Genomic DNA, 57671 nt, shown 5'->3' with positions numbered 1-57671 from the left:
GCCCTAGTTTTGCGCAAGAAGTCGCCAAAGGCCTACCCGCTGCCGTGACCATCGCATCGAGCGATGCCGCTTTTGCTCAACAAGTGGTGCAAGACTTAAATACCAGCGTGCTGCGCCTCTATGCCAGCGACGATTTAATTGGCGTTGAAATCGGTGCTGCAGTGAAAAACGTGATGGCGATTGCCGCTGGCGTTGCCGATGGTTTAAACCTTGGCCTGAACGCTCGCGCCGCATTACTCACCCGTGGCCTGGCTGAAATGGCGCGTTTTTCAACTGCGCTGGGCGGCAAAGCCGAAACCATGATGGGTTTGGCGGGGATTGGCGACTTGATGCTGACCGCAACAGGTGATTTATCGCGCAACCGCCGCGTTGGCCTGTTGCTGGCGCAAGGTTTGAATTTAGACGAAGTGTTAAAAAACCTCGGCCACGTCGCAGAAGGCGTACCGACGGCACGTGAAGTCGTCAGCCAAGCGGCTGCACTGAATATCGAAATGCCAATCAGCCGCGCCGTTTGCCAAGTGCTATTTGAAAACGTTCCGGTCAGCGAAATCATCACAGACCTAATGGGCCGCAGCCCGAAGATGGAAACGCTGCAATAGAGGTATTCAACGCTAGCCATTTACAGATAATGGCTGCGTAGCAATACCCACGAAAAAGCCACTCGATTGAGTGGCTTTTTTAATGAGAGAAGTGAAAAATTCATAAAATAGCAACAAGTAGGTACGATTTAGCGAAGCGTAATCGTACGCATGACATTCCTCCGATTACGCTTCGCTAATCGGAGCTACGATGCTTCTAGGCAGTCGTTAACAAGCAGCCATTTTTTTACGCATTCTTGCATTATGCAGAGTCACACCACGACAGATTGGGTGTCTTCGTTCTTCCACGTGAAAGCCATGAAGAACAAAAAAAGGCTCTGCCGTTTTGCTCACGTCTGACGTTAATTCACTAACACCGAGTCGCTTCGCCTCTTCATCAATACGATTCATTAATAAGCTTCCAACGCCTTTTCGAGCATATTTCCCTGATACGTAGAAATGGTCGATATAACCACTAGGCTGGAGGTCTGCATATCCGGCTATTTCATTATCAATTTCAGCGACAAATGGCTGCAAAACTTGTATGTGTTTTGCCCAAATGCCCAGATCCATATCGGTAGGAGCCCATGCGTGAATTTGCTCTCGCGTATAATCGCGAGATGCCACTTTATGGACTGCAGATAAAAAAACAAGGGATAAGGCAATCTCATCCCCAACTTGGAATCTTCGAATTTTCATATATTTCCTTGTTGCTACTTTCTGGCCGAACTCTAACCATGCCAACGCGAAATATAAAAACCTAAAAAACCAGCGAGCGACCGTCAGAGTGGAGAGACCGGTGCTTTCGAGCCCGAAATGTACTTTAGTACATAAGGATTTCGCGCACCGCCCGACCCGCTATCACGGGATGCTCCGCCGTTTTTACTGAATAATCCCCCCACCCAAGCAAACTTCATCTTTATACAACACCATCGATTGTCCCGGCGTCATCGCCCATTGGGGTTCGTCGAACACCAGCTGCACGCCGCCGTCGACGTAGCTCAGCGTACACGCAGCGTCTTGTTGGCGATAACGGGTTTTGGCGGTGTAGCGCCCCTCAAGCGGGGTTTCACCCAAAATCCATGAGCAATCTTTGGCGATCATGGTGGTATTCAGTAACAGCGGATGATCGTGACCCTGCACCACTAGTAGCTCATTGGTCTCGAGATTTTTGCCCGCGACAAACCATGGTTCGGTATTGCCTTTGGTGCCGCCGATGCCCAGGCCGCCGCGCTGGCCGAGCGTGTGGTACATCAAGCCTTGATGCTCGCCCATCACTTTACCTTCCGGCGTGACCATTTTGCCCGGTGTTTTGGGCAGGTAGCGATTTAAAAACTCACGGAATGGCCGCTCGCCGATAAAACAAATGCCGGTGGAGTCTTTTTTCTTGGCGTTTGGCAGATTAATTTCTTCAGCAATCACACGCACTTCGGTTTTTTGCAAATCGCCGAGTGGAAATACCGCGTGCGAAATTTGCTCTTGGCTCAAGCGATACAAGAAATACGTTTGATCTTTGCTTTGATCGGCTGCGCGTAGCATTTCGGTACGGCCGTCTTCACGCAGGCGTGTTTTAGCGTAATGGCCGGTTGCCAATTTTGCGCCGCCGAGTTTGATGGCGAATTCCAAAAACGATTTGAATTTGATTTCGCTATTGCACAAGATATCTGGATTTGGCGTGCGGCCAGCGGCGTATTCGGCCAAGAAATGCGCGAACACGCGGTCTTTGTATTCCGTGGCAAAATTGACGAGTTCGATGTCGATGCCGAGCAAATCGGCCACCGCAATCGCATCCATGCTGTCTTCTTTGATCGAGCAATATTCGTCGCTATTGTCGTCTTCCCAGTTTTGCATAAACACGCCGTGCACTTCGTGCCCCGCCGCTTTGAGTAAATGCGCCGCGACCGACGAATCCACGCCGCCGGATAATCCAATCACAATTGTTGTCATTTCGCTAACCTATCAAAATCTTTCAGTACCGCCAGCGGGTACGACTGCCCCGCCAAATAATCGTCCACACACGCCAATAATAACGGGCTGCGATGCTGATCGGCTCGCGCCACAATCTCGTCACGCGTCAACCACACCGCCGCCTCAATGCCGTCATCAAGCGACAGCGTAAGATCGCATTCGCCCAAAATACCAGTAAAAGCAAAGCGCAAATAGGTTCGCTCACTGCCCGGCACCGTCCATTGATATAGCCCCTGAAATGCCGTTGGCGTGAATGCATATGCGGTTTCTTCACGCGTTTCACGCTGGCAAGCGGCGACAATTGATTCGCCAAATTCAATATGGCCCGCCGGTTGATTGAGTTTTAACTCACCCTCAATGCGCTCTTCAACCAGTAAAAATCGACCGTCTTTTTCGATCACCGCGCAAACGGTGGCATTGGGTTTCCACATGGCTGTCTTGTTCACGTCAAATAATGTTCGATTTTACCTGAAGCTCGCCATCGACGGGGTAAGCGACTATCGGTCGCATTCCACAAGTGGCTTAAGCGCGTGCCAAAACTTGCTTGCCCCAACGAATGCCGCGCAATTCAATCGCCTGATAGCTCCAGCGTGACAGCCATAGCACCAAGGCCAAAATCGACAAACCGAGTAAATTATCGCCCCAAGCACTGCCGCTACTGAGATACACCAAGCCATTGCCTACGCGGTGCCATTGCGGGAAAAAGGTTTCAAATCCGGCTTGAATCAAATGCACCACGGCGTAATGCGTCAGATAAATTGAAAATGACCATTTACCCAGATTCACCCACCACGCTTGCCGCAGGACGCGAGAAATCATGCCACTTTCAAACGCAAAGCCGATAATCGCCACCGCGAATGCCCAGGCAGCAAAAAAACTCTTCATAGGGTATTGCGCTGTGATCACCAAATACAAAGCGATTAAGAGCAATACCTCCATCATGCTGCCTAGAACACGGCCAATCTGCCAACGATGGATCACATCAAAACCGTGATACGCCAACGCGCCTAAGAAAAAACACGTGATGCCGCGAAACCCGCCGCTGCCAACAAAATCGGCTTGCAAATACACACACGCCGAACAACCGAGCAGCACCAGCGCAAAAGCCCAACGCTGAAAACGACCGCTAGCCCAGAGTATCAGCCCGAACAGCACATAGAGATAGAACTCCACGCTGATACTCCATGCCGGGCCATTAAAGGCAAACGGGTCTGCCGCTGGCAACCAAGCTTGCAGCAAGACAATTTGGTATAGCCATTGCCCAGTCATCGCCCATGCGTTATGGCCCACTTGCAGCAACAGCAACACGGTAAACAGCAGCAACATCACCAGATGCAGCGGATAAATCCGAAAAAACCGGCTCACCATATAGCGGGCAAACCCACGGCCATTCATCGCTTCTTGCTGATAGCGATAGGCCAGCACAAAACCACTGAGGGTAAAGAAAAACTCCACCATTAAGCCGGCCGAGCGAAAAAAGTCCCATTCGCTAAAGCCTTGCCATAAATGCAGATGAAACACGACCACACTCAAGGCACAAAGGCCACGAAAGCTATCTAAAACAATGAAACGATGTTTATGCCTAGGGCTGGGATGCGTCATACGATTACACAAAAAATCGCCGGCAATAGCCGGCGTTAGCATTAAAAAAAACAAGTCAGCGCGCAAAAATCAAACCCGCGCCTTGCCCCGAGATCAGCGCCGCAGCTTACTGTAAAGCGCGCAAAATAGCTTGGGTATTGTATTCAAATAAGCCCATCCAGCTATTGGCTGGCGCTTGTTTGGCCAAGGCATCGGAGTAAATCGGCGGGCCGACTTTAGCCCCAGTTTCGCGAGCGATTTGCTCAATCAATTTTGGATTGCTGATATTTTCGGCAAACACCGCTTTGATTTGGCTTTTGCGCATTTGGCGAATTAACACCGCCATTTCTTTGGCGCTTGGCTCAGCTTCGGTCGAAATGCCCTGCAAAGGGAAAAACTCAATCGCATAACGATGGCCTAAATAGCCCAAGGCATCGTGCGACGTAACCACTTTCTTTTTACCACTTGGAATCGCCGCAAACGCCGCTGCGGTGCGTTGATCCAACTGCGTGACTTTGGCCTTAAACGCCGCCGCATTGGCTTGATAATCCGCTGCATGGCTGGCGTCGGCCGCTTGTAACGCGGCGCTAATTTGATCCACCATCAGCAATACGGCGCGCGGATCATGCCAAGCATGTGGATCCACTTTGCCGTGACTGTGGCCATGATTATCATCCAATGCCAAAGGCTTTAGACCTTGGGTCACCGTAATCACTTTGCCTTTGTAGGCGGCGGCTTGTTCGACGCGTTTGAGCCAGCCTTCAAAACCTAAGCCATTAACAAAAAACAGCGAAGCGCCCGACAGTTTTTTCAGATCGGCGGGTTTGGCCTGCCACACATGCGCATCCTCGCCCGGCCCCACCAGCGTAGTCACTTGCACGTGATCCCCACCCACTTCTTGCACTAGATTACCCAAAATACTAAAGCTGGCAACGACTTTAAGCGGCGCGGCAAAGCTGAGCGAACTCAGCAGCAAACACATCACAGCAAACATTGAGCGCATAACATCTCCATTTAATCAGCGTGTCCACAGACACAAAAACCACGTTACGCAACCACAGCGCATCGACGTGATGCTTTTTCTAACTTAAAACAAGTGCTACCCGCTAATGGCGACAGCACAAAAAACTCGATGTATATACAGCAAGCGCTTAGCCAAAAAAGCTTACCGCCCTATACCCACACATCGAGGGCAATGTTCAGTTTTGTGTTGATGCTGTGCCGCGCTCGTCGAACTGGGGCTTAAAATCCCGTCTAAGCGCACCGAGTAAGGAGGGAGACAAACGGCTTTATCGTTTGGCTCACGACAATCGAGGGCACAGCGGAGCTGGGCGCGCTCGGGTCGCCTTTCTTTTCCCCCATTTTCTTTGGCGAGTCAAAGAAAATGGGGTCCCCGTCGCGGACTGCGACTGTAAAACAATGTGCCGCAGGCACTTAAAATCATCAACACGTAATCAGAACAAAGCCACATCGAGCTTGGCTCGTACTGAATTACCATTAAATCGCATGATGGCGGCGCGCTTTGCGGCGCTGCGCCCACAAACCAAATGGTGCGAAGACTAAAGAAAAACAATACAAGCCGCCCGCCACCAGCACAATCGCCGGCCCCGAAGGCAAATCCCATTGATACGACGCCATCAAGCCAAATAGACACGACGCAAGGGCCACAATCCACGCGGCCACAAACAACATCGACAAACGCTCAGCCCATAAACGCGCCGTTGCTGCGGGCAACATCATCAAGCCCACCGCCATTAAGGTACCCATGGCTTGAAACGCAGCGACAAAATTCAGTACCGCGATGATGACAAAACCAATATGAAACCGCGCCCCATTGCCCGTGGTCGCCGCGATAAAACCTGAATCCGCGCATTCGAGCACAATGCCGCGGTATTCCAGCGCTAGCCAAATCAAGGTAATTGACGCTACGGAGCTCACAATCAATAGCGATGGATCATCAATCGCCAGCACCGAGCCAAATAGCAAATGAATCAAATCAACGCTACTACCCCATTTCGAGACGATCAGTACGCCAATGGCCAAGGCCAGCAAATAGAATCCTGCAAAACTCGCGTCTTCATTGAGCCGCGTTTTACGCGCCGCAAAGCCAGCGGCCAGCGCTACCAACAAGCCAGCAACCAAACCACCGCCCGCTAGCCACGGCAACGATAAGCCGCCGAGCAAAAAACCAATCGCCGCACCGGGCAATACCGCATGGGAGAGTGCGTCGCCAAACAAGGACATCCGCCGCAGTAAGAGCAATACCCCCACTGGCGCACAACCCACTGCCAAAGCCAAGCTACCCACTAAGGCGCGGCGCATAAAAGCAAATTCACCGAGGGCGTTAAATAATTCAATATCGGGAATTAGCATGGCTCGCCCATTTTAAAAGCGACCACAGAGGCGCAGAGACACAGAGAAAAAACAACAGGCACACGAGTCAGGGACTCAAGCTCAGCGCGGGTCTCTGTGCCTCTGTGCCTCTGTGGTGAAAGTTTTTGATTTAACACTCTTGGCACCATGTCGCATCATTGCGCCAATGTTGCGCGCGGCGATTGGCTTCTTGTAGATTTTCCGGCGTTAACACCTCAGCGGTCTCGCCCCACGCCAAAGCCGACTGCGCCAATAATAAAGTTTGCGGATAGTGCGCGCGCACTTGGCTCATATCGTGCAATACGGTAATTTGCGTTTTTCCAGCCCGATGCCAGTCGTCTTGCACTGCCAATAAATTGGCGATGGTTTCGGTATCCACATTGGCAAAAGGCTCGTCGAGCAGCAACACATCGGCGTCTTCAACAATCAAGCGGGCAAAACGGGCGCGTTGCAATTGCCCGCCGGACAAATTACCCATGGGTGATTGAATAAAATCACTCAAACCGACTCGATCCAAGGCCGCATCGGCGCGCAAGCAATCGGCTTTGGATAAACCGCGCCATGCGCCGCGCCGCTGCCATGTTCCTGCTAAGGCCAATTCGCGCACCGTGAGTGGAAACTGTTTGTCCAACGTCGACAGCTGCGCCAAATACGCAATCGCGCCATGCCGATGAATATGCCCTTCATCAGGCTGCTTGACGCCCGCGAGCGCCGCCAAGAGCGTCGACTTACCCGCGCCATTGGGCCCCACCACCGCAGTATGGCTGCCTGCCACAAACCGCCCCGTCAACGCATGCACTGCTGCGCGATCGCGGTAGCATAAAGTTAGGTGTTCAACTTCGATCACGATTGCATCGCCCAAAAAGTAAACGCCCACAACGCGGCCAATAGCGGCGCGATACACAATAATCGCTGCCAACCGGCCATGGCAAAAAAGCCAAATAAATTAAATCGAGACAACAAACGCTTCAAAACACCACTCCACGCAGGCCAAAGTCGCTGCAATTAGCGGCAAGGATATACAAAAAACCGCCCTTGGTGCAAGTCAGTTGCATTTGGAAGGCAAAAAAAATGGCAAATCGCCGCAAGAATCACATCAACCCGAACTCGGCCCAAGTTGGGCTACGTGAGCGCTTGCCGCGATCACGCGTCTAGTTCTAGTTCTAGTTCTAGTTCTAGTTCTAGTTCTAGTTCTAGTTCTAGTTCTGGTTCTGGTTCTGGTTCTAGCAGCGCTATCTCTAGAACAGGCCTTACGCCAAGCAGCGCAGCTTCACGCTGGCATGTTCGATGTTCGATGTTCGATGTTCGATGTTCGATCTGCGGTCTGCGTTGCACCCAACCCAACATCATGCCCAAGGGCGACGCATTGCTGCGCTTTGTTCAACAAACCATTTGATACGCCGAAATATCACTTTCCGCCGTACCAACCGCAGTGCCTGTCATCGCGGCACGCTCGGTCAACGCATCAGGATGAACTTGGCGCATGACGATTTTTAGCGGGTATTGGCAGCTATCACAGACTGAACAATGGCTGCAGCCCAATACCATCAAACGACTTTCAATTTAGCGTAGGCAACCGCCAACCATTTACTGCCATGCTGTGCAAAGTTCACCTGCACATTCCCCGTAGCCCCGCCTTCGTGATCCGTCACCACGCCAAGGCCAAATTTAGGATGCTCCACCTTGCAGCCAATCGCCAAGCCATGCTCGGGCGTGGATTTTTTGGGTGCTGCCACCGGTTTTGCTGTCGCCGCCGCATTAAAACTACTCGGCGCGGCCGAACTATAACTACTGGGCGCATAACCGCGATTTAAATACTTTAATAGCACTTGCGGGATTTCATCCAAAAAGCGACTCGCCACCCCATAGCGCGTTTGCCCATGCAGCATGCGGCTTTGCGCCAAAGTCAGGTATAAACGCTGGCGAGCGCGCGTAATCGCCACATACATTAAGCGCCGTTCTTCTTCGACACTGGCTTGATCTTTACTGCTGTTTTCATGTGGAAACAAGCCTTCTTCAAGGCCAGATAAAAACACCGCGTTAAACTCCAAGCCTTTGGCCGCATGCACCGTCATCAATTGCAAGGCTTCTTCATGCTCACCCGCTTGATGATCGCCCGCCTCTAAACTGGCATGCGATAAAAAGGCGATCAGATTATTTTCATCTTCACTAATAAACGTTGCTGCCGCATTCACCAGTTCTTCCAAGTTGGCGACCCGCTCTTCGCCGTCTTTGTCTTTTTGATAATGCGCCAGCAGTCCAGAAAGCTCTAGCATCACCCGCACCACGTCGGTCATCGCCAAACCGGCAATTTGATTACGCATGGCATCAATGATGCTCACAAACTTGCCCAAGGCTGCCGCGCCACGTCCTGCTGCGCCCATACACGCGGCCTGCCAGAGTGAGCAGCCTTCTAAGCGGGCCTTTTCAACCATCGCCTCTACGCTGCGTGCGCCAATGCCGCGAGTTGGAAAATTAATCACCCGCAGCAAGGCGTTGTCATCGCTGGGATTGGCCATTAAGCGCAAATACGCTAAAGCATGTTTGATTTCTTGGCGCTCAAAAAAGCGTAAACCGCCATACACCCGATAAGCCACGCCAGCAGAAAACAGCGCATGCTCAATAATTCGCGATTGCGCATTACTGCGATACAAAATCGCAATTTCACTCGCCGCCATGCCATCGCGAATTAAAGCTTGCGCTTCTTCAACAATAAATTGTGCTTCTTCAAAATCAGAGCTGGCCTCATAAACCCGAATCAATTCACCAGCACTGGCCTGAGTCCATAATTCTTTTCCCAAGCGCTGGGTATTATGGCTAATCACTGCATTGGCAGCGTCGAGGATATTGCCGTGGCTGCGATAGTTTTGCTCTAAACGAATCACATGTTTGACTAAAAAATCCGATTGAAAATCAATCATATTGCCCACATTCGCACCGCGAAATGCATAAATAGATTGATCATCATCGCCAACCGCAAAAATAGCTGAATTTTGCCCGGCTAATAATTTAAGCCAAGCATATTGCAATCGATTGGTATCTTGAAATTCATCAACTAAAATATGCGCAAAACGCTGTTGGTAATGCGCTCGAATTTCAGGCTTATACGACAACAATTCATAACACCGAAGGAGTAGCTCGGAAAAGTCAGCCACACCTTCTCGATTACATTGTTTTTCATATTCTTCATATGCCAATTTCAATTGGCGAGAATAATCATCCCACGCCTCAACATCAGCAGCACGCCGGCCATTTTCTTTATGGCCATTAATATACTGCTGTACGGTACGCGGAGGATATTGATCGTCATCTAAAGTCAGTAATTTTAATACCCGCTTAATCGCGCTCAATTGCTCTGCTTGATCCAAAATCGCAAACGCTTCGGGCAATCCGGCATCACGGTGATGTAAACGTAACATTCGATTACATAAACCATGAAATGTCCCCACCCATAATCCACGCGGATTGAGTGGCAACATGGCGGTAATTCGCGATAACATTTCTTTGGCTGATTTATTGGTAAATGTCACCGCTAATAAACCCGAAGGGCTTATTTGTCCGGTGGATAATAGCCATGCAATTCGTGAGGTTAATACACTAGTTTTACCGCTCCCTGCTCCAGCTAAAATTAAAGCGTGTTCAGCGGGTAATTCAACCGCAGCCGCTTGCTGGGGATTTAATTTAGCAGTTAAAGCATGGGACATAGCTTGGCTCGACATTAATCAATGGTAAATAATTACAACTTTAGAAATACAAACAGGGCGACCAAGCGCCCTGTTTTAATTACATTATTTAAAAATCAATACTTAGATTTTTAATGTATCCAATGTTGCGCCATTGGCGATTGCATCGTGAACCCATTGTGGTTTACGACCACGACCAGACCAAGTTTGGCTGGCATCTGCTGGATTGATATACGCAGCGGCTGCAGGTGCTTTCTTCGCGCCTTTTTTGCCAGATACTTCACCCAATAATTCAGCAATAGTAAAACCGCTAGCCGCAGCTGCGCTTTGCAATTGGCTCAAAATACGGCTTTTTTCTTGTTCTTTACGACGAACTAATTCACCATCCAGTTGTGCACGTAACTCAACTAATTCTTGGTAACCTAAAGTTGATAAATCCATTTGTTACTCCTCGTATAATGCTATGTTTGATCAATACCAATTGATTATGCGGCCTCAATTCTAATAATTCAAGGCGAATATTGCATTCAATATTTATTGCATCAACCATTGATTTACTGCATACAGTTGTTTTTCGTCTAAATCACCAACAACGGCAGCGAGCTGCAATCGAGTGTAAAGATAGGTATATCGGGCAACAGTTAATGCATAACGCGTATTATAAAGTTTTTGTTCTGCATTCAATACATCGACTGTTGTTCTTACGCCAACATCACGACCTAATTTACTCGAGGCCAATAAACTTTGACTCGACTTTAATACCTGTTCTAAAGCATTAATTTGTGCTGCACCGGCATTAACCCCTAAAAAGGCTTGCGTGGTGGATTGCTCAGTACTGCGCCGAGTGGCTTCTAATGTTTGTTTTTGTTCAGACTCTTTGGCAGCGGCTTCGCGTAATTCAGATGAACGACGACCACCGGTATACAGTGGAATAGACAGCTGTAACGTAATTGCACCTTTACTGGTTTGATCTAAACCGCCAGATCGAGAGATACCGCTCGCCTCCCAATTCTGGCCATAATTCGCCACTAAATTAACTTGCGGGCTGCTTTCAAATCGATATTTATCGACTTCACGCTTGGCAATATCTAATTGCAATAATTGGCTACCAATATTTAAACTGGTATCACTCGATTTTTTCAACCAGACCGAAATATCATTGGGCGCAGCTAAAGTCGGCTCGATATTTTCGCGTAAACGCGCAATCGATTGAGCATTAAGTCCTGTCAGCAATGTAAATGCATTTTGTTTTACGACTAAGTCATTTTTTGCGACCACTTCTTCGGCCAAAATACTGTCATAACTCGCTTGCGCTTCATCGGTGTCGGCAATGGTGGCTACGCCGACTTCAAAAGCTTTTTTAGCAAAAGCCAATTGCTCGCCAATGGCTTTTTTTTCTGCCATCGCTAAAACGACTTTTTCATCGGCAGCCAAAACTTCAAAATACGTTTTTGCCACGCGTAAAATCAGATCTTGTTCAGCCGCTTTAAAAGCCACATCGGCCAATTTAGCTTGGGTTTTTAATTGATCCGCCGAAGCAAATGCATCAACACGATAAATCGGTTGGGTGGCCGTTACACCATAGTTATATCCATGGCCACTTTGATTGGTCGAAACGCTAGAATTGGCATTACCGGGTAAATATTCATTGTCCGAATGCGCTACATTGGCACCGAGTGTCACCGTTGGCAGCAATAAAGATTGGCCCTGCTGCTTTTTTTCGCTCCCCGCAATCTGCGCATACCGTGCGGCAGAAAAACTAGCATCATATTGCTGAGCGGCCCGCCAAGCTGCCAATAAATCAGCGGCAAAACTGGGCGTACTGAACAAAGCCAAGCTCAATATCAATACGTTTTTTTTCATTTTTAATCCAATTATCAATTCGTAAACAGGGTCTGTTAACGCCAGAATTTGCGCCGCGATAGATGCAATCGCACGGCGCAACTCACCAGTACCGCAGTACTAACGTCTTAAGTGCCACTTTGGATGACGCTACGCCGCTTGAGCGGGCTTTAATTTAAACCACGCGGCATACAGCGCAGGTAAAAATAGCAGCGTTAAAATCGTAGCCACAAACAGGCCACCCATAATTGCAATCGCCATCGGGCCCCAAAAGGTATCGCGCGTCAGTGGAATCATCGCCAAAATCGCCGCCAGCGCAGTGAGCATAATCGGTCTAAAACGGCGCACTGCCGAATCAATCACCGCATCCCATGGCGCACTGCCATGATGAATATCTTGCTCAATCTGGTCCATTAAAATCACCGAATTACGCATAATCATTCCCGATAGCGCAATCACCCCCAAGGTAGCAACAAAGCCAAATGGCGCTTGGAATAATAACAAAGCAATCGTTACCCCAATCATCCCCAATGGCGCGGTCAGCAACACCATAATCATTCTTTGAATACTTTGCAGTTGAATCATTAACAACGTCATCACCACAATCAGCATCAAAGGCATCACCGCAGCGATGGATTCTTGCGATATTTTCGACGCTTCCACCGTGCCACCGGCTTCGATATGGTAACCCACCGGTAGTTTGGCTTGAATCTCTTGCATTTTGGGCCACAAAGCATTGGACACATCCGGCGCTTGCGCTTTGCCAATCACATCGGCCCGCACCGTTAACGCGGGGACGCGGTTGCGATGCCAGATAATGCTCTCTTCGCTTTCCAACTTGATTTTTGCCAGCTGCGACAAAGGCACGCTAGGTCCTGATGGCAAAGGAATCGGCAAGTTGGCTAAGTAATCAAGCCGTGTGCGCTCATCGGGTGCTAAACGACTAATGACTTCAATCTGCAAGTTATCTTCACGCAGCGCCGTTGCGGTCACGCCCGAGACGGCCATTTGCAGTGATTGCGCCAATTGCTGCGACGTTAAACCGGCAGCACGCAATTTATCTTGATCCACGTCCAAACGCAGCACTTTAACTTGCTCGCCCCAATCGGTGTGCACTTGGCGCAGGTTTGGGTTCTGCCGCATGACATTGGCAACCTCATTGGCAATCTTTTTCAGCTCGCGTTGATCGGCCCCAATGACGCGAAATTGCACCGGATATCCCACTGGCGGGCCGTTTTCTAAGCGCGTCACTCGACCACGGACATTCGGAAAGTCGTTATCAAATAACTGCTTCACACGCTTATAGACATTCTCGCGCACGTGCTCGTCTTTGGTCATCACCGTTAGCTGGCCAAAGTTTAAGTTCGGCATTTGCTCATCAAGCGGCATGTAATAACGCGGCGAGCCGACGCCAACATAGCTAGTCACGCTGGCGACATCGGGGGCTTGCATCAAAATCGCTTCGATTTTTTTGACTTCTTGCTCGGTGGCGTTAAATGACGCGGTATACGGCAGCCATAAATCCACCATCAATTCTGGCCGACTTGAAGCTGGGAAAAACTGCTTGGGTACGGCAATGGCAAATAAAATCACCGACATCAAAAACGCGCCCAAGGTCAGCGCAATCGTGGTCTTACGCCAAGTAATGCACCACGTCACCCAGCGGCGAAACGCGGTGTAAAACTTGCCACCATGCGCGTCATGCGGATGCTCTTTGAGGTTTTCTGGCAACAAGTGATAGCCCATATACGGCGTAAACAGCACCGCAACAATCCACGACATAATCAATGCAATACCCACCACAGCAAAAATCGAGAAGGTATATTCACCGGCATTCGATTTAGCCAGGCCGACCGGCAAAAACCCCGCTGCGGTAATTAAAGTACCGGTTAGCATTGGAAACGCCGTCGAGCTATAGGCAAAAGTGGCGGCACTAAAGCGATCCCAGCCTTGTTCTAATTTCAACGCCATCATTTCAACTGCAATAATCGCGTCGTCGACCAATAGCCCGAGGGCAATCACTAGCGCCCCCAATGAGATTCGCTGTAATTCCAAATTAAAGATTTTCATGCACAAAAAGGTCAGCGCCAGCACCAGCGGAATCGAAAGGGCCACCACAATCCCCATCCGAAACCCCAGCGCCAAAAAGCTCACCGCTAGCACAATCACCACCGCTTCAAGCAAAGATTTCATAAAGATATGCACCGCTGATTTCACCACAGCGGGCTGATCCGAAACCGCTTGAATCTCAACACCAACCGGTAAATTTTGCTTGGCTTGCTGCAGTACAGCATCAATTTGCTCGCCCATTTTGAGCACATTGCCGCCTTTGCGCATTGAAATACCCAAGCCAATCGCCGGCTGTCCTTGGTAATACATCCGCGTTTCCGCTGGATTGAGTGAAGCGCGATACACCTCGGCCACATCGCTTACGCGAAAGGTTTTGCCATTGACGGTAATCGGCGTGGCTTTAATCGCAGCGATGACGTCAAACTCACCACTGACGCGTAAAAACACCCGCTCGTCACGGCCTTCAACCACACCAGCCGGCGTCACCGTATTGGTCGCGGCCAGCACTTGATTGATTTGCAACGGCGTAATGCCGAGCGTGGCCAGCTTAGCGCTGCGATATTCAACATAGATTTTTTCGTCTTGCGGGGCAATTAACGTGGCTTTATTAATGTCCGGAATCCGCAGCAACTCGGTTCTGACGTTCTCGACGTATTTTTTTAACTCCGCATCGCTAAACCCATCGCGCGTAAAGGCGTACAAACTACCGTAGGTTTCACCAAATTCATCATTAAAAAATGGCCCCACCACGCCAGATGGCATTTTGCCTTTAGCATCATTAATCCGCTTACGGACTTGATACCACGCATCGTTGACTTCTTTGCCACGAATGCTTTCTTTGAGCATCACGGTAATGAGCGCTTCACCCGAGCGAGAATAGCTCTTGGTAAAGTCGATCTCCGGAATGCCTTGCAATGCTTCTTCGAGCTTATCCGTCACTTGCAGCTCAACCTCGGCGGCCGAAGCGCCGGGCCAAAAACTGCGCACCACCATCGCTTTAAAAGTAAACTCAGGGTCTTCTTTTTGCCCCAGCTGGGTATACGCCAGAATGCCAGCTACAGAAAGGATCACCATCAGATACAGCACTAAAGACTGATGGGTGAGCGCCCAAGCGGATAAATTAAACGGCTGCCGTTGCTCGTTCATTGCTGCGCTCCTTGCACTAATGGCAAGACTTTGATTTTTTGCCCTTCACGCAATAAATGCACCCCAGCAGTCACCACGATCGATTTGGCTGGAATACCTTGAATTCGAACTTGCTGACCTTGATGACCCAACACGGTAATGGCTTGGCTATGCACGGTGTTTTTATCATCAACTAACCACACTCGCATCATTTGCTCTTTACCAAACACTGCCGACATCGGTAGCGATATTTCATTGGGTATTGCTTTAGAAGCAAATACCTGACTCACTTGTATCGTCATACCCAGTGCAGCTGTATTTTTTTCTGGCAGCGCGACCTTCACGCGAAAGGTTCGAGTTTTGCTATCAGCCGCAGGCGCGACTTCGCTCACCGTGCCGACCAACGCTCGATCAGCATCGGCCCACAACTGCACCGCCACTTTTTGCCCCGGCTGCCAAGCGTGCACACGATTCTCTGGCACATCAATCACCGCTTCATACTGCCCAGCTTTGGCCAACATCAGCACCGACTGCCCCGCCGAAACCACCGAGCCGGGCTCGGCCAAAGTTTGCGTGATCACGCCATCGCCATCCGCAATTAATTGCGCATAGCTAGACTGATTATTCGCTAAATCAACGTGTGCCTTGGCTTGCTCGCTGAGTTTTTGCGCCGAAATCAGCGCCGTTTGCCGTTTATCGACCTCGGCTTGGCTCACAAAGTTCTGCGCATGCAAATCTTGCGAGCGCTGATAATCGAGCTTGGCTTGCGCTAGCTGAGCTTGCGCTGAAGACAAAGCCGCTCGGGCACCAGTGGCGTTCAGCGTCACATCACCGGCATCCAGTTGCGCCAACACCTGACCTTTTTTCACCGTGTCGCCGACACTCACAGCGCGCGAAATCATTTTGCCGGCAATCCGAAAGCCCATTGGCACTTCATGCTGTGCCTTAACCTCGCCGCTATACACCTCCGCCGCCGCAGGTAAAGCCCCGCCCACCAGCATGGTGCGCACCGGACGAATTTCTTCGACTGGCTTTTGTTCGGATTTGCAACCGGCTAAAACCACCATCGCGACCAGCAGAGGTACTGACCATTTATTGAGCATGAGAAACATCCATAGGACGGGCCAAAAGGCCGGTTAAAAATAAATCCACCGTGCATTGCACATAACGCTGGGCACAAAAATCAGCGGGTAAACAATGTAAGGGGGTGTTTTGCAACAGCATAGCCATCACCATCGGGCTAGATAAAATATGCGCGGCATAGTCGATATCGTTAATGACAAACTCACCACGCGCCACGCCCAGTGTTAGCACGTGACGCAACATTGCCTGACCCGGCGCAGTCACTTCTTCATTGTAAAGTTGCATCACTTCAGGGAAATTGCCCCCTTCAGCAATCATCAACTTGGGCAATGCTGATAGCGATGTGGCGCCCACATTGCGCCACCACAAATGAAATAATTCTTGCAACAAATCCCGCGCACTGCCTTGCCAGTCTTGCAATAGCGTCGCGCCAATCGCTAGCTGCGGTAACAGCAAAGAACGAATCACCGATTTAAAGATTTCTTCTTTATTGGCAAAGTACAAATAAGGCGTGCCACGGGTCACGCCGGCGGCACGGGCAATGTCTTCGATCTTGGTGGCGGCATAGCCTTTTTCGACAAACAAGGCCAAAGCGGCCTCGATAATTTCCTGTGGCCGCGCTTCTTTACGCCGCGACCAACATTTAATAGGGCACATGACATTTCGCTAATAAATGAACGTTCATTTATTATCTACACTCGCGATTTCAACGTCAATCATTCAAAGGTATTCATCTAGTATTTATTTTGCGACACAATCCACCCCCAGATTTCTGACGAATACGGTACAATCGCGGCAATTTAGTCCCGCCTATCCTGGAGACCGCCGTGCCTGAAATAACCCCACAAATCAAAGCCGAAATTCTGTCTGAAGCCCTGCCGTATATTCAGCGTTTCTTAGATAAAACCATCGTGATCAAATACGGTGGCAATGCAATGATTGATGAAGAGCTCAAAAACGGGTTCGCATCGGATGTGGTGTTACTCAAGCTGGTCGGTATGAATCCGGTTGTCGTCCACGGTGGTGGTCCGCAAATTAATGATTTGCTCGATCGCATCGGTAAAAAAGGCGAATTCATCCAAGGCATGCGCGTCACCGATGCCGAAACGATGGATGTGGTTGAAATGGTCTTAGGTGGCCATGTGAATAAAGAAATCGTGTCGCTAATTAATAAACACGGTGGTAAAGCGGTCGGTTTAACCGGGCAAGACGGGCACTTTATCCGCGCCCGTAAAATGATGCTCAAAGACAATATGGGCGAAAACAATATCGACATCGGCCAAGTGGGCGAAATTCAAAGCATCGACCCATCGATTGTGCTGCATTTAGACGCGGCCGACTTTATTCCGGTGATTGCGCCAATTGGCGTCGATGCCACTGGCGAGAGCCTCAATATCAATGCCGACCTAGTCGCTGGCAAATTGGCAGAAGTGCTCAAGGCCGAAAAACTCATCTTAATGACCAATACCCCCGGCGTTTTGGATAAAGAAGGCACACTGCTCACCAAACTGACTGCGCGCCGGATTGATGAGTTGTTTGCCGATGGCACCATCTCTGGCGGCATGTTGCCCAAAATTGCTTCGGCACTGGATGCAGCTAAAAGCGGCGTGAATGCCGTACATATTATTGATGGCCGAGTTAAACATGCCTTACTGCTCGAAGTACTCACCGAGCAAGGCGTTGGCACGATGATTCGAGCCAAATAAACCGGTATAAATACCTCCAAAAGGGCGGCGAAAGTCGCCCTTTTTTCTTGCATGTTAAACCCTGTCAGCTACAGTAAAAACACTGCTTAGCCAAGGGAAAACTAGAAATGACTACCGCTCGTCAAATGCTCGCCGCCAAAAACAAACACGAGACCATCGCAGTCTCGCCGAACGCGACGGTGTATCAAGCCTTACAAATGATGGCTGATGCCAATATCGGTGCCATTTTGGTCATGGAAAACAACAAACTCGTCGGTATTTTCTCGGAACGCGATTACGCACGCAAAGTTGTTTTAATGGGAAAAACCTCATCCAACACCCCGGTTGCAGAAATCATGACGCATAAATTGCTGTGCGTTCCACCGGATGCCACCACCAATCAATGCATGGGCTTAATGACTGAAAAACGCATTCGTCACTTACCGGTACTCGATGGCGATACCGTACTGGGCGTGTTATCAATCGGTGATTTAGTGCATGAAAAAATGGCCGAGCAAGAATTTACCATCGAACAACTTGAGCAATATATTTACAGCTAAACACATTGTTTATCTTGAGTAAACTCGACACAATGGCCGATCTTATCGGCCATTTTCTCTGCTATGCCCCAACCCACTTGGATTTTTGATCTCGACAATACGCTGCATCACGCCAGCCGGCATGCCTTTCCCGTTATCGATTCGGCCATGACCGCTTGGTTACAACGTGAATTGCAACTACAGCCATCGGCCGCCAATCAGCTACGCCAAGATTACTGGCGGCGCTATGGCGCGACTTTATTGGGCTTAATTCGCCACCATCCGCATCTGAACCCGCATCATTTTTTAGCCGCTTGCCACCCATTGCCGCAACTACTGAGCCAAGTGCATCCAATGCCACAGCTTAAATCCACGCTGGCCAGACTGACTGGCGACAAGATTGTATTTACCAATGGGCCCATCGCTTACGCTCAAGCCATGCTGGCAGCACTGAATATCGAACGATATTTCATCGGTATCGCCGCCATCGACACACTCAATCTCACCCCCAAGCCAATACCCAAGGCTTATCACCAAATGCTGCGCCAATTTAAACGCCAAGCCCGCGATTGCATCATGGTTGAAGACAGTATCGACAATCTAATCACCGCCAAAAAATTAGGCATGCAAACAGTCTGGCTGCGTCATGGCAGTAAAAATCATCCCGCAGCCGATCGCTGTATCACACAACTGAAACAGCTATAAAAAAACGCAGCCCGTAGGCTGCGTTGATGTATAGGGCGCTAGCCCTTAATTAATGAGGCCTTGCGTCATATACCTATAGCTCGACCTGCATCCCCATTTCAACCACTCGGTTCGGAGGAATTTTAAAGAAGTTGGTAACCCGCGTGGCATTGCGACTCATCAAACTAAACAAGCGGCGACGCCACCAGCTCATGGATGGATATTTCGCCTCAACAATCGTTTCACGCGATAAGAAGAACGATGTATTCATTTCATCAAACACCAATTCTGGCTGCAACTGCGTCACTTGCTGCAATACTGCGGGCACATTGGGTTCTTCTTTAAACCCAAACGTCGCCACAATTTGATAAAAACTATCCCCCAATCGCCGCACCGTGACCCGCTCTTTGAGTGGCACATAAGGAATATCATTGGTTTGCACCGTCAAGAACACCACCTGCTCGTGCAGCACTTTATTGTGTTTTAAATTATGCAGTAAGGCATGCGGCACCGTATCGGTATTGGCGGTCATAAAGATTGAAACGCCTTCGACACGTTGCGGCGGGTGTGCTTCAAGGTTTTCCACAAAGCCAGTTAATGGCATTTCACCTTCGAGCAACTTGGCTGAAAGCATCTTACGACCCCGCTTCCAAGTCGTCATCAAGATAAAGGCCACCAAACCAATCACCAATGGGAACCAGCCTCCTTCATGGATTTTGAGCGAATTTGACGCAAACAACGCCAAATCGACCACTAAAAATAAGCTTAACATCGCGTATAAGCCATATTTTTTCCAGCCAGCCAAACCACGCCCCAACACCATAAACGCCAGCAAAGTCGTCATCACCATGGTGCACGTCACCGCAAAACCATACGCGGCAGCCAAATTACTCGAGGTTTTAAAGCTAATCACCAGCAAAATCACCGAGGCCAATAAGAACCAATTGATCCCCGGCATATAAATCTGGCCAATTTCACGCTCAGACGTGTGCTGAATATCCATCCTCGGTACAAAGCCAAGCTGAATCGCTTGGCTAGTCACCGAATACGCCCCAGAAATCACCGCCTGCGAAGCAATAATTGATGCGCAAGTGGCCAAGACCACCAAAGGCATCACCATCCACGATGGTGCCATCAAATAAAATGGATTTTTAATCGCTTCTGGCGTGGTTAACAATAAAGCGCCCTGCCCCAAATAATTGAGCATCAATGCCGGTAACACCAAACCAAACCAAGCATAGCGAATTGCCGGACGACCAAAGTGGCCCATATCGGCGTACAAGGCTTCTGCACCGGTCAACGCGAGCACCACCGCGCCAAGTAAAATAAAGGCAATATTTGGACTGGTGATAAAAAAATCAATCGCATATAAAGGGCTAAGCGCTCTTAACACTTCAGGCGCTTGAATAATTTGCGCAATCCCTAAGCCGGCCAACACCAAAAACCACACGATGGTAATCGGACCAAATAACTTGCCCATACTGGCCGTACCGCGTGCTTGAATCCCAAACAACGCCACCATCACCACAATGGCAATCGGAATAATATAAGGATCAAAGGTATGCGAAACCACGCTAATCCCCTCTAGCGCCGAAAGCACTGAAATCGCTGGGGTAATGATGGAATCGCCATAAAACAACGCTGCACCAAATAAACCAATAATGGTGATCCACATCGCCTTGCGAGAACCCGGCGTCGCATTACGCGCCGCCAAGGCCATCAAGGCCAAAATGCCACCTTCACCGCGATTATCCGCACGCATAATAAACATGATGTATTTGGTCGAGACGACGATCATCAGGCTCCAAAAAATCAGCGATAAAACCCCTAAAATATTCGCTGGATTTAAATCCAGAGCCACATGGCCGTTAAAGCATTCTTTCAAAGTGTACAGCGGGCTAGTACCAATATCGCCATAGACCACACCGATTGCACCTACGATCAGTCCGGCTAGCTTTTTTGGATCCTGCGCTTGAGAAGTCGACATGTGTATTTCTATCAAACCAAGTAGAGGATGCGGATTATAGTCCTGTGATACCCAGCAGGGGCATGAATAAACGACAATCGTTGCGGCAACGCAGCATAAACATTAGCTTTGGCTGATGTTGCCAGTTTGGCGTAATTCCAAAATCGTTGCCGACAGCAAATCCCAATAAAAATAAGGGCCAGGATCGGTTTTTCGCCCGGGTGCAATCTCGCTATGCCCGAGCAAAAAAGCCAAAGGATAGTGTCGCTGCAATGCTGCAGCCAGTAAATTTAACGCCGTATATTGCGCAGGCATAAACGGTACAAAGTCCGAGCCTTCCAATTCAATGCCAATCGAAAAATCATTACAGCGCTCACGCGCTTGCCAGCGTGAAACGCCAGCATGCCAAGCGCGCAGCGTACACGGTACAAATTGCAGGATTTCACCACTGCGGCGAATCAAAAAATGCGCCGAGACGCGTAGTTTTGCCAGCTCGGCATAGTCGGCATGATCCATCACATCCAGCGTATTGGTAAATAGCCGCTCAATATCCGGACCAGTAAACTCAAGCGCGCCAGCCGGTAGCGCAGGCAAATGAATATTATGAATCACCAGCATATCGGGCGCTTGCCCCGCTGGGCGCGCATCGCAATTGGGGCTAGGAATGCGCTTGGCCGCATTGCACCAGCCCAATTCATCCATTTCAAAATCAATTTCAAATTGCGGCATTAGATCACTCGATGTGATTGGCGTGGATTCAAACCGCGCAAGCGACTTACTCATCTTGCGTAATCCCTAGTCTTTCTAAGCGATAACGCAAACTGCGAAAAGTCACGCCGAGTAATTTGGCCGCCTGCGTTCGATTAAAGCCGGTTTTATCCAGCGCAGCGATAATGGCGGCTTTTTCTACCCGATCTAGATAATCTTGTAATGGATAGGTGTCGCCCAAATTGGCCGCAACGGCTTCGGCCTTATCGCAAGAGGCGTGCTGCAATTGCAGATCATCAATATCGATCTGCTGGCCATCGGCCAAAGCCATTGCCCGCTCAAGTAGATTTTCTAATTCACGCACATTACCGGGAAAATCATAACGGCATAGCGCATCTTTGGCAGCGGCAGTAAAAGCCAGCACCGGCATACCATGCCGCGCAGCGATGTCTTCGACTAAAAACTGGGCGATTAATAAGACATCGTTGCCCATTTCGCGCAGCGCCGGCATTTTTAGCTCGATCACATTCAGTCGATAATACAAATCTTGCCGAAAACGCCCAGCCTCAACGCAGCGCGAGAGATTTTGATGCGTTGCCGAAATAATCCGCACATCCACGTCTTCTTCTTGCACCCCGCCCACTTTACGCACTTTGCGCTCTTGAATGGCGCGCAGCAGTTTCACTTGCATCAGCAAGGGTAAATCGGCGACTTCATCCAAAAATAACGTACCGCCATGCGCGGCTTGAAAAAAGCCATCACGGTCTTCCATCGCGCCGGTAAACGCGCCTTTGCGGTAGCCAAAAAACTCACTTTCCATCAAATTCTCTGGAATCGCCCCACAGTTCACCGCAATAAATGGCTGATCCACTCGGCTTGAACAGCTATGAATCGTTCGCGCTGCCCGCTCTTTACCAGAGCCAGATTCTCCAGTGACATACACTGGCGCTTGATTGCGCGCTAGTTTTTCGATTAACACCAAAGCGTGTTGCAATGCCGGCGAATCGCCCAACAGCGGACGATCTCGACGCGCCGCTTTCACCGCTGGCGTGGCTTCGATTTTAAGTGCTGATTTAACTAAAGCGCGCAACTGCTCTAGCGCCACCGGCTTGGCCAAATAATCAAACGCACCGGCTTTGAGTGCCGCAACGGCGTTCTCGGTATTGCCATACGCGGTAATCACCGCAATCGGTAAATCTAAACCTTTACTTTGAATATACCGAACCAAGTCCAAGCCTTCACCATCGGGCATGCGCATATCGGACAAACACAAATCAAAATGCTGGCGATCAATCAAGGCTTTCGCGGCGATCACCCCATTGGCGGTTTCAACCGCCAGCCCCATTTTGAGCAAAGTTAATTCAAGTAAATCGGCCAAATCCGGCTCATCATCCACCACCAGAACTCGGGGTAATACTTTAGATTTTTTCGCCATCGGTATATCCAAATAAAATTCGAAAACAAGCCCCGCCATCAGGCGGCGATTGATATTCCAGCAAAGCGGCATTGGCCGCGCAAATTTCCCGCGCAATATACAAACCCAAACCGGTACCTTTACTTTCGGTGGTAAAAAACGGTTCGAACAGCTGGCTTTGCGCGTCGCTTGGCACGGGCGGGCCATCGTTGGTCACACTGAGCATCCACGCGGAGCGAAAAACACTCACTGAAAAACGCAGGCTATGATCTTGCTTTAAACAATAGCGCCAGCCATTACGCGATAAATTCCACAGCACTTGATGCAAATGCCCCACATCAAACCGCACCATCGCCTGAGGCGGACAAACCACCGCCAATTGAACTGGGATTTTTTCTTGCTGCCGAAACTCATCGACAAAATTAGCCAGCCAATCGGCCAAATGAATATCGATGCGCTCGACTCGATCACGACGATTGAGCTCTAAAACGTCTTTCACCATTCGCTCAAGGCGCAGGCTGTTGTCGTTAATAATTCGCGTCAGTTTTTGCAATAAGGGATCGTCACTCGCCTCTTCGCGCATCAACTCAGCAGCATGGCTGATCGCCCCTAATGGATTGCGGATTTCATGCGCTAAATTGGCCGTTAAACGCCCGAGCGCTGCGAGTTTTAATTGCTGTGATTCACGGCGCAAGCGCGCCATATCTTCAAGATAAATCAGCACATTCCCGCTCGAATCCTGCGTCAACGAGACAAAGCGCGCGCGCAAAGTATTGCGTCCACCCGCCGTTTGCACTAATTCACTATTGCCCAGCTCAGGAAACTCGCGCCAGCGCTGTAAAGGCCCAGCCAGCTCGGGGAAATCCGCCGCTAAAGGCCCACCTAAATCAGCCCGCACCCCGGTCACACGAACCGCTTGCTCATTAAATTGTTGAATTAAATTTTGATGATCGACCACCAATACGCCATCTGAAACATCTTGCAAAATCCGCGTATTGAGCTGGCCTAAATTGGCAATATCCACACTGCGTCGTTCCGCCAATTCACGGTTCTCTTCGGCATAACGAGAGAGGCGGTATGCCAGCCAAGCCACCGCAAATGAAGCGATACAGAGAAATACCGTCGACATTGGTATGGTAGATTCTAAATCACCGTGAATCGCGCTCCACAGCATTTCGCACAACAAAGCAATGCTGGCAATCGCGGCATGAAAAATCGTCATTCGCCCACGTGCAATCAAACCGGCACCGGCTAAATAAGGTAATAATAAAATCCCAAATCCGCTTTTAATCCCCCCACCCAGATGCATCAACGTGACAATAAAAATCACATCAATCAACACATGAATCGACAATTGCACGTCAAAACGCGGCCATTTTTTGGCAATACCAAAGGCAAAAACAATCCCGCACAAGGTATAAAACCCTAAAATCCAAATCACCACCCAAAAATGATCCCGCTCCAGCAAGCTCTCGCCGGTGAGCAAAAACGCGCCCACCATCAAGCCAATCACGATTAATAGCCGGAAAATATTAAAAAGGGAGAGCGATTGCCATAGATGCTCACTCGATGAGCGATTGAAATCGGGCATAAAATCCAAATAAAAAAACGGGCGACCCAAGCCGCCCGTTCTAATGCTGTTTTAGTTGACGACAGATGGCGGATGTTGACCAATCAATCGCGCTAACTCACCCAAAGCCGCTTCATACACGCCACGTTTGAAATCAATCACCGCCTCAAGCGGCGACCAATATTCATTCCAGCGCCATGCATCAAACTCAGGATGCGTGGTTTTACGCAAGCAAACGTCAGAATCCTTCCCGACTAGCCTGAGCATAAACCAAATTTGTTTTTGTCCTCTGTAAGTCCCGCGCCATTCACGGCGCACCCAATTGGTCGGCACATCATATTTCATCCAGTCCCGCGTGCGGCCCACAATTTCTACATGCTCCGGCAGCAAGCCAACTTCTTCAGCCAACTCTCGAAACATCGCCTGCTCAGGAGTCTCCCCCTGCTTAATGCCGCCTTGCGGAAACTGCCACGAATGCTCTCGCACGCGTTTCCCCCAAAACACTTGGTTCTGTTGATTAATGATAATGATGCCGACGTTTGGCCGATAGCCGTCACGATCGAGCATAAGTACGACCTATTTAAGATTTCGTTGATTACCCTGATTTTTTCACATTCGCGAGCACTTGAAAACCTTTATTAACGCGGGGAGTGGGGAGTAGGGAATCGGGAGAGAAGAAAACCTTTCATTTCTGCTTTTACTCCCTACTCCCTCACTCCCAACTCCCCGCCTTCATCAGATAAACAAACGTCGATCGTTATGTGGATTCATCCGCGCCAAATCACTAACAAACTCATTAAATTCAAGACCATACTCAGCTTCGAGTTTTTTGGCTTTATCAGCCAATCGCTCCCACTGCGGATTGTTTTGTCCCCGCATAAAAGCAAAAGCGATCACATTGCCTTTTTGCCGTGCTGGCAAGCAAATCAATCGACCTTCAAACACTTCGGACAATTGTGCGCAATACTGCTCAAAACGGCGATCAATACTCCATAGATTCACCGCCAAAACGCCGTTATCAGTCAGCTTATGTTTGCACGCGGTAAAAAAATCGGTACTGGCCAATGGTGCAGCGATGCCGGTTGCCGAATACGCATCCATCATAATCATGTCGACCGATTCATCCGCCATATTGTAAACATGCGCCGCGCCATCGCCGGTAATCACCTCCAAACGCGCATCGTCTGGCGGCAAAAAAAACATCGAACGCGCCACATTCACCACCTGCTGAAATAGCTCAACGCACGTCAAATGCGTCGTCGGCAAATACTCATGCACCCATTTGGCAATCGAGCCGCCGCCCAAGCCAATCAACAGCATTTTTTGCGGTGGCTCTAAAAACAATAAACTGCCAAATACGCAGCGCGAATACGCCAGCAGCAATTCATTGGGCGCATTGATTTTCATCGCACTTTGCGTGTCATCACTACCAAAATGCAGCTTACGAACACCGCCCTCTTCAGAGACATCGATCATCAGCTCATCATCAAAATTTTTCGGGCGACGCCGAGTACGCGATAACATCATGACGCATCTCCACACGCGCTCGCTGCTGGCTTACTCGACAAAATCGAAATTCGGCTTGGATCAGTAAACGTTTCGCGATCAAACGCTTTATCACCATCGGCGCGTGGCGTGCCATCGGCCTTGGCATTCACAAAATCATACCGCTTCGGATCCGCCAAATGCGATGGCACAATATTGCACATCGCGGTAAACATCGTTTCCAAACGCCCCGGAAAACGTCGATCCCAATCACGCAACATATCGCCAATCACTTGCCGCTGTAAATTGGGCTGCGAGCCGCATAAATTACACGGAATAATCGGAAATTCACGCGCTGCGCTGTATTTTTCAATGTCTTTTTCACGGCAATACGCCAACGGGCGAATCACCATATGCTTGCCATCGTCCGACACCAATTTGGGCGGCATGCCTTTGAGCTTGCCACCGTAAAACATATTCAAAAACAGCGTTTCTAAAATGTCATCCCGATGATGGCCCAGCGCAATCTTGGTCGCACCCAATTCATCGGCCACGCGGTACAAAATGCCACGACGCAAACGGCTACACAAACCACAGGTGGTTTTGCCCTCTTCGATCACTCGCGTCACAATCGAATACGTATCTTCTTCGATAATTCGATGTTCAACGCCGATTTCGGCCAGATACGTCGGCAAAATATGCTCAGGAAAACCCGGTTGTTTTTGGTCCAGATTTACCGCAACAATCGAAAAATCAATCGGCGCTGATTTTTGCAAACTCAGCAAAATATCCAGCATGGTGTAACTGTCCTTACCGCCCGACAAACACACCATCACCCGATCACCATCTTCGATCATATTAAAATCGTTAATCGCGTCGCCCACGTTATGGCGCAAGCGTTTCACCAACTTATTGAAATTATATTTCTGCTTTTGTTCCGCCTCAGTCAGTTGCGGTTTTTCTTGCGCTTGTTCGGTCATTGCGTTCATAGAATAAATACGGGACGCCCAAAGGACGCCCCGCTATAGGTAATTGAATTGGCAGTGATTTTACCTGAAAAACCCCTACACGTACGCACAAAGCCATTCGCTCACAGCAACACGCTGCCGAGTGTTTGATTTTTCAGCGCAATCTCATGCCGCAATAGGCGGCCAGACCCGCATGACAAATAGGTGTCACTTTTAGTTAAAGTAAGCGAAAAGCAACATTCAAACAGCATATCTTGCTTAAAATGTACGAATTAAAAAATCAGCAGAAAGAAGATGCTGGTTTGTTTGTAAATAAATCGTAAAAGGCAAGACAAAATGCATTCAACCCACCGTAAAGCCCTTATTCATCTGGCCATTGCCGCAGCAATCGCCAGTACACTCACCGCCTGCGGCGGCGGCGGCCCCAGTGGCGCCGACCTGATTGCGGGAGGCAGTAGTGGCGGAGGTGGTGGCGCAACGCCGACGCCCATTCCTGCGGTTGCTAAAATCGTTCTAACACCAACACAAGCCACCCTTGCCCTTGGCGAAACCATTCAAGTGACTGCGCTAGTCGTCGATGCCAATAACAGCCCGATTGCTGGCGCGGTGGTGAATTTTACGACCGATACAACCTTAGGCTTGCTAAGCCCGAATGCAGGTCTAACCAACGCTGCTGGCCAAATGACGACCACACTCAGTGTGGCCAATATCAGCGCCAGTGGCAAAGTAGGCGAATTGATTGCCAGCGCCAAATATAAAGGCGCTACTGGCACCGATCAAACCATTACCAATTCGATGGCGTATCAAATTGGTTCTTCCACATTAAAAATTGATAGCATGCTGGCTGGCCTAACCAGCATCAGTGCCAATGCCAATACCAGCGTAGAAGTGCTGGTCAGTGCCAATGGCAAGCCAATTTCTGGGCAAACTGTTAATTTTTCATCGCAATGCGCGCAAGCTAACAAAGCCACCATCGACGCAACAGCCGTCACCAATGCCAGCGGTAAAGCGATTGCTTCATTTACTGACAAAGGCTGCGCCAACACCGATACGATTACTGCAACACTATCTAACGGACAAAGCCAAAACGTAAAAGTCGCCATTGCGCCGCCCACAGCAGCATCCCTCTCATTTAATGCGATTACCCCTACTGATGGCGTAATCACCCTCAAGGGCTATGCCAGCGCAACGCGCCCTGATACTGCCCAGGTGCAATTCAAAGTGGTCGATGCCACCGGAGCGCCAATTCCCGGTCAAGCGGTCACTTTTGCCTTAGACACATCAGCTGGCGGCGTTACTTTACTCAATGCCGTATCAGGTAAGGTCACCGTAACCACCGACAGCAATGGCATTGCAAATGCCACAGTGATTTCTGGCAATCAACCGACTTCAATCCGTGTAACTGCCACAGCGGGAGCCTTAAGTAGTACCTCAGGAAAATTAGCGATTAGCTCGGGCTTCCCAGACCAAGATTCAATTTCATTGGCTGCGGATAAATACAATATCAATGGCTGGAATTATGATGGCACCGAAGCCAAAATCACCATGCGCTTTGCCGATCACTTTAATAACCCTGTGCCGGACGGCACCGCGATTAACTTTATTACCGACGGTGGCCGTATTGGCACAGGCACCCAAGGTAGTTGCACTACGGTGGATAGCAGCTGCCAAATCACTTTAACTTCGCAAAACCCACGCCCCATCAATGGTCGAGTTCACGTGGTGGCATATGCCATTGGCGAAGAAAGTTTCTTTGACCGCTACAATCCAACAATTGATCCATTAACCAGCAAAGCAATTGGTTTTAATCTTGTTGCGGATCAAGATAGTGAGCTAAAAGACGATACAGGTAAATCAACAGATATTGGCGAAGCGTTCATAGATAAAGATGAAGACACAGTATTTAATAATAACGATCAATTAATTGACTTTAACTTTGATGGTATCTATCAAGCCGCAGATGGAAAGCTAAATGCGTCTTTATGTAAAAGCTCCACATTTACAAAATGCGCCAGCCAAAAAACACTGTATATCTTCAAACAGGCAACATTTATTTTCTCTAGTGACACGCCAAAAACACCTGTACTCAGCCCTGCGGCACCAGTTACTGGCACCTGCGGAACGAACAAAGATTACACCATCTATATCCCGGATGAAAAAGGCAATATCTTGCCCGCAGGTACGACGATCGCGATTGCAAGTACCAATGGGCAAGGTTCTGTGCTTTCTGGTACTAGCCATACCATTGGCTCATCTGCAATTGCGACCGATGCCATCGTTTTAGGTCAAACCAATTTTGGATTTAAGCTTCAATTTGCTACAACTTGTCCTGCCACGCAAAATAGCGGTATTTTAACTATCACGGTCACCACACCTGCAGGTGGCGGGCAAGCAGCAAAAATCACCACCTTCCCATATAACTACACCATAACGCCATAACTAATCGCAGTCACCCACCACTAAAGCCGCTGTTTTTCAGCGGCTTTTTATTAGCGCCAAACCATCCGGTACTGGTATTTGCTAACGCGACTTAACATCGACCAATCCCATGCAAATCATCCACCTGCACCCACTCGCCCCTACCAAACCCGCTGTGGGGGCGGTGTGTAATGGTTGCGGGGTGTGTTGTGCGGCGGAGCCTTGTCCGGTGGGGGTGTTGATTAGTCGCAAACGGCGCGGGCGGTGTGCCGCTTTGGTTTGGGATGAGGCGCAACATCGGTATTGGTGCGGCATGTTGCTCGAACCTGCGCGCTATTTACCCGTCAATTGGCCTTGGCTAAATCGGCGGATTAGCCGCTGGGCGCAGCGCTCAATTGCGGCTGGGATAGGCTGCGATTCGGACTGTGTTGTGGCCACTGAGCTGGATGCGTGAAACTCAGCTAGCAATCGACGCTGATATGGTCTTCGCCAGCGAACGCAATCTGGCACGCTTTAACCAAGGGCCTATCAAAAATAAAGCGAGATATCTTCGTACCAATACAGCTTTTAAAATCAAAAACTAACGCAAAGATGCCAAGAAAAAACGAGTCAATGCAACGGATTTTTAAATCGAGGTCGTCTGAAATAACCGTTTTTGCTTTTCTCTGCCTCTCTGCGTCTCTGCGTCAAAAGTTTTTAAATCAATTAGATGGGTATATTCATGCAGACTTTATAATGCAAAGCCTACATAAATATACCCACCAATAAATAACTCAAGACAACTCACCAAGGCTAGATCGGTGCAGAATTTACTGCACATTTAGTCACCCGATAACGCGTGATCGATTTGCTTGGCCACCACCGCAGCCTGCCCTTGGGTGAGTAAAATATTGGGGTAGCTGGGGCCGCTCATATCGCCCAGAATAAACACATCGCGGCTAATGCGCTGATCTGGGCCATACAACAGCGGAAAGACTGTCGCTGCGGTCGATGGCTGATAGCCGTAATACACTGCGGCATAATCGTAAGACTCACCGAATAACTCCACCCCGCTCGCGCTAACATTCAAAGGCAAAGCATCGCCATGCACGCGAAGATCAATCTGCGCGGCGCGTAATTGCTGTGCTAATACCGCCGATGCACGCAATGCGCTGCGTACCAGCATCACCACCGAGCAGCCCATCTCTTGCAAAATCAGTGCGTGCTCCGCAGCATTATCGCCACCGCCTAAAACCAACACCCGATGCCCAGTCTGTAAGTGGGCAATTTTTTGTAATCCCGGCCCAACAATCACCCGCTCAGCCGGAGCAAACGGCGAAACCGGCGCTGCGCCACAGGCAAACACCAGTTTTTTAGCCCGCATGGCGCGCCCATTGCTCAGCTGACAGCGCCATCCTTGATCGATTTCATCCATCTCAATCTGCGTTAATTCACCACTGAGCTCGCAGTGCGCCGTATCAATGCCCGCCAAAATAGCCGCCATATAATCGCGCCCCGACACCGCAGGCCAGCCCGGAATCCATTTCAAAACATATTGGCTGTGCGCCAAAGGGCCGCCCAAATACGCTTCGCGCTCAACAATGCGCCAGCTGCGCCCGAGCCCAGTGAGCCATTGCGCCAACGTTAGCCCGCCAACGCCGCCGCCAATAATTAATACCTCTACGTTGTCAGTCATCACTTTTAAAATATATCTCCACAAAAGCTAGCGTCTGTTGACGTTGGGTTTCCCGCTGCACTGGATCGATTTTCTTCGCCAATCACGGCGTAGTCAGCGCCGCATCGTCATGCTAACTGCGCAGGCAAGCAGGCAGCGTCGCCGCGAAAAGCACCGCACCCGCCACGCGATGAGAACCAACAATGCTAAAATCGGCGACACCTTAACTGGATCGACTTCGCCATGAATCAATTGCAATTACCTGTGCCATCGAGCGACGCGCTCAACGCCAGCCAAGCTTTATGTCAGCATATTGCCGAAACGATAGACGCCCACGGCGGCTGGATTTCTTTTGCCGACTTTATGCGCTTGGCGATGTACACCCCGGCGCTGGGTTATTACAGCGGCGGCGCGACCAAGTTTGGTGGTGCCGGCGACTTTGTCACCGCACCGGAAATCTCGCCTTTTTTTGGTGCCACGGTGGCCGCCACGTTGGCGCATGTGCTCGATGAAATCGGTCACAACAGCGCCAGCATCTTGGAAGTCGGCGCGGGCACCGGCCAACTGGCCGCTCAAATTTTGCAAGAACTCGAGCGCCGCAACGCCTTGCCCCTACACTATGCCATCTTGGAGCTTTCCGGCCAATTACGCGAGCGTCAGCGTCAAACTTTGCTTACTTTAGTACCACATTTAATCGCTCGCGTGCAGTGGCTTGATGCGCTGCCCGAGGATTTTGTCGGCGTCATCATTGGCAATGAAGTGCTCGACGCCATGCCGTGCGAGCTGGTGCAACTGGCCGATGGGCAATGGCAACAACGCGGCGTCATGGTCAGTGAGCACGGTTTTGCCATGCAAAATCGGCCGATCCAATCCGCGCAATTGGCCGCCGCTTGCGAGCCTTTGCCAACGATTCCGAACTACACCAGCGAAATTCACCTCGAAGCGCAAGGCTTTATCGCCGCACTCGGACAAAGCTTACTGCGCGGTATGATCATACTGATTGATTATGGTTTCCCGCAGCGCGAGTATTACCATCCAGAACGCAGTATGGGCACGCTGATTGGCCATTATCGCCACCACACCATTCACGACCCATTCTTTTACCCCGGGCTCACTGACATCACCTGCCACGTTGATTTTACCGCGATGTATACCGCTGCAGAAGGCAGTGGACTTAGCCTAGAGGGCTATACCACTCAGGCCAGCTATTTGCTCGATGCCGGCATTCTCGACCTCGCCCAGCAATTACCCACCACCAGCATCGACTATATGAAAAGCGCTGCTGCCATTCAAAAACTCACTACCCACGCCGAAATGGGCGAGATTTTTAAAGTGATCGCCTTTTCTAAAGGCCTCACTGGCGACACCGCCCCCGGTTTACGCGGGCGCGATCGCTCTGGCGAGTTATAAAATCCTTACGCCCCACCGCTGAGTGGGGCGTGGCTTGCGACGCTTGCTATCGCTAAACCGCAGCCAAAACCACACACAAAACCAGATAAATCCGCTTTACACCCCGAGACAATACTGAATCGCACGCAGTTGGTGTATGTTGATGCCCGCGTAAGCAATACGCGTCGCAAACACCAATGCACGCCAATTGAACAAGGGTAAGTCGTGATGAGAACTTGGTTGAGAATCCATCGATTGCAGCAATTTATACGACATGTGATTTACGGCATGCTGCTGGTGCGCTTTCAGTTTCCTCGACTCCATCACGCAGCACGGCTGAATAAAACCCAAGCTTGGTCGCAACAATTAGCGCAAAAACTCGGCTTCACCCTCAAAGTCTTTGGCCAAGCCACCCCGCTACACCCTGCCAATCATCTACTGCTGGCCAATCACATCTCATGGTTTGATATTTTTGCCATCAATAGCGTCACCGTCGCCCGCTTTGTCGCCCGCGCCGACGTGCAAACTTGGCCAGTCATCGGCATGCTGTGCCAAGGCGCTGGCACGGTATTTATTGATCGCAGCAAAGCCCGCGACACCCAACGCGTCAATGCCAGCATCAGCAGCGCGCTCAATAATCAAGAATGCATCGCTTTTTTCCCCGAAGGCACCACCAGCGACGGCCAAGCAATTCGCCCATTCAAAGCCTCGCTCATCCAAAGCGCCTTTGAAACCAACGCCACCATCCAACCCATCTACCTGCGCTACACCAACGCCGCCGGCCAATACGCCAGCGACGCAGCGTACATCGACGACATGAGCATTGTCGACTCGCTGTGGCAAATCACCGGCGCGCAGCACCTCTGTATCGAACTCCATTTTCTAACGCCAATCAAACCCGAAGGCCACGATAGACGCAGCCTCAACAAAGAAGTCGAAGCCATGATCCGCGCTAAACATGACAGCTTGCAGGCGACTGGCGCTTCGCAGCAACCAACCTGCGCGCAAGGTGTGGATGAGGCGGTGACCTCGACGATGTGAGGGATAGTTACTGGGTATGGCTGGCGGGGCTTTTTAGATCAAGGGCTGTGAGCGAATACAGCAAAGGTTGATATACGCGTGGTAAACGTTGGGCTGCACAGGCTTATCCAAGCTATGGTGAAACTTTAAGCACAACAAGACTTACTCTTGTGATAAGCTAGTTTTCAACAATGTAATTATTCAAAGAAGTCATCATAAATAATTAGTATCCTTTCTAATTTAGAAGTAATTAAACAAGGAACAAGAATGCAAGAACATTTACTAATAAGGTTAGCAAAAAGAAAACCTTACCATCAGACACCAGAAATGCCAGAAGGTAGTTTTTTTAACAATACACGAGGCCTTTGGATAAAAAACAACAATCCACTTATACAACACAGCTCTGAATTTGGCGTACAAGCAACAAAAAAGTGTGATTTAGAAACTGGAGAGGATCAAAAAGGAGAATGAAAAAATCATGTTTAATTATTTCAAGCATATATGACTTCTCTATTGATTTGGTTATTCAAGAATTAGAAAAATCAAAAGTTGATTACATAAGACTAAACAAAGAAAATATTCACAAGCATCAAATAAGCATTGATCCAGAAAAAAAAACAATATCAATCACTGGAAATGGGATTAACAGGAAAATCAAAAAAATAAAATCAATTTGGTTTAGGCAGCCCATATTTTTAAGGAATACACCAGAAAAATCTTTGAGCTTAGAAGATCAACTATCTAAATCTCAATGGACTGCATTTTTACGAGGTCTTATGATTTTTGATGATGCATTTTGGATGAACTGGCCTGCAAACACCTACTCTTCAGAATCCAAACCATATCAACTTATGATCGCATCAAAAATTGGATTTAAAATACCAAAAACACAAATCAGCAATAGTTTTAATGAGGCCAAGTCATTCCAAGAAAAGATAATAGTAAAATCTTTAGATACTGTATTACTCAGGGATGGTGATGACTGTCTATTCACATATACTTCAAGCGTTAAAAAATCCGATTTAACTTATGAAACAATTGGATCTGCACCTTTAATAGTCCAAAACTATATAACAAACAAGACTGATATTAGAGTAACAATAATCAAAAAGCATATTTTTTCAGTAAAAATAACATCCAATGGATATGGTATTGATGACGACTGGAGATTATTAAAAAAAGATGAATTAGAGTACACCAACATCGAACTACCAAAAAAAATAAAATCAAAATGCTATAAATTAATGGTGGCACTAGGGCTTAATTTTGGCGCAATTGACTTAATCGAGAGCAATGGAGATTATTACTTCATAGAAATAAACCCTACAGGTGAATGGGGTTGGCTCTCAAACGAAGATAGAAAAATAGAGCTCTGCATTGCGGAGGCGCTATCATGAAAAAAATAATAACAACATCAAGAAACTTATTTTTTATTTCATTCCCATTCGTACATTTACTTGGTTTTGAACAAAGAAAAAAAGTAGATGCGGAAGATTTCATGAGTGAGAAAAATCTATTTTATTACGAATTAGACAATAAAATACTAACCGAAAGATTAAAAGAAGAACACACAAGGTCAAAAACAATTGATGACAAAACATCTAAATTTAATTTAGGGTTAAGTTTATGCTTAACTGCCATAGGCGTGATAGCTAACACAACCACAAGATCATTGCCAAACAGTGAAATCAAGCCATTTATCATTGCTCTACTAAGCCTATCACCTATATACATGCTAATTGGAGGAATAGTCTCTTTAATGGCATTCAAATTAATGCCTACATATGGCTATGGTAGTATTTTTGAGTATAGGAAATCAAAAAATGAACGAATAGAAATAATAAAAGCCCTCATAGGGCAAGAAAATATCAACCTAATAAAACAGGTCAATAATGAAATTGCATATCAATGCATACGAAACGGTTTTATAATTTTCCTTATCGCTCTGATTATTACAAGTATCGCAACAATACAAGAAGCCTACTTGACATCGCCATCAAAGTAACAGCATTAACTGCGTAAGATAACAGGATGGACTATTATCTCATAAAATGGCATCAGTCTTTCAATATGAGGTTTTCAAATCCACGATGCTAATAACTCGCCGCGGTGTTTCGTGAAGCGATGTACGTTTAACACAGCGCAACCTCACACTCTTCAGTAAGGCGTCATCGCCAAAGACATTACGTCACAACAGCATTGGCGTATTGCCGCTGCGCGTCGAATACACCCTACACATGAATGTATTTGATTGCAGACCACGAGCCACAACCGTTACAAGCAATACCCATATGATTTAGATATTGCGCCTTGATTTTTTCTGCCCAAAAAAATAGCCCCGACCTGCGGGGCTATTTCTGCATTTGCTAGCGAAATTAATCGCGCTGGCTGTCTAAATCCATTTTTTCATACGTGATAAATTGCGTTTTGTTTTTGTAGCGATAGCTAAGCCAAATCAACAAAAACAGTGGAATACCGATATAAGTAGCAACCACACTGCCCCAATCAATAGTTCCGGCCATAAAGGCTTGGTAGTTCTGGCCGAGCATAATAATCATGCACAAGGCAAAGGCAAACATCGGGCCAAAGGGATAAAACTTTGAGCGATATGGTAAATCACTTAAGTCACGGCCTTGCAAGATATAGGCTTTACGAAAGCGATAATGGCAAATCGCAATCCCGAGCCAAGCAATAAAGCCGGTCATCCCGGAGGTGCTCAATAGCCATAAATACACGGTTTTTTCACCAAAGACCGAGGCAAAAAAGCATAGCATGGCCACCAAAGTCGTCGCGTATAAAGCATTACGCGGCACGCCATTATTTGACAATTTGGCGAACATTTTTGGCGCTTTGCCTTCTGTAGCCAATGAATACAACATGCGGCTTGAAGCATACATGCCAGAGTTACCGGCCGATAAAATCGCCGTTAAAATCACCGCGTTCATCACGCTCGCGGCAAAGGCAATGCCGGCATTTTGAAACACCAAGGTAAACGGACTAACGCCAACATTGGCCAAATCGCTTTTAAGCAAATTAGGGTCAGTGTAGGGAATCAACATGCCGATGACGAAAATCGCCAATACATAAAACAGCAAGATGCGCCAAAACACTTGCTTGATCGCACGCGGAATGTTTTTTTGCGGGTTTTCGGATTCGCCAGCGGCAATACCGACTAATTCAGTGCCTTGGAATGAGAACCCGGCAATCATCGCCACCCCGAGCATGGCGGGGAAGCCACCGACAAAAGGACCATCGCCCATGGTGAAGTTTTCAAAACCAACGCTGTGCGTGCCATTTAAGATGCCAAAAATCATCAACACACCGGTGATGATAAAGATCACCACGGTCACAACTTTAATCAGCGAGAACCAAAATTCAGCTTCACCAAAGCCTTTCACCGAGAGGTAGTTGAGTGAAAACATAATCGCAAGGAACAAGGCGCTCCACAGCATGCCCGAGCTGTCTGGAAACCAAAACTTCATCACCATGCTGGCCGCAGCCAATTCAACGGCAATGGTCACTGCCCAGTTGTACCAGTAGTTCCAACCGAGGGCAAAGCCAAAACCGGGCTCAACAAATTTAGCCCCGTAAGTCGAGAACGAGCCTGAAACCGGCATGTACGCGGCCATTTCGGCCAAGCTGGTCATTAAGAAATACACCATCAAACCGATCACGGCGTAAGCAGCCAAAGCGCCACCAGCGCCCGCTTGGGCCACCGTCGCGCCCGAGGCCACAAATAAACCGGTCCCAATCGAGCCACCAATGGCAATCATGGAAAGATGACGTACACGCAAATTGCGTTTGAGGTGGGGTGCCGTCTGGGCTTCCTCTGCGATCATGCTAAATCCTTTGAACATAAAACGGGGAGCAAAACCAATCTTCACCCCCAAGGGGACAAGATGGTATCAGCTCAGATCGATTCCTAATACCCATAAAATCCCATATACGCAATCAAGCGAAACATCAATTGATGATTTATCTCTAAACAAATCCCCCCTTCTACAGGTAAAGTGGCATCTTTTTGACCAAGTTTTTACTTATGAATGCCGTTTTAATTGCAGTAACACTGATGCTCGCGCTCTCTTTGAGCCGCATTCATGTGGTGGTCAGTATCCTCATTAGTGCTGTGGTCGGCGGTTTGGTCGGCGGTTTAGAGCTAAGTAAAACCATCGCCGCATTCAATGGCGGCCTCGGTGGTGGTGCAGGGATTGCGCTGTCTTACGCGCTGCTGGGCGCTTTTGCCTTGGCGCTGGCCGAATCGGGTTTACCGCACGCGATGGCCGATGGCTTGGCCAAATTAAGTGCCAAAAGCAGCAATACCCAGCGGGTTAAATGGGGCATTGTGTTGGCCGTTTTGGCGCTGGCGATTTCGTCGCAAAATATTTTGCCGATTCATATCGCGTTTATTCCTTTGGTGATTCCGCCGCTGCTCTTTACGCTGGCACAATTTAAAGTCGACCGCCGTTTATTGGCGTGTGTGATGACGTTTGGTTTGATTACGCCGTATATGTTGTTCCCAGTTGGCTTTGGTGAGATTTTCTTAACGCAAATTTTATTGGGCAGCATTACCAAATCGGGCTTAGATGTCAGCCAAGTGAATGTGATGCACGCGATGGCGCTGCCGGCATTGGGGATGGTGTTTGGTTTACTCACCGCCGTGTTTGTCACTTACCGTAAACCGCGCCAATACAATATGGACGTGCTCAAAGCGGTTGAGCGCGAAGACAGTCGCTATACACGTCGCTCATTGAGCGTGGCGGCACTGGCGATGGTCACGACCTTTATCGTGCAACTGTGCGTTGATTCGATGCTGCTCGGGGCGCTAGCAGGCTTTACCGTCTGTGTACTCGGTGGCGCAGTGCCTTGGCGACAAGCCGATAGTGTCTTTAGCGAAGGCATGAAAATGATGGCCGGCATTGGCCTGATTATGATTGCCGCCTCGGGCATGGCCGAAGTGCTCAAAGCCACGGGCGACGTAGGCAGCTTGGTCACGCAATCGGCCGATCTGATCGGCAATAGCAAAGCACTGGCGGCGTTTTTGATGTTGCTGGTTGGTTTAGTGGTGACCTTGGGCATTGGCTCTTCATTCTCAACAGTCCCTATCCTCGCTACCATCTACGTACCGCTGGCGATGCAGCTCGGCTTTAGCCCTGAAGCGATTGTTTGCTTGGTCGGCACGGCGGGTGCATTGGGTGACGCTGGATCGCCAGCGTCTGATTCAACACTGGGCCCAACCGCTGGTTTAAATGTCGATGGTCAGCACAATCATATTTGGGATACTTCGGTACCGACTTTCTTGCACTTCAACCTGCCATTAATGGCATTTGGTTGGGTTGCGGTGATGGTTTTATAAATATTTTGCGTTTTATCTGATTATTTATAAAAAAGGGCTTGCCAAGATTAAATTCATCGGTGATAATAGCGCCCTCTCTTGGCTATGTAGCTCAGTTGGTTAGAGCACAGCACTCATAATGCTGGGGTCGCAGGTTCGAGTCCCGCCATAGCCACCAGTTATCATTCTCTGGCTAGCACAGAGAATTCAAAAGCCCCGTCAATCTTAGGATTACGGGGTTTTTTGTTGTCTGCTCGATATTGACCAGCTAGGTATTGCTATCTAAGCCTTTAAAATAAAGCAATGCAAACACATACCCCATAAAAACACGCATATAGCATGCACGCTATGTAGCCATGCGCCTGCCTTACGATAGGCCGAGATCACGCGACAAGCAGTTGCTCTTGCGCTGATTTTAATCCGCATAAAAAAACGAGGCGCTTGGCCTCGTTTTTTACGTCATTTTAATCTCGCGATTAATGCCCGCTGCGAATCAGGTGATCAAACGCTGATAACGAGGCTTTGGCGCCTTCGCCCATGGCGATAATGATTTGTTTAAACGGCACGGTGGTCACGTCACCGGCAGCAAATACGCCCGGCACCGAAGTCTGGCCACGAGCATCGACGATGATTTCGCCACTAGGGCTTAAATCGACCACGCCTTTTAACCAATCGGTATTAGGCAACAAACCAATCTGCACAAAGATGCCTTCTAGCTCAATGCTGCGCGCTTCACCAGAAGCACGATCGGTGTAGTTGAGCGCCGTTACTTTTTCGCCATTGCCGATCACGGCCGTGGTTTGCGCTTGCGTCAAGATCGTTACATTCGGCAGGCTGCGCAATTTGCTTTGCAATACCGCATCAGCGCGCATTTGTTCGCCAAACTCAAGCAAGGTCACATGACTCACAATCCCCGCCAAATCAATCGCCGCTTCGACGCCGGAATTGCCGCCACCAATCACCGCCACGCGCTTGCCTTTAAACAATGGACCATCGCAATGCGGGCAGTACGCCACGCCACGACCACGGTATTCTTGCTCGCCCGGCACATTCATTTCACGCCAGCGCGCACCGGTCGACAAAATCACGCTGCGACTTTGCAGCTTTGCGCCGTTGGCCAATTCAATCTCAATCAAATCGCCCGGAGTTAATTTGCTAGCGCGTTGCAAATTCATAATATCCACATCGTATTCGCGGACATGATTTTCTAAGGCGCTGGCCAATTTTGGGCCTTCGGTGGCTTTAACCGAAATAAAATTCTCAATGCCCATGGTATCGAGCACTTGGCCGCCAAAACGCTCAGCAACCACGCCAGTACGAATCCCTTTACGGGCGGCATATACCGCAGCCGAGGCGCCAGCTGGGCCACCACCGACGACCAACACATCAAACGCTGCTTTGGCGTTAATGTCTTGCGCGGCACGCTCACCGCTGCGGGTATCGAGTTTGGCCACGACTTCTTCAATCGTCATCCGACCTTGACCAAAAGGCTGCTCGTTGAGCAACACGGTTGGTACCGCCATCACGCGCTGCTCAGCAACATAATCTTGATACAAAGCACCATCGACCATGGTGTGGGTAATCGCTGGATTGAGCACCGCCAATAAATTCAATGCTTGCACGACATCAGGGCAGTTGTGGCAAGACAAAGAAATAAACGACACAAAATTCAATGGGCCTGGCAATGATTTAATCGTAGCAATCGTCGCATCATCGACCCGTGGTGGATGGCCGCCCACTTGCAATAAAGCCAAGACCAAAGACGTAAATTCATGACCCAATGGAATACCGGCAAAATGCACGCGCGGTGCATCGCCAAGACGAGCAATAGCAAACGATGGGCGCAAGGCAGCAACGCCATCCATACGCACCGTGACTTTAGAATTTAAAGCGGCGATTTCTTGCAATAAAGTGCCCATTTCATTGGCGGCGGCAGTTTGATCTAATGAAGCAATCAATTCGATCGGATATTGTAGTTTTTCGAGGTAGCCCTGCAATTGGGCACTAATTTGGGCATCGAGCATGGGGATTCTCCGGTTGAATTTCACTGATCAAGGGAAACTTGATCACTGAAATCCATGCCGCCAGCGGCGGCACGGATTAACAGACTGATCTAAATACTGATTACTTAGATCGCTAAAGCAGGAGGTTTACAGCGCAGGAATTAGATCTTGCCAACCAAATCCAAAGACGGCTTCAAAGTGTCTTCGCCTGGCGTCCATTTTGCTGGGCAAACTTCACCTGGATGGCTCGCAATGTATTGTGCTGCTTGTACTTTGCGGAGCAATTCTTTGGCGTCACGGCCAATACCCAAGTCATGAATTTCAGCCACTTTGATCTCGCCTTCTGGGTTGATCACGAACGTGCCGCGCAATGCCAAGCCTTCTTCTTCGATCATCACATCAAAGTTGCGAGTAATCGCACCAGTTGGATCACCGATCATTGGGTAGTTGATTTTTTTGATGGTGTCAGACGCATCGTGCCAAGCTTTGTGAGTGAAGTGGGTATCGGTCGATACTGAGTACACTTCAACGCCCATTTTTTGGAATTCTGGGTAGACATCCGCCAAGTCGCCTAACTCAGTTGGGCAAACAAAAGTAAAGTCAGCTGGGTAAAAGAAAACAATCGACCACTTACCTTTTAGCGTTTCATCGCTAACAGGAACAAATTTGCCTTCGTGGTAAGCAGTTGCTTTGAAAGGTTTGATAACGGTATTGATAATGGCCATGGTGTAGCTCCTTGTGAACAGCGTTGTGTGTAATTGACAGAAGCCATTCTAGCCACAATTGATCGATAGTTAAAATGAAATATTTACATCGACTCGTTAGTTTTTTTATATCACACATCACCGAGCAGCAAGACCAACCACCTCAGTTGAAGCGCCCTTTGAAAAACGCCGCCAAGCTGATCAAAAACTGTCTATTTCATTTCTCGTCTTGTATGCTTAACTGAGTCCGGCAAAGGCATATCGTGTAGAGGCGAAATAATCATGTATCCAAAAATATTATTTTCTTTGTTTGGTCTTGCTTGCTTAGCCACAAGCTATGCCAATGATTGCAATGGCATCAAAACGCCCAATTACACGTTTCCCGTCAATGACCCCAATTTTCATGGTGTGGCCATTGAATTGCCGGGCATTTTAGAAAACAGTAAGACAGGGCCATTTCCTGAGCTCATCGCCGTCATCAATCAGTTTTATCCCGCCGGCAAAATCGACTTCAGCCTTGAACCGGTCAAACGAGTGTACCTCGACATCAATAACAAAAATGCGGATTTTCGCTTTCCTACGATGAAGATCAAAGATGGTGCAAAAAATGCCGCGCCGTATCAATATTCCAAAGAAATGCTCGGTAAAGTCACCTTCGTGCTGTACACCAACAAAAAACAAATCATCCCCAAAGAGCAAGTGACCCAAGCCAATAACGACACCAAACTACTTATTGAAGCGCCACCAGCCGACTGGGGGTTTCCAACGCGCAGCGTAGTAAATTTGGAGCAGTCGCTCAAAAAACTCAATGCCGGTCGCATTGCAGGCGTGCTGTGGGCGCAAGAAGAAAGCGACTATCTGATCAAAAAATTAAAGCTGCACCAAATCCACCGCGCCCACTTTGAAGACTACCCCGATGTATTGTTTTTTTCTTGCAATGAGCGTGGCGACTTCGTCAATGACGCCATTAGTAAAGCCATTAAAGCGGCAAGAGATAGCGGCGCACTCGAAAAAGCCTACGTTAAAGTCCATAAGCCTTATCAAGATTGGCAACCTGAGTAGCGAATCGAGCACGCCTTGCTTGCAAGGCAATAAGGCCAGTCAAAATCTGCTATAATCGCGCCCACTTGTTGCTATTATTTTGAGCTGGGTTTAGCCCGATAGCACCTTGATTTGCTAAGCACTTCAGCAAATTTGGCGCTCCCAGTGATCAATTTCAAAGTCCGCTTCGCAAGAAGTGGGCTTTTTGTTTGCTGGCTCACAAGATCACCCTCTACAAATTGAGGTTACTTGATGTCTTTACACGATCATTATGCACAGCTGGGTGTTCAGCCCAATGCCAGCATCGAACTGATTAAAGCGGCCTACCGCCGCAATGCGACTAAATTTCACCCCGATCGAAACGCGGCCCCCGATGCGGCGGCGCGTTTTCGAGAAATTCAAGTGGCTTACGAAGTGCTATCTGATAGCGAAAAACGCAAAGCTTACGATGATTATCGTCAGCGCAGTTTAATTGATGATCCTTTGGCTATTGCCCAAGAGATTAGCGCCAAATATCTACAAGGTTTGTTTCAGTGAATATCTCACCCTTTTTTGCCGAATTAATGCCCGTTTACGACGCCGAGCTCGATGACTTGATGACCGATTCAGAAGGTCGTCCGGCGCTAAAAAAACGCCTGAATGAAAAACGCCAACAATTTGCGCATCTATTGCCGATGATTGAATTCAGCCCTGAAATGGTGGCGGTGGTTTTCTACAATGCATTTAGCTTTACTTCACCGGCCATGATGAAAGCACTCATCACTAGCGAGCCTGATGGCGATGATTTTATCTCTTGGGATCAATTGCAAGACAATCTCACTATTGCCGATTGGGCGCAGCAATACACTGCAGCAGCGGTTGCTGCCGATGGTGGCGAGCAATTTTTAGTGATCGCCGCGGCACTGGAATATTTGCGACTCAAAGGCGGCCACTACAGTAGCGCGCCAGAAAGTCACGCCGAGTCGGAGTCAATTGACGACGATCACGATGTTTACAATTCAGACGACGATGGCGGGCAGATGGGTGATTTAGAAGAATCTGGCGCATCTTGGTTATCAGAGCAAGGTTTTGAATCGCACGAATCAGAGAGTAAATAAGTGGCCGCAATCGGTACCGACCCGCGTCGGTTGACCATTGGCTCTTGCTACCAAAATTCAACGCTGCAAAAGGACTGATCATGCATCCAGCAATTATCAATGCCTCACAACTCATTTTGGTTGGCGATATTTTAGGCGCCGAAAAAGTGCTGTCCGATATTGCCGATCAACACGGCGATACGGCGCTGATGCAAATTTTGGGCGATGTTGCGCCCAAAGATTTGCTAGCCATTATGCGCGAATATGATTCATCCAAAGAATCTTTACTGAGCATGATGGTCACCCCCGAGCAATTTGCCCGCGCAGTCGTGCTCGATAAGCACTATGGCGAGCGCAATAAAGACAAAATGCGCGGCATGATCAATGCGGTGATTTATAAAAATCCCGATTTAACCAGCGAATATCTCGAGCCGATTTTTAAAGCCGCCGGTGGTGTTGAGACGATGGCGGATTATTTTTATGGCCGTTTAGAAGACGTGCTCAACTTTGTGATGCACGCCAGCAATACCACCACACCACTGCCTTTTTTATCAGACGATGGCGATAGCACCAGCGATGAAATTCGCGAGTTCTTTAATGTGTTTCATTCGTTGGAACATATTTTGGATAAAACCAACTGGAGTTATACCCGCTCAGAAGTGGCTGATAACGACTGGAAAGAAACCATTTGGCTGCTATTTCACGAGCTACCCGATGAATTTGAATTACTCATCGGCGAATTACAAGGCCGCGTTTTAATGCAAGCAATGCGCAATGAGCGTCGCAGCAAACCGATTAGCGATAGCGCACTCGAGAGCCTGATGCAGGCGATTAGCAAAACGGATGATGCTGAGGAGTCGGCAATTTAATATGAGCATCAGTACCACCGTCACCACGTTTGACTCACGCCGCTTTTTTGATAAAGCTTTTGTCTACGGCGTTCAGCACGGCATTATCAGTGCTGAACGGCAAACAATGATTCAAGCCGATTTAGCCAAGGGCATGGTGCAGATTGCCAATTATTTTGGCACGGCTTACCTGCGCCCCGATCTAGAGCTAGCGATTATCCGCATCACCAATTTGATCAGTATTTACCTCGAAGATCACGCTCAAGGTGATGTGCAAGTCGCAGCGCAATCGCTGCAAAATAACTCGTTGTTGTCGCACTCAAAACAAGGCGCCGATATGCTGCGCCGCCTGCATAGCCAGCCCAAGGAAACCTTGCTGCTGCAATATGGCGCGGCATCAACCGAAGAGCAGCAATCGTTTCTCAATGAAATGAGCCGTGAATCGCAGATTTCGTGGCCCGACTACCAAGCTCAATTAGCGCGGGGACAAGCGATTCAAAACCAGTTAGACCTTGGCTTTTGGCTGGCCAAAAAACTGAAATTAGCTAGCGAAGAAATTTGCGATGCCGAGCAACTGATCAACACCGCAATGCTGTTGATTTTGGCACCGAAAGCCGCGATGAAGCTGCCCAAACGCAGTGAGTTTGATGCTTTGCTTAAAGCGGTTAAACCGAAAAAAATCAGCGAAAACCCTGAGCGATTCGCGTTATTTTTTAGCGATGCGCCAACAAAAATCGAGCAAATCGCCCAACAAGAGATGGATCGATTTATCGCCCAAGAATGGCCAAAAATTCGCAGCAATCAATTGAATCTGGCCCATTACTACCTCCATGGCGGCATTGATGCGATTAGTGACTACGATGCAGCCATTGCCAAAAACTGGCAGCGCATTAGCCATAACGATGACAATAGCGTGATTGCCACGCTGTTTTTATTGGTCGCCACCGGGCAGCCGGTTAAATCAGGCATGCTCAAACGCGAAGCCACCGCCATGGTGCAAGCGCTGCGCGAGAATGGCCTGAACGACGCCGCTGTGATTGAATTTATCGAGCAGCATGTACCGGTTGAATTGCGCGAAGAATTAACTGATTTTTGGCTCAACGATTTAAAAGAAGACGCAGACACCGCTCTTGCCAATAAAGACCCAGATTTTCCGGATCTGTATATGGAACGCGCTTTTAAATATCTGCAAAACAACTGCAATACTACCTGGAAAGGCCGTAGCTAAATACCCATCTCATGGGGTATCTGACTACAGCCTTTATGCAAAAATAGCCCCAGAGCAATACCCTATAGTCTACTTGGTTTTAGCTTGCCCTTTGGTGTTGGTGCTACCGGCAAGCCAAGGCCAACAGCGCCTCAGGAGATAAAAAATGTCTTTGCAGATTTGGCTGGCTTTTATTGCCACCACTTGCTTTATCTCGGCAACGCCCGGGCCCAATATGTTGCTGATGATTAGCCACGGTGCACGCTATGGCTGGCGAGCAACAACGGCGACGATGGCGGGAACGATTGTCGGTTTGGCCTTGCTACTGAGTGCTTCGGCGATGGGAGTCAGTACCATTTTAGCGGCTTCAGCGCCGCTATTTACCGCGTTAAAAATGGTTGGTGCTTTGTATTTACTGTATTTAGGCTATCAATGCTGGCATGCCGGTAGCCAACTGTCGCTGCCGAATGCCAACGCCGATACGCCGCGCGCCCGCTTTCGTACCGGACTGACGATCGCCTTGTCGAACCCCAAAGCGATTTTATTTGCCGGTGCTTTTTTGCCGCAGTTTATTAACCCCAGTTTGCCGCAAGGCCCACAGTGGCTGATTTTACTCAGTAGCTTTTTTGTGATTGAGCTTAGTTGGCAGCTGATTTATGCCTTGGGCGGCATGTCGCTAGCGCGCTGGTTGGCCAGCGGCCAAAGAATTAAAGCGTTTAATCGTAGCTGTGCGCTGGCTTTTTTTGCCGTGGGTGGGGCTTTAGCCTTTGCCAAACGTTAAAGACTGCAGCACTGCAATACCGATTTTTATTCACTCATGAATTTAAAGACTATGACTACAGAACTCATCATCGAAGACCTCGTCGTTGGGCAAGGCAAGGCCGCAGTGAAAGGCGCTTTAATCACCACCCACTACACCGGCACTTTGCTTGACGGCACGGTGTTTGATTCTTCACACCATAAAGGCAAGCCATTTCAATGCGTTATTGGGACTGGCCGAGTGATTAAAGGCTGGGATCAAGGGCTGATGGGGATGCAAGTCGGCGGCAAGCGCAAGTTATTCGTCCCAGCGCATTTGGCCTATGGCGAGCGGCAAATTGGCGAACATATCAAACCCAATTCTGATTTGTATTTTGAAATTGAATTATTAGAAGTATTAACGCGCGACTAAGCCGCATCTGCGGTGGAGCGCTAGTATGGCCCAGTAGCCAGCCAGCGCTCGAGTTGCGGCAAACGATCATTGCCCCAAAAGCGCTCGCCCCCCACCATAAAAAATGGCGAGCCAAAGACACCGCGCGCCTCAGCCATATCGACCTCGGCCTTGACCCGAGCACGACTGCTTGGATTACTGCAGGCCTCGTGAAATTCTGCTGCAGAAATATCCACTTGGCTTGCCAGCGCTTGCAGCTCTTCTAAGATGGCGATGTTTTTATTTTCGACAAAATAAGCCTTCAGCACCAAGCTGGCAAAAGCCGTGCCTTGCTGCGGATCACGATCATGAATGGTGTGAAACAGCCGTGCCGCCTGTTCGGTATTCACGCCAACTAAAGTCGGCGTTTGATAAGCAATGCCGTAATAAGCCGCCAAACGCTGAGCATCGCGCTTCATATAATCGGTTCGCATCATATTGCCGGCCAGTTTCATCCGCTCAATCGATTGAAAATGATCATTTAACACAATCGCATGCCAACGACTCGAGCGACCGTATTTTTCTGCAAGGGGTTCGATCAATTGGGAGGCGATATAGCCATAAGGTGAGGAAAAATCAAAATAAAAATCAATGGCCAGCGACATCTTTAGTATTCCTATTATTGGCGCGTCAGCGGGTAAACTCATGGCCTCAGTTTAGATGCTGAATCTACATTCGGTAAGCTTTCACTGCGAATTTAATCCACATTATTTTCGCTGCGCTGGCCGCATCGCCATAAAAAAACCCGCGATAACGCGGGTTCAATGGCTAAAACTCCAGCAATTACTTCAATAAATCCAAAACGTCTTTTGCGCCCCAATGCGGGAAATGTTTGCGAACCAGCACATTCAAATCGGCCTCAAAAGCACGTAAACGCGTCAATTCATCGACTTCAGCCACCGCCGCCACTGCTGGGGCATGGATCATACCAGCGGCAGACGTGGCGTTGCTTAAGCGATCAATAATGATCAAATTACCCGTACCACGGCATTCGCGGTAGGTATCAAATGCTATCGGCGCAGTCAAATCAATACGCACCAAACCAATCTCATTGAGTTTGAGTTCTTGCACGTTCAGATGATCAAGGCTATTCACGTCGATACGATACTGGATGGAGGTAACGCGCCCGAAGCATTGTTTACCGCCGAGCTTGACCATATACTCCTTGCCAACCACCAACGGCGCTTCGTTCATCCACACCAAATGCGCATCAAACGCACTGCCCACATGTGGCTGCGCGTCTTGGGCCCGAACAATCATATCGCCGCGAGAAATGTCGATTTCATCTTCCAGCGTGAGCGTGATCGCTTGGCCAGAATACGCTGCGGGCTGCTCGCCTTCAAACGCGACAATCGCTTTGACTGTCGATTTTTTGCCTGATGGCAGCGCGATAATTTCGTCGCCCGGCAACACATGGCCAGCGGCAATCGTGCCGCAGAAGCCACGGAAATCGAGATTCGGGCGATTGACGTATTGCACTGGCAGACGGAATGCATCGAGCTTAGCGTTTTTATTGATTTGGACTGATTCGAGCAAGCCCATCAAAGTTTGGCCTTCGTACCACGGCGTTTTGTCGGACTCATTGACGACGTTATCGCCGCGCAGCGCCGACAATGGCACGAATTCGATGTCTTCAATCGCCAAATCTTTAGCAAAATCGAGATACTGCGCGCAAATTTCTTGGTAACGCGCTTCCGAGAACTCAACCAAATCCATTTTGTTCACGGCAACGATGACTTGCTTGATACCGAGCAGTGACACAATAAAGCTGTGGCGACGCGTTTGCGTTTGCACGCCGTAACGCGCATCGATCAAGATAATTGCGAGGTCAGACGTTGAAGCACCCGTTGCCATATTGCGCGTGTATTGCTCGTGCCCTGGGCAATCGGCGATGATGAATTTGCGTTTTTCAGTACTGAAATAACGGTAAGCCACGTCAATGGTAATGCCCTGCTCACGCTCGGCTTGCAAGCCGTCAACCAGCAGCGCCAAGTCGATTTCTTGGTCGGTGGTGTTAAATTTTTGGCTGTCTTTTTGAATCGCCGCGAGGTGATCTTCAAAAATCAGTTTTGAGTCATGCAGCAAACGACCGATCAAAGTCGATTTACCGTCATCCACATTGCCGCAAGTAATAAAACGCAGCATGTCTTTGTTTTCGTGTTGCTTCAAATACGCCAAGATATCGCTGGCGATCAGTTCTGATTGATTTGACATGTGTAAAACCCCGGGAGTGGGGAGTGGGGATTGGGGAGTCGGAGGAGCTAAGCTCAACTCCCTACTCCCTATTCCCTATTCCCCGATGTTAGAAATAGCCTTCCATTTTTTTCTTTTCCATCGAGCCAGATGAGTCATGGTCAATGGCGCGGCCTTGGCGCTCGGAGGTGGTCGCCAGCAGCATTTCCTGAATCACTTCAGGCAAGGTGGCGGCTTTTGACTCCACGGCACCAGTCAATGGATAGCAACCTAGCGTTCGGAAACGCACCCATTTTTTACTGATCGTCGCTTTTTGCTCTGGCGTCAGATATTGCAAAATGCGGTCATCGTCGACCATCACCAAAGAACCGTTGTATTCAACGACTTCACGCTCTTCTGACAAATACAGCGGCACGATCTCGATGTTTTCCATATAGATGTATTGCCAGATGTCGAGCTCAGTCCAATTCGAAATCGGAAATACGCGAATCGATTCGCCTTTGTCGACTTTCGAGTTGTAGATATTCCACAGCTCGGGGCGCTGATTTTTTGGATCCCAACGATGGTTTTTATCGCGGAATGAATACACCCGCTCTTTGGCGCGCGATTTTTCTTCGTCACGACGTGCACCACCAAAAGCCGCGTCAAAACCGTATTTATTTAACGCTTGTTTTAAGCCTTCGGTTTTCATCACATCGGTATGCTTGGCTGAGCCAGCGGTAAACGGATTAATCCCCGCCGCGACGCCATCTTCGTTCACGTGGCGAATCAAATTCCAACCGTCTGCGATTTGTTTATCGCGCAGCTTATACATTTCTTGGAATTTCCACGTCGTATCGACGTGCATCAACGGAAATGGTGGTTTGCCCGGCGCAAAGGCTTTTTTAGCTAAATGCAGCATCACGGCAGAATCTTTGCCAATTGAATACAGCATGACGGGATTTTCAAATTCAGCGGCCACTTCACGAATGATGTGGATCGATTCGGCTTCAAGCTGCTTTAAGTGCGTCAGCCTTGCTTCGGACAAAGTATTCATAGCGCCTACAATCAAGATGATCTGGGAATAGATGAACTGTACGGAATATTAAGCGAATAAAAAAGATCATTTGCTTATATAGATATAATGCCGGATCCGCATCCAATTGAATAAATTAATTTCGCGCATCATCGCAGCCCAAATCGTACTGAATATACGAGCTGCAGCAGCGCGGTTTGTTTATCCAACTTTTGCGTAGATACGGCCTGCGTCTGAACCACGCAGGCGTAAAAAAAGGCGAGTCCAGCAAAGCTGGAACTCACCTTGTGCAGTAATTACACTGCAGACCAAGCTTTACCCATTGGGTTAAAGGTTGGTTTTTGACCACCCCATAATTGCTCAAGGTCATAATAATCACGCACTGCAGGCAACATCACGTGCACAATCAAACTACCGGCATCAACCAAAACCCAATCGCCAGTCTCTTCACCTTCAGTGCTGAGAATTTCATAACCTTTGGCTTTCAAATCAACCGCCACATTATTGGCCAATGCGCGAACTTGGCGGTTTGATTCGCCAGTTGCGACGATCATGCAATCGAATAAATCAGTCAGTGTAGTGGTATCCAAAACTTGGATTTCTTTACCTTTAATATCTTCAAGCGCCAAAACGGCGATATCACGCATTGCGTCGACGTATTCTGTCATTGTATTTCCTTGTAAAAGCTTCATCGCCACCGCCGAAGCTGATTTTTAACCCAATCAGCCACTTACGGCGCAGCATTATAATTTAACGATAAAGCCCACTTTGATCTAACAGGTCGAACACGGGGGTGAGCGCTGAAACATCTTCCCCGCGTGATAATAAATCACGCACTTGCGTCGACGAGATAGCCATAAGCGGGCTGGATAATAAACTGATTTTACCCCGAGACAGTGTCTCGGTGTTGGCTATTACGTGCCGACTGGCAAATTCTTCTGCTAAATCAGGGCTTAAGCGTGAATTTTCCACGTCAATATCAAACTCAGGCCGCGCTGCGATCAGTAAATGCCCCAAATCCAATAATTCACGCCAAGCATGCCACGTTGGTAAATGCTGCCAAGAATCAGCGCCAATCAACCAAACCAGCAAGGCTTGCGGATTTTCTGCTTGAATCTCGCGCAACGTATCGACGGTGTAACAGAAACCAGCCCGACGCACTTCTCGATCATCGGCCAGCAAACCCGCTTCGCCAGCAATCGCCGCCTTCACCCACGCCAAACGCTGCGCGGGGGATACTGGCGATATCGGACGATGCGGCGGTAAACCGGTGGGGATTAAGCGCACTTCATTGAGCTGCAATTGATCGCGCATACAGCGCGCCAAAGCCAAGTGCCCGTCATGAATGGGATCAAACGTACCGCCAAAAATGCCGATTTTTTGCATACTTAAATTCAATCAGCACTGCTGATGCTGCATAACAACTTGATCCAAAATCAATCGCTGCAATCGCAGCGCCCAGTCGGGATCAAGGCCGGTTTCGCTCGCCAAACGCTGTATTTTTTGCAATTGTGCCGTTTCGCGCGCCACGTCTTGCGCGGGCAACTGACACTGTTTTTTTAATGCCCCCACTTGGGCGGTGACTTTAAAACGCTCGGCCAGCAGCACAAACAATTGCTGGTCGAGCGCGTCGATTTGCTCGCGCAATGCGAGTAGCTCAGCGGGCACGCTCATCACTTAAACTCGAATCTCGCCATCGCCAAACACAATCCATTTTTCGCTGGTCAGCCCTTCTAAACCGACTGGACCCCGGGCGTGGATTTTGTCGGTTGAGATGCCGATTTCAGCGCCTAAGCCATATTCAAAACCATCGGCAAAGCGCGTTGACGCGTTAATCATCACCGAAGCCGAATCAACTTCACGCAAAAACTGGCGTGATTTAGTGTAATTTTCGGTCACGATGGCGTCGGTATGATGACTGCCATAGGTATTGATGTGATCCATCGCCTGATCCAGATCGTCAACAATCCGAATGGCAATAATCGGTGCTAAATATTCGGTGCGCCAATCGGCTTCTGTCGCCGCCAAAGCATCTGGCAAGATCGCTTGTGTAGCTAAGCAACCGCGCATTTCTACGCCTTTTTCGCGATAAATCGCGGCAATTTGCGGCAAAATCGTTGCCGCAATGGCTTCATTCACCAGCAGCGTTTCCATGGTATTACATGGTGCATAGCGATGCGTTTTGGCATTGTCAGCGATACGAACCGCTTTTACTGGATCGGCTTCATTGTCGATATACACATGGCAAATACCGTCCAAATGCTTAATTACTGGCACGCGGGCATCACGGCTAATTCGCTCAATCAAGCCTTTGCCACCGCGCGGGATAATCACATCGACAAATTCATTCATCGTAATCAGCTCGCCAACCGCAGCGCGATCTAGCGTTTCGATAATTTGCACCGCGCTGGCTGGCAAACCTGCCGCAGATAAACCTTCTTTAACGCAGGCCGCAATGGCTTGATTACAGTTAAATGCCTCGCGGCCACCGCGCAAAATCGTCGCATTACCCGATTTGATACACAACCCCGCCGCATCCGCGGTCACATTCGGGCGAGCTTCATAAATAATGCCGATCACGCCCAGTGGTACGCGCATTTTGCCGACCTGAATCCCGCTCGGACGGTATTTAAAATCACCCATATTGCCGATTGGATCTGGCAAGGCCACCATTTCACGCAGGCCTTGCGCCATTGTGGCGATGGTTTTTGGCGTGAGTTGCAAGCGATCGAGCATCGCCGCATCTAAACCATCGGCACGCGCTTGATCCATATCTTGTTGGTTGGCGGCGAGTAAAAGCGCGGCATCACGCTCGATGGCATCAGCAATCGCATTCAGTGCGGCATTTTTGGCGCCGGTATTGGCTTTGGCCATTAAACGGCTGGCAGCACGCGCGGCGCGGCCAACGTCTTGCATATATTGTTGGATATCCATCGATGACTCCCTAAAAATTGAATTCAATTGTAGCGGAAAGGCGCTAGTCGCAGGAAATCTCACGCAAAACCCCCAGCTACGCCGATGGCGATCAATGCGATCGGTTTGCAGCCAGCAGGCTGAGGCGTTTATGACAAAACAAAGCGACGGCCTTCAGCTAAAGTTACGGGTATATGCCCATAAGCCTTATTAGATAATACTTATGGCAATATACCCACCATTTTTAACCAACCTGCAGTATTGAATGGCCTGCAAGCACTTACAGCGCAGGCAATTGCAAAACCGTCACGCCCACATTGTCGGCTTTTTGGCGATTAAACCAATCGGGTGCCGAGCTTTGTACGCCGATCAACAGCGGGCCGTTATCGGTCGTTAACCAAATCGGCGACCCAGAATCACCCGATAAGGTGTCGCAACGATGAAACAAGGTATTGTTTTGACGAAATTTGCTTAAGCTGCAACCCAAATGCGCAGTGAGTAATTGATCATGATCTTCGGCAAAACCACCTTGATTAAGCTGCATGTTCGCCGTTTTAAACGCCAACTCTAAAGCCGCCCGCTCGCCTTTAAACAAAGGCATTGGTGCGGGTGCCACGCCTTCAACCAATTTGAGCTTGAGCCAAGCAATATCGTGTTCAGCCGCTTGCGGCAAGATATACACATCATTGCCTTTGTATTGCAAACCACGCTTAAACGCCGGATGAAATACTTGATCGAGCACTTGGTATTTGGCTTGATATTCACCCTGATGAAAACCGGCTTTAAACCATAAACCGGCATCGGGTTTACGTGCTTCCATCATAAAACAATGCGCGGCGGTCACCGCTAAATCGGGGGCGACCAGGGTGGCAGTGCAGTTGTAATCATTTTTGGTGGTGAGCTGGCCAATGGCAGCAAACGGCGCAGGATACGGCGCTGGAATCACCAAACGGTCATCCGTGCCAAAAAATAGAATCTGTTGTTGCCGTGAAAGTTCGGGATTTTGTTTGTCTGGCATACTCGCAGCACGAACAAAAGAGGCCGGCGGCATACTCGCCATCGGCTTGGTCGTATTCAATCGCGGCGGATTGAATGCCAGCGCCAAGGCACCGATCAGCGTGCAGGCACTCACAGTTAAGCCCAATGCGACGGCGATTTTTTCTTCAATTTTCATTTTGACCCAATCCACAATGCAAAAAGGGACGCTAGCGCGTCCCCTTTGTTTACAACGATGCGGCTAATTACTTAGCAGCAACAGTTGAAGCTTTAGAAGCTACAGCAGAGGCTTTTTTAGATTGTGCTTTTTGAGCAGCAGATGCTTTAGAAGCTACAGCAGAAGCTTTTTTAGATTGTGCTTTTTGCGCAGCAGAAGCTACAGAAGCGCCAGAAGCTTTTTTAGCTTGAGCTTTTTGTGCAGCAGACGCTACAGAAGCGCCAGAAGCTTTTTTAGCTTGAGCTTTTTGTGCAGCAGAAGCTACAGAAGCGCCAGAAGCTTTTTTAGCTTGGGCTTTTTGTGCAGCAGAAGCTACAGAAGCGCCAGAAGCTTTTTTAGCTTGGGCTTTTTGTGCAGCAGAAGCTACAGAAGCGCCAGAAGCTTTTTTAGCTTGAGCTTTTTGTGCAGCAGAAGCTACAGAAGCGCCAGAAGCTTTTTTAGCTTGAGCTTTTTGAGCAGCAGAAGCTACCGAAGCGCCAGAAGCTTTTTTAGCTTGTGCTTTTTGTGCAGTAGAAGCTTTCTTAGCGTGTTTTTCAACTTTCACTTCTTTTACTGCAGAAGCAGAAGAAGCTGGCGCAGCAGCGATAGCAACAGTAGAAGACAAAACAGCAGCTGCAATGATAGCGAGGAATTTGTTCATTTTGATCATCTCTTAAAATTGGGGTTAGCTGGATTTGTATCGCAGCTTTGACGGAACGGATTATGCGTTGGGCGTACTAAAGAGAGAAGTGGACCTTGGTTGCGTCTTGTAACTGAAAGTACGTAGTTAAGTTACATTACTTGCAGTTTACTTACAGGTCGAGCCGTAAAGCACAAGGCCACGCCAAAATAATCCGCGCCCCGCCCGCTGGCGCACTCTCAATACTCACCTGCCCGCCATGGCCACGCAAAATCATCGCCACAATCGCCAACCCCAAACCAAAACCACCGGTGGCTTTATTACGGCTGCCTTCCATGCGCGTAAAAGGTTGCAATAAACGACTGCGTTGCTCCTCTGGAATCCCCTCGCCATTATCATCAATCATTAATTGCGCCATGCCTTCATGCCACTTCAAAGTCATGACAATAGTATCGCCACCATAGCGGCGGGCATTACTTAACACATTGCTCACCGCACGGCCAAAGTAATAACTATCCATTTCCAGATATGGGTCAAGCAGATCGATTTGATTCACGACCACCGGCGCTTTGCCACTCAAGCTCAACTCTGCGGCAAGTTTACCCAGCCAAGGCAACATCGCTTGCGGCTGGATATTCATCTGCATTTGCGGGCTATCTAAGCTCGACATCGTTAGCCATTCTTCGATCAAGGCGTCAATCTGCCCTAAATCACGCTCTAACGCCGCCACTTGCGGGCCACTGTCGGTGCCGGATTTAATCGCCTCTAAGCGATAACGCATCCGCGCTAACGGCGTGCGTAAATCATGCGAGACCGCATCAATCATGGCGCGCCGCGAGCTGGTCAGCTGCTCAACGTCTTGCGCCATACTATTGAAGGTCACGCCCAAAGACGCCAAGGCCGAGCTTTCGTCGAGTTTGACTCGGGCGGCAAAATCGCCCTGCCCTACGCGGCGGCTTTGTTGAATGATTTGCAATAAATCACGCCAAAATGGTCGCAACCAAAGCCACGTTGGCAAGCCCAGCGCCGCCCCCATCATCAATAAGGCCAGAAAATCGAGCCAAGAAATATTATCCAAATCGGTCAAAAATGGAATCGGCCCCAACACCACCATTTGATCGGTTTTGTGAATCCGGTGAATATAAAGCCCTTTATCGAGCAATAAAATAATGTCGCCCTTTTCTAAAGATCGTTGATTCTCGGCGCTTAAGCTGTATTCGCCGAGCTTTTCAATTTGCACCGGCACTGGCAATTTACCGCGCAAACGCGATGCTTCGTCATGCCATAACGACGGCGGCAAATCGCCAAGTTCTTCTTCAATAATCGACACCGTCGATTTAAAAATATCGGTGAGGTAGCGCTGATTAGTGCGCTCAATCAGCTGCTTATAAATGCCGCCAATCAGTAAAGACGTGGCCAAAAAACACACGACAACGGTCAAATAAAATCGCAAAAAAACTTGGCGCATGAAAAATCCGAGGGGCGAAATATTAGAATATGGCTAGAAAAACCTCACCACAGAGGCACAGAGACGCAGAGACGCAGAGGAAAAACAAAAGACACCTTTGAACAAAATCAGTTTTGGTTTCGCTACAGCACCCAATCTAATGGTTTTCTCTGTGTCTCTGTGCCTCTGTGGTAAATCATTTTTTCACCCTCGTATTTAGAATAAATACTAGGGTATATGATTACTCGTCTTGCCAGATATCGCTCGCAAACAAATACCCTTTGTTACGAATGGTTTTGATTTTGCGGGGGTCAATCGGATCGTCGTCGAGTTTTTTACGTAAGCGAGAAATCGCCACATCCATACTGCGATCTAGGCCATCGTATTCAATACCGCGCAGTTTTTTCAGCAAATGATCACGGCTTAAAATCTCGCCGGCGTGGCTGGCCAATTCCCACAGCAAATCAAAATCGCTACTGGACAAACCCATTTGTTCGCCGCGATACACCGCGCTGCGATTACGGGCATCAATTTGCAAACGTCCAAAATTAAGCCGTGATTGATCTTGCACCGGCACTGCCGCCAGCAGGCTGCCACTACCGGCGTGGCGTAAATGAGAACGAATCCGCGCCAATAGCACCGAAGGCGGCGTGGTTTTAACTACGTAATCAGTCGCGCCGATTTCAAAGCCCAAAATCTGATTCATATCGCTATTGAGCGAGGTGAGCAGCACAATCGGTCCAGTATAAAACTCACGCAATTCGCGGCAAATGGTCAAGCCATCTTTACCGGGCAACATAATATCGAGCAAAATCAAATCAGGAGGATTGGCTTTCACATTGTCATTCACCCCTAAACCATCGCCGAGTACTTCGACGGTAAACTCAAACGAGCGCAAAAAACCGCCAATTAATTCGGCTAATTCAGCGTCGTCTTCAACAAATAATACTCGGGTACTCATTGTTTATCCTTTGTCTTACCTTGGGCATTGATGCCCGAATCACAGCATCCTGAATCACAACATCCCGAATCAACATCTCAATCGCCACGCGTAGCGCAGCCAGATCG

56 protein-coding genes and 1 tRNA gene (2 of these 57 cut by a window edge) are annotated in these 57671 nt (G+C 48.9%); 20 read left to right on the top strand and 37 right to left on the bottom strand.

Annotated features, from left to right (window positions below):
* A protein-coding gene (locus LG219_RS11765; protein WP_226764676.1) for an NAD(P)H-dependent glycerol-3-phosphate dehydrogenase crosses the window boundary here: on the top strand, positions 1 to 599 show its 3' portion. It extends 394 nt beyond the left edge of the window; only the last 599 of its 993 coding nucleotides appear in the window; the start codon falls outside the window, past its left edge; it ends in the stop codon at positions 597 to 599.
* A gap of 207 nt (positions 600 to 806) precedes the next feature.
* Here the strand turns inward: LG219_RS11765 and LG219_RS11760 are convergent, their stop codons facing one another.
* From LG219_RS11760 to LG219_RS11700, 14 genes are all read right to left on the bottom strand, one after another.
* Positions 807 to 1277 carry a GNAT family N-acetyltransferase gene (locus LG219_RS11760; protein ID WP_226764675.1) on the bottom strand — a complete coding sequence of 157 codons (471 nt, stop codon included), beginning with the start codon at positions 1275 to 1277 and terminating at the stop codon, positions 807 to 809.
* Between the two features lie 183 nt (positions 1278 to 1460).
* Positions 1461 to 2525, bottom strand: coding sequence for a tRNA 2-thiouridine(34) synthase MnmA (gene mnmA / locus LG219_RS11755; RefSeq protein WP_226764674.1), 1065 nt, complete (start codon positions 2523 to 2525; stop codon positions 1461 to 1463).
* Complete coding sequence (locus tag LG219_RS11750; RefSeq protein WP_226764673.1) at positions 2522 to 2977, bottom strand: NUDIX hydrolase; 456 nt, start codon at positions 2975 to 2977, stop codon at positions 2522 to 2524. Before LG219_RS11750 ends, mnmA begins: the two co-directional genes overlap by 4 nt.
* 91 nt (positions 2978 to 3068) lie before the next feature.
* A complete protein-coding gene (locus LG219_RS11745) occupies positions 3069 to 4148 on the bottom strand; it encodes an acyltransferase family protein (protein WP_226764672.1) in 1080 nt (359 codons plus the stop codon).
* A gap of 106 nt (positions 4149 to 4254) precedes the next feature.
* Complete coding sequence (locus LG219_RS11740; protein WP_226764671.1) at positions 4255 to 5130, bottom strand: metal ABC transporter solute-binding protein, Zn/Mn family; 876 nt, start codon at positions 5128 to 5130, stop codon at positions 4255 to 4257.
* 494 nt (positions 5131 to 5624) lie between these two features.
* The gene (locus tag LG219_RS11735; RefSeq protein ID WP_173533103.1) at positions 5625 to 6500 is read right to left on the bottom strand and encodes a metal ABC transporter permease; all 876 of its coding nucleotides are present in this window, start codon (positions 6498 to 6500) and stop codon (positions 5625 to 5627) included.
* Between the two features lie 130 nt (positions 6501 to 6630).
* On the bottom strand, positions 6631 to 7347 hold the full coding sequence (locus tag LG219_RS11730; protein WP_226764670.1) for a metal ABC transporter ATP-binding protein: 717 nt from the start codon (positions 7345 to 7347) through the stop codon (positions 6631 to 6633).
* Positions 7344 to 7472 (bottom strand): hypothetical protein, encoded by a 129-nt coding sequence (locus LG219_RS15450; protein WP_255587982.1) that lies wholly within the window; start codon positions 7470 to 7472, stop codon positions 7344 to 7346. The genes LG219_RS11730 and LG219_RS15450 overlap by 4 nt, the downstream gene beginning before the upstream one ends.
* A 575-nt stretch (positions 7473 to 8047) precedes the next feature.
* Positions 8048 to 10219 (bottom strand): UvrD-helicase domain-containing protein, encoded by a 2172-nt coding sequence (locus tag LG219_RS11725; RefSeq protein ID WP_444542519.1) that lies wholly within the window; start codon positions 10217 to 10219, stop codon positions 8048 to 8050.
* Positions 10220 to 10306: 87 nt separating this feature from the next.
* The gene (locus tag LG219_RS11720; protein ID WP_173533099.1) at positions 10307 to 10624 is read right to left on the bottom strand and encodes an H-NS histone family protein; all 318 of its coding nucleotides are present in this window, start codon (positions 10622 to 10624) and stop codon (positions 10307 to 10309) included.
* 93 nt (positions 10625 to 10717) lie between these two features.
* Positions 10718 to 12046 (bottom strand): TolC family outer membrane protein, encoded by a 1329-nt coding sequence (locus LG219_RS11715; RefSeq protein WP_226764668.1) that lies wholly within the window; start codon positions 12044 to 12046, stop codon positions 10718 to 10720.
* A 129-nt stretch (positions 12047 to 12175) separates the two neighbouring features.
* On the bottom strand, positions 12176 to 15241 hold the full coding sequence (locus LG219_RS11710) for an efflux RND transporter permease subunit (RefSeq protein WP_226764667.1): 3066 nt from the start codon (positions 15239 to 15241) through the stop codon (positions 12176 to 12178).
* Positions 15238 to 16323, bottom strand: coding sequence for an efflux RND transporter periplasmic adaptor subunit (locus LG219_RS11705; RefSeq protein WP_226764666.1), 1086 nt, complete (start codon positions 16321 to 16323; stop codon positions 15238 to 15240). The genes LG219_RS11710 and LG219_RS11705 overlap by 4 nt, the downstream gene beginning before the upstream one ends.
* The gene (locus tag LG219_RS11700; protein ID WP_226764665.1) at positions 16313 to 16960 is read right to left on the bottom strand and encodes a TetR/AcrR family transcriptional regulator; all 648 of its coding nucleotides are present in this window, start codon (positions 16958 to 16960) and stop codon (positions 16313 to 16315) included. Before LG219_RS11700 ends, LG219_RS11705 begins: the two co-directional genes overlap by 11 nt.
* 170 nt (positions 16961 to 17130) lie before the next feature.
* Between LG219_RS11700 and argB the strand changes: the two genes are divergently transcribed.
* The 3 genes from argB (at position 17131) to LG219_RS11685 (ending at position 19232) form a co-directional block, all read left to right on the top strand.
* A complete protein-coding gene (gene argB, locus LG219_RS11695) occupies positions 17131 to 18009 on the top strand; it encodes an acetylglutamate kinase (protein WP_226764664.1) in 879 nt (292 codons plus the stop codon).
* Between the two features lie 107 nt (positions 18010 to 18116).
* Positions 18117 to 18548 carry a CBS domain-containing protein gene (locus LG219_RS11690; RefSeq protein WP_226764663.1) on the top strand — a complete coding sequence of 144 codons (432 nt, stop codon included), beginning with the start codon at positions 18117 to 18119 and terminating at the stop codon, positions 18546 to 18548.
* A gap of 63 nt (positions 18549 to 18611) precedes the next feature.
* Positions 18612 to 19232, top strand: a complete 621-nt coding sequence (locus LG219_RS11685) for a pyrimidine 5'-nucleotidase (protein ID WP_226764662.1) — start codon at positions 18612 to 18614, stop codon at positions 19230 to 19232.
* A gap of 73 nt (positions 19233 to 19305) precedes the next feature.
* Here LG219_RS11685 and LG219_RS11680 read toward each other — a convergent pair whose 3' ends face one another.
* The 7 genes from LG219_RS11680 to ttcA form a co-directional block, all read right to left on the bottom strand.
* Positions 19306 to 21198, bottom strand: a complete 1893-nt coding sequence (locus LG219_RS11680; protein WP_226764661.1) for a potassium transporter Kup — start codon at positions 21196 to 21198, stop codon at positions 19306 to 19308.
* Positions 21199 to 21300: 102 nt separating this feature from the next.
* Positions 21301 to 21879 (bottom strand): 1,6-anhydro-N-acetylmuramyl-L-alanine amidase AmpD, encoded by a 579-nt coding sequence (gene ampD / locus LG219_RS11675; protein ID WP_226764683.1) that lies wholly within the window; start codon positions 21877 to 21879, stop codon positions 21301 to 21303.
* 73 nt (positions 21880 to 21952) lie between these two features.
* Complete coding sequence (locus LG219_RS11670) at positions 21953 to 23320, bottom strand: sigma-54-dependent transcriptional regulator (RefSeq protein WP_226764660.1); 1368 nt, start codon at positions 23318 to 23320, stop codon at positions 21953 to 21955.
* Positions 23304 to 24890 (bottom strand): sensor histidine kinase, encoded by a 1587-nt coding sequence (locus LG219_RS11665; RefSeq protein WP_226764659.1) that lies wholly within the window; start codon positions 24888 to 24890, stop codon positions 23304 to 23306. The genes LG219_RS11670 and LG219_RS11665 overlap by 17 nt, the downstream gene beginning before the upstream one ends.
* 51 nt (positions 24891 to 24941) lie before the next feature.
* On the bottom strand, positions 24942 to 25436 hold the full coding sequence (locus LG219_RS11660; protein ID WP_173533088.1) for an RNA pyrophosphohydrolase: 495 nt from the start codon (positions 25434 to 25436) through the stop codon (positions 24942 to 24944).
* Positions 25437 to 25604: 168 nt separating this feature from the next.
* Positions 25605 to 26396 (bottom strand): fused MFS/spermidine synthase, encoded by a 792-nt coding sequence (locus tag LG219_RS11655; RefSeq protein WP_226764658.1) that lies wholly within the window; start codon positions 26394 to 26396, stop codon positions 25605 to 25607.
* The gene (gene ttcA, locus LG219_RS11650; protein WP_373314870.1) at positions 26393 to 27343 is read right to left on the bottom strand and encodes a tRNA 2-thiocytidine(32) synthetase TtcA; all 951 of its coding nucleotides are present in this window, start codon (positions 27341 to 27343) and stop codon (positions 26393 to 26395) included. The genes LG219_RS11655 and ttcA overlap by 4 nt, the downstream gene beginning before the upstream one ends.
* Before the next feature lie 315 nt (positions 27344 to 27658).
* On the opposite strand from ttcA, the gene LG219_RS11645 reads away from it, so the two are divergent.
* Together LG219_RS11645 and LG219_RS11640 are read left to right on the top strand one after the other, a co-directional pair.
* Positions 27659 to 29761, top strand: a complete 2103-nt coding sequence (locus LG219_RS11645) for an Ig-like domain-containing protein (RefSeq protein ID WP_226764656.1) — start codon at positions 27659 to 27661, stop codon at positions 29759 to 29761.
* Positions 29762 to 29870: 109 nt separating this feature from the next.
* Positions 29871 to 30194: a hypothetical protein gene (locus tag LG219_RS11640; protein WP_226764655.1), complete on the top strand. Its 324-nt coding sequence runs from the start codon at positions 29871 to 29873 to the stop codon at positions 30192 to 30194.
* Between the two features lie 366 nt (positions 30195 to 30560).
* Here the strand turns inward: LG219_RS11640 and LG219_RS11635 are convergent, their stop codons facing one another.
* Positions 30561 to 31415 carry an FAD-dependent oxidoreductase gene (locus LG219_RS11635; protein WP_226764654.1) on the bottom strand — a complete coding sequence of 285 codons (855 nt, stop codon included), beginning with the start codon at positions 31413 to 31415 and terminating at the stop codon, positions 30561 to 30563.
* 222 nt (positions 31416 to 31637) lie between these two features.
* On the opposite strand from LG219_RS11635, the gene LG219_RS11630 reads away from it, so the two are divergent.
* The 5 genes from LG219_RS11630 to LG219_RS11610 all read left to right on the top strand — a co-directional run bounded on the left by LG219_RS11630 (position 31638) and on the right by LG219_RS11610 (position 35808).
* Positions 31638 to 32804, top strand: a complete 1167-nt coding sequence (locus LG219_RS11630; protein ID WP_226764653.1) for a class I SAM-dependent methyltransferase — start codon at positions 31638 to 31640, stop codon at positions 32802 to 32804.
* A 207-nt stretch (positions 32805 to 33011) separates the two neighbouring features.
* Entirely contained in the window at positions 33012 to 33824 is an 813-nt protein-coding gene (locus LG219_RS11625; protein ID WP_226764652.1) for a lysophospholipid acyltransferase family protein, read from the top strand.
* A 246-nt stretch (positions 33825 to 34070) separates the two neighbouring features.
* On the top strand, positions 34071 to 34274 hold the full coding sequence (locus tag LG219_RS11620; RefSeq protein WP_226764651.1) for a hypothetical protein: 204 nt from the start codon (positions 34071 to 34073) through the stop codon (positions 34272 to 34274).
* On the top strand, positions 34271 to 35200 hold the full coding sequence (locus LG219_RS11615) for an MvdC/MvdD family ATP grasp protein (protein WP_226764650.1): 930 nt from the start codon (positions 34271 to 34273) through the stop codon (positions 35198 to 35200). Before LG219_RS11620 ends, LG219_RS11615 begins: the two co-directional genes overlap by 4 nt.
* The gene (locus LG219_RS11610) at positions 35197 to 35808 is read left to right on the top strand and encodes a hypothetical protein (RefSeq protein ID WP_226764649.1); all 612 of its coding nucleotides are present in this window, start codon (positions 35197 to 35199) and stop codon (positions 35806 to 35808) included. The genes LG219_RS11615 and LG219_RS11610 overlap by 4 nt, the downstream gene beginning before the upstream one ends.
* A gap of 370 nt (positions 35809 to 36178) precedes the next feature.
* Here LG219_RS11610 and LG219_RS11605 read toward each other — a convergent pair whose 3' ends face one another.
* Positions 36179 to 37642, bottom strand: a complete 1464-nt coding sequence (locus tag LG219_RS11605) for an amino acid permease (protein ID WP_226764648.1) — start codon at positions 37640 to 37642, stop codon at positions 36179 to 36181.
* 200 nt (positions 37643 to 37842) lie between these two features.
* On the opposite strand from LG219_RS11605, the gene LG219_RS11600 reads away from it, so the two are divergent.
* Positions 37843 to 39156, top strand: a complete 1314-nt coding sequence (locus LG219_RS11600) for a Na+/H+ antiporter family protein (RefSeq protein ID WP_226764647.1) — start codon at positions 37843 to 37845, stop codon at positions 39154 to 39156.
* 80 nt (positions 39157 to 39236) lie between these two features.
* Positions 39237 to 39313 (top strand) — tRNA-Met (locus LG219_RS11595).
* Between the two features lie 298 nt (positions 39314 to 39611).
* Here the strand turns inward: LG219_RS11595 and ahpF are convergent.
* Together ahpF and ahpC are read right to left on the bottom strand one after the other, a co-directional pair.
* Complete coding sequence (ahpF, locus tag LG219_RS11590; protein WP_226764646.1) at positions 39612 to 41159, bottom strand: alkyl hydroperoxide reductase subunit F; 1548 nt, start codon at positions 41157 to 41159, stop codon at positions 39612 to 39614.
* 140 nt (positions 41160 to 41299) lie between these two features.
* Positions 41300 to 41863, bottom strand: a complete 564-nt coding sequence (gene ahpC / locus LG219_RS11585; protein ID WP_226764645.1) for an alkyl hydroperoxide reductase subunit C — start codon at positions 41861 to 41863, stop codon at positions 41300 to 41302.
* A 261-nt stretch (positions 41864 to 42124) separates the two neighbouring features.
* Here ahpC and LG219_RS11580 point away from each other — a divergent pair, with 261 nt between their 5' ends.
* From LG219_RS11580 to LG219_RS11550, 7 genes are all read left to right on the top strand, one after another.
* Positions 42125 to 42904, top strand: coding sequence for a hypothetical protein (locus tag LG219_RS11580; protein ID WP_226764644.1), 780 nt, complete (start codon positions 42125 to 42127; stop codon positions 42902 to 42904).
* Between the two features lie 231 nt (positions 42905 to 43135).
* Positions 43136 to 43420 carry a DnaJ domain-containing protein gene (locus LG219_RS11575; RefSeq protein ID WP_226764643.1) on the top strand — a complete coding sequence of 95 codons (285 nt, stop codon included), beginning with the start codon at positions 43136 to 43138 and terminating at the stop codon, positions 43418 to 43420.
* On the top strand, positions 43417 to 43980 hold the full coding sequence (locus tag LG219_RS11570) for a hypothetical protein (protein WP_226764642.1): 564 nt from the start codon (positions 43417 to 43419) through the stop codon (positions 43978 to 43980). The genes LG219_RS11575 and LG219_RS11570 overlap by 4 nt, the downstream gene beginning before the upstream one ends.
* 80 nt (positions 43981 to 44060) lie before the next feature.
* Complete coding sequence (locus tag LG219_RS11565; protein ID WP_226764641.1) at positions 44061 to 44828, top strand: hypothetical protein; 768 nt, start codon at positions 44061 to 44063, stop codon at positions 44826 to 44828.
* A gap of 1 nt (position 44829) precedes the next feature.
* A complete protein-coding gene (locus LG219_RS11560; RefSeq protein WP_226764640.1) occupies positions 44830 to 46035 on the top strand; it encodes a hypothetical protein in 1206 nt (401 codons plus the stop codon).
* Between the two features lie 145 nt (positions 46036 to 46180).
* Positions 46181 to 46795 carry a LysE family translocator gene (locus LG219_RS11555; RefSeq protein ID WP_226764639.1) on the top strand — a complete coding sequence of 205 codons (615 nt, stop codon included), beginning with the start codon at positions 46181 to 46183 and terminating at the stop codon, positions 46793 to 46795.
* Positions 46796 to 46846: 51 nt separating this feature from the next.
* Positions 46847 to 47185, top strand: coding sequence for an FKBP-type peptidyl-prolyl cis-trans isomerase (locus LG219_RS11550; RefSeq protein ID WP_226764638.1), 339 nt, complete (start codon positions 46847 to 46849; stop codon positions 47183 to 47185).
* A gap of 20 nt (positions 47186 to 47205) precedes the next feature.
* Here LG219_RS11550 and LG219_RS11545 read toward each other — a convergent pair whose 3' ends face one another.
* From LG219_RS11545 to LG219_RS11490, 12 genes are all read right to left on the bottom strand, one after another.
* The gene (locus tag LG219_RS11545) at positions 47206 to 47808 is read right to left on the bottom strand and encodes a 2-hydroxychromene-2-carboxylate isomerase (protein ID WP_226764637.1); all 603 of its coding nucleotides are present in this window, start codon (positions 47806 to 47808) and stop codon (positions 47206 to 47208) included.
* 178 nt (positions 47809 to 47986) lie between these two features.
* Positions 47987 to 49417, bottom strand: a complete 1431-nt coding sequence (cysN, locus tag LG219_RS11540; protein ID WP_226764636.1) for a sulfate adenylyltransferase subunit CysN — start codon at positions 49415 to 49417, stop codon at positions 47987 to 47989.
* 88 nt (positions 49418 to 49505) lie between these two features.
* Positions 49506 to 50432 carry a sulfate adenylyltransferase subunit CysD gene (gene cysD / locus LG219_RS11535; protein ID WP_250647306.1) on the bottom strand — a complete coding sequence of 309 codons (927 nt, stop codon included), beginning with the start codon at positions 50430 to 50432 and terminating at the stop codon, positions 49506 to 49508.
* Positions 50433 to 50707: 275 nt separating this feature from the next.
* Complete coding sequence (rsfS, locus tag LG219_RS11530) at positions 50708 to 51079, bottom strand: ribosome silencing factor (protein WP_226764635.1); 372 nt, start codon at positions 51077 to 51079, stop codon at positions 50708 to 50710.
* A gap of 82 nt (positions 51080 to 51161) precedes the next feature.
* Positions 51162 to 51797 (bottom strand): nicotinate-nucleotide adenylyltransferase, encoded by a 636-nt coding sequence (nadD, locus tag LG219_RS11525; RefSeq protein ID WP_226764634.1) that lies wholly within the window; start codon positions 51795 to 51797, stop codon positions 51162 to 51164.
* A 12-nt stretch (positions 51798 to 51809) separates the two neighbouring features.
* Positions 51810 to 52085: a chorismate mutase gene (locus tag LG219_RS11520; protein WP_226764633.1), complete on the bottom strand. Its 276-nt coding sequence runs from the start codon at positions 52083 to 52085 to the stop codon at positions 51810 to 51812.
* A gap of 3 nt (positions 52086 to 52088) precedes the next feature.
* Positions 52089 to 53345, bottom strand: coding sequence for a glutamate-5-semialdehyde dehydrogenase (locus LG219_RS11515; RefSeq protein ID WP_226764632.1), 1257 nt, complete (start codon positions 53343 to 53345; stop codon positions 52089 to 52091).
* Between the two features lie 259 nt (positions 53346 to 53604).
* On the bottom strand, positions 53605 to 54498 hold the full coding sequence (locus LG219_RS11510; protein ID WP_226764631.1) for a trypsin-like serine peptidase: 894 nt from the start codon (positions 54496 to 54498) through the stop codon (positions 53605 to 53607).
* A 67-nt stretch (positions 54499 to 54565) separates the two neighbouring features.
* Complete coding sequence (locus tag LG219_RS11505; protein WP_226764630.1) at positions 54566 to 55177, bottom strand: hypothetical protein; 612 nt, start codon at positions 55175 to 55177, stop codon at positions 54566 to 54568.
* Positions 55178 to 55328: 151 nt separating this feature from the next.
* Positions 55329 to 56624, bottom strand: coding sequence for an ATP-binding protein (locus LG219_RS11500; protein ID WP_226764629.1), 1296 nt, complete (start codon positions 56622 to 56624; stop codon positions 55329 to 55331).
* Between the two features lie 220 nt (positions 56625 to 56844).
* Positions 56845 to 57564, bottom strand: coding sequence for a two-component system response regulator RstA (gene rstA, locus LG219_RS11495; protein ID WP_173533046.1), 720 nt, complete (start codon positions 57562 to 57564; stop codon positions 56845 to 56847).
* On the bottom strand, positions 57539 to 57671 hold the 3' portion of the coding sequence (locus tag LG219_RS11490) for a hypothetical protein (RefSeq protein WP_226764628.1). The gene runs 176 nt beyond the window's last position; the window shows 133 of its 309 coding nt (coding positions 177-309); the start codon falls outside the window, past its right edge; it ends in the stop codon at positions 57539 to 57541. Before LG219_RS11490 ends, rstA begins: the two co-directional genes overlap by 26 nt.

The organism is Deefgea salmonis, from assembly GCF_020531905.1.
In the GTDB taxonomy this organism is placed as follows: Bacteria; Pseudomonadota; Gammaproteobacteria; order Burkholderiales; family Chitinibacteraceae; genus Deefgea; species Deefgea salmonis.
This window is presented reverse-complemented; position numbering and strand designations above follow the sequence as displayed.

Bases quoted from the DNA above. Each gene is read 5' to 3' on its own strand.
- LG219_RS11645 (WP_226764656.1), top strand. From the start codon at position 27,659: ATGCATTCAACCCACCGTAAAGCCCTTATTCATCTGGCCATTGCCGCA.
- LG219_RS11610 (WP_226764649.1), top strand. From the start codon at position 35,197: ATGAAAAAAATAATAACAACATCAAGAAACTTATTTTTTATTTCATTC.
- ahpC (WP_226764645.1), bottom strand. From the start codon at position 41,863: ATGGCCATTATCAATACCGTTATCAAACCTTTCAAAGCAACTGCTTAC.
- rsfS (WP_226764635.1), bottom strand. From the start codon at position 51,079: ATGACAGAATACGTCGACGCAATGCGTGATATCGCCGTTTTGGCGCTT.
- LG219_RS11635 (WP_226764654.1), bottom strand. From the start codon at position 31,415: ATGACTGACAACGTAGAGGTATTAATTATTGGCGGCGGCGTTGGCGGG.
- LG219_RS11500 (WP_226764629.1), bottom strand. From the start codon at position 56,624: ATGCGCCAAGTTTTTTTGCGATTTTATTTGACCGTTGTCGTGTGTTTT.
- LG219_RS11565 (WP_226764641.1), top strand. From the start codon at position 44,061: ATGCATCCAGCAATTATCAATGCCTCACAACTCATTTTGGTTGGCGAT.
- LG219_RS11655 (WP_226764658.1), bottom strand. From the start codon at position 26,396: ATGATGTTATCGCGTACTCGGCGTCGCCCGAAAAATTTTGATGATGAG.
- LG219_RS11670 (WP_226764660.1), bottom strand. From the start codon at position 23,320: ATGGCGAAAAAATCTAAAGTATTACCCCGAGTTCTGGTGGTGGATGAT.
- ttcA (WP_373314870.1), bottom strand. From the start codon at position 27,343: ATGAACGCAATGACCGAACAAGCGCAAGAAAAACCGCAACTGACTGAG.
- nadD (WP_226764634.1), bottom strand. From the start codon at position 51,797: ATGCAAAAAATCGGCATTTTTGGCGGTACGTTTGATCCCATTCATGAC.
- LG219_RS11705 (WP_226764666.1), bottom strand. From the start codon at position 16,323: ATGCTCAATAAATGGTCAGTACCTCTGCTGGTCGCGATGGTGGTTTTA.
- LG219_RS11545 (WP_226764637.1), bottom strand. From the start codon at position 47,808: ATGTCGCTGGCCATTGATTTTTATTTTGATTTTTCCTCACCTTATGGC.
- LG219_RS11745 (WP_226764672.1), bottom strand. From the start codon at position 4,148: ATGACGCATCCCAGCCCTAGGCATAAACATCGTTTCATTGTTTTAGAT.
- LG219_RS11560 (WP_226764640.1), top strand. From the start codon at position 44,830: ATGAGCATCAGTACCACCGTCACCACGTTTGACTCACGCCGCTTTTTT.
- LG219_RS11700 (WP_226764665.1), bottom strand. From the start codon at position 16,960: ATGTGCCCTATTAAATGTTGGTCGCGGCGTAAAGAAGCGCGGCCACAG.
- LG219_RS11580 (WP_226764644.1), top strand. From the start codon at position 42,125: ATGTATCCAAAAATATTATTTTCTTTGTTTGGTCTTGCTTGCTTAGCC.
- LG219_RS11715 (WP_226764668.1), bottom strand. From the start codon at position 12,046: ATGAAAAAAAACGTATTGATATTGAGCTTGGCTTTGTTCAGTACGCCC.
- LG219_RS11630 (WP_226764653.1), top strand. From the start codon at position 31,638: ATGAATCAATTGCAATTACCTGTGCCATCGAGCGACGCGCTCAACGCC.
- LG219_RS11750 (WP_226764673.1), bottom strand. From the start codon at position 2,977: ATGTGGAAACCCAATGCCACCGTTTGCGCGGTGATCGAAAAAGACGGT.
- LG219_RS11720 (WP_173533099.1), bottom strand. From the start codon at position 10,624: ATGGATTTATCAACTTTAGGTTACCAAGAATTAGTTGAGTTACGTGCA.
- ahpF (WP_226764646.1), bottom strand. From the start codon at position 41,159: ATGCTCGATGCCCAAATTAGTGCCCAATTGCAGGGCTACCTCGAAAAA.
- LG219_RS11600 (WP_226764647.1), top strand. From the start codon at position 37,843: ATGAATGCCGTTTTAATTGCAGTAACACTGATGCTCGCGCTCTCTTTG.
- LG219_RS11510 (WP_226764631.1), bottom strand. From the start codon at position 54,498: ATGAAAATTGAAGAAAAAATCGCCGTCGCATTGGGCTTAACTGTGAGT.
- ampD (WP_226764683.1), bottom strand. From the start codon at position 21,879: ATGGATGAATTGGGCTGGTGCAATGCGGCCAAGCGCATTCCTAGCCCC.
- cysN (WP_226764636.1), bottom strand. From the start codon at position 49,417: ATGTCAAATCAATCAGAACTGATCGCCAGCGATATCTTGGCGTATTTG.
- LG219_RS11620 (WP_226764651.1), top strand. From the start codon at position 34,071: ATGCAAGAACATTTACTAATAAGGTTAGCAAAAAGAAAACCTTACCAT.
- LG219_RS11520 (WP_226764633.1), bottom strand. From the start codon at position 52,085: ATGAGCGTGCCCGCTGAGCTACTCGCATTGCGCGAGCAAATCGACGCG.
- cysD (WP_250647306.1), bottom strand. From the start codon at position 50,432: ATGAATACTTTGTCCGAAGCAAGGCTGACGCACTTAAAGCAGCTTGAA.
- LG219_RS11680 (WP_226764661.1), bottom strand. From the start codon at position 21,198: ATGTCGACTTCTCAAGCGCAGGATCCAAAAAAGCTAGCCGGACTGATC.
- LG219_RS11735 (WP_173533103.1), bottom strand. From the start codon at position 6,500: ATGCTAATTCCCGATATTGAATTATTTAACGCCCTCGGTGAATTTGCT.
- LG219_RS11515 (WP_226764632.1), bottom strand. From the start codon at position 53,345: ATGGATATCCAACAATATATGCAAGACGTTGGCCGCGCCGCGCGTGCT.
- LG219_RS11550 (WP_226764638.1), top strand. From the start codon at position 46,847: ATGACTACAGAACTCATCATCGAAGACCTCGTCGTTGGGCAAGGCAAG.
- LG219_RS11605 (WP_226764648.1), bottom strand. From the start codon at position 37,642: ATGATCGCAGAGGAAGCCCAGACGGCACCCCACCTCAAACGCAATTTG.
- LG219_RS11710 (WP_226764667.1), bottom strand. From the start codon at position 15,241: ATGAACGAGCAACGGCAGCCGTTTAATTTATCCGCTTGGGCGCTCACC.
- LG219_RS11625 (WP_226764652.1), top strand. From the start codon at position 33,012: ATGAGAACTTGGTTGAGAATCCATCGATTGCAGCAATTTATACGACAT.
- mnmA (WP_226764674.1), bottom strand. From the start codon at position 2,525: ATGACAACAATTGTGATTGGATTATCCGGCGGCGTGGATTCGTCGGTC.
- LG219_RS11505 (WP_226764630.1), bottom strand. From the start codon at position 55,177: ATGAACAAATTCCTCGCTATCATTGCAGCTGCTGTTTTGTCTTCTACT.
- rstA (WP_173533046.1), bottom strand. From the start codon at position 57,564: ATGAGTACCCGAGTATTATTTGTTGAAGACGACGCTGAATTAGCCGAA.
- LG219_RS11725 (WP_444542519.1), bottom strand. From the start codon at position 10,219: ATGTCGAGCCAAGCTATGTCCCATGCTTTAACTGCTAAATTAAATCCC.
- LG219_RS11665 (WP_226764659.1), bottom strand. From the start codon at position 24,890: ATGCCCGATTTCAATCGCTCATCGAGTGAGCATCTATGGCAATCGCTC.
- LG219_RS11690 (WP_226764663.1), top strand. From the start codon at position 18,117: ATGACTACCGCTCGTCAAATGCTCGCCGCCAAAAACAAACACGAGACC.
- LG219_RS11685 (WP_226764662.1), top strand. From the start codon at position 18,612: ATGCCCCAACCCACTTGGATTTTTGATCTCGACAATACGCTGCATCAC.
- LG219_RS11555 (WP_226764639.1), top strand. From the start codon at position 46,181: ATGTCTTTGCAGATTTGGCTGGCTTTTATTGCCACCACTTGCTTTATC.
- LG219_RS11740 (WP_226764671.1), bottom strand. From the start codon at position 5,130: ATGCGCTCAATGTTTGCTGTGATGTGTTTGCTGCTGAGTTCGCTCAGC.
- LG219_RS11760 (WP_226764675.1), bottom strand. From the start codon at position 1,277: ATGAAAATTCGAAGATTCCAAGTTGGGGATGAGATTGCCTTATCCCTT.
- LG219_RS11575 (WP_226764643.1), top strand. From the start codon at position 43,136: ATGTCTTTACACGATCATTATGCACAGCTGGGTGTTCAGCCCAATGCC.
- LG219_RS11660 (WP_173533088.1), bottom strand. From the start codon at position 25,436: ATGCTCGATCGTGACGGCTATCGGCCAAACGTCGGCATCATTATCATT.
- LG219_RS11615 (WP_226764650.1), top strand. From the start codon at position 34,271: ATGAAAAAATCATGTTTAATTATTTCAAGCATATATGACTTCTCTATT.
- LG219_RS11640 (WP_226764655.1), top strand. From the start codon at position 29,871: ATGCAAATCATCCACCTGCACCCACTCGCCCCTACCAAACCCGCTGTG.